Here is a 43,941-nt window from a genome sequence, read left to right as displayed (position 1 = left end):
TGTCGGTAAAACGTGATTTTTTCATAGAGATCTCCCCGGTTCAGATTACGAGAAAATTCTACTTATCAACACCCCGGATTTTCGGGGGGATTACCGATGCGTCAGGTCCATAAAGCCGGTGAAAAACTCTTCGTTGATTACTGTGGACCAACCGTCGACATTACCAACCCCGATACAGGAGAAATAAGAACCGCGCAGATCATCGTGGCTGTTCTCGGGGCGTCAAGTTACACATGGGCAGAAGCCACCTGGTCTCAGCAGCTTGAAGACTGGGTGATGAGCCATGCTCGTTGCTTCCAGTGGCTTGGCGGTGTTCCCGAACTTGTTGTTCCGGACAACCTGAAAAGCGCTACGTCACGGGCATGTAAGTATGATCCTGACGTTAATCCAACCTATCAGCAGATGCTTGAACACTACAATGTTGCCGTCATACCAGCACGTCCGCGTAAACCGAAAGATAAAGCCAAAGCCGAAGTGGGTGTCCAGGTTGTTGAACGATGGATCATGGCCCGTATCAGGCATGAAATCTTCTACAGCCTGGCATCACTTAACCAGCGTATCCGGGAGTTACTGGAAAGGCTGAATAACAAGGTCATGCAGAAACTGGGGTGTTCGCGGGCCGATCTCTTCACTCAGCTCGATAAACCTGAGTTGAAACCACTCCCTGAGACCAGTTACAGCTACACCCTGGTGAAAAAAGTCAGGGTTCATGCTGATTACCATGTGGGGATAGACAAACATTACTACTCGGTACCCTGTTCGCTACTGGGCTTACAGCTGGAAGCATGGATCTCGGGTGAGCTGGTCAGACTGTTCAATCAGGGGCAGGAAGTGGCGACACATCCCCGCAACCGTAACTATGGCTACAGCACCCGTGAAGAGCATATGCCGGAGGCTCATCGCCAGCATGCCACCTGGACACCGGAACGGCTTCTGGAGTGGGCCGGACGAGTTGGCAGTGAAACCCATGACTACGTCTTGCACATCCTGAACTCACACCCCCACCCGGAACAAAGCTACCGGTTCTGTCTGGGACTTCTGAACCTTCACAAAAAATACAGCAAAGCGAGACTGAACGCAGCATGTGCCCGGGCGCTGAAAACTCAGGTATGGCGGCTTGCGGGAATAAAATCGATCCTGGAAAAAGGTCTGGATAAACAGCCTGTTCCTGAAAACAAACCTGACCTGTTATCAACGCTGGAACATGAAAACGTTCGCGGCAGCAAATACTACCACTGATACGGAAGCCAATAATGAACCATCTTTACGAACAACTGACGGAACTGAAACTCACCGGCTTCCGTGATGCGCTAAAAAACCAGATCGCGCAACCTGGAGCATATCAGGAGCTGGGGTTCGAGGAACGCCTGTCGTTACTGGCTTCAGAAGAACTCACCTGCCGCGAAAACCGAAAAGCAGAGCGCCTGTTGAAACAGGCGCGGTTCAGACTCAGCGCCGAGTTATCAAAACTGGATTACCGGAGCAGCAGGGGCCTGGATAAGGCCCTGATCCGTTCACTCGGTCAGGGAAACTGGCTAAACCTTAAACAAAACCTGTTACTGACCGGCGCGACAGGTAGCGGTAAAACGTACCTGGCGTGTGCGCTCGGCCATAATGCCTGTCGGCAGGGATACAAGGTCTACTACTACCGGTTGAAAGCGTTGATGGAGCTGTGCTATCAGGGGCATGCCGACGGAAGATACAGCAAACTGCTGACGAAACTGAATCACAGCGATCTGCTGCTTCTGGATGACTGGGGGCTGGAGCCTCTGTCGTCAGAACAACGCAGCGACCTACTGGAAATAGTGGATCTGATGTACCAGCGAGGCTCAATCATCGTCGTGAGCCAGTTGCCGGTGGAAAGCTGGTACAAGATGATCGGGGACTCAACGCATGCTGATGCCATCCTGGATCGACTGGTTCATGGGAGTATCAAGATAGAACTTAAAGGAGAATCAATGCGAAAAATGCAAACCACGTTGACCGAAGGAGATCAGTGAAGTTAATGTAAAAATGGTTCTGTGAAAGTGACACGAACCGATCTCCATCAATGTTACTCAACGATCTCCTTCACGGTAATACGCACCTGCAGCGGCTGGTATGCATGGCGCCTGCGTCGTCAGCAGATAAGGGGTCCGCTTGGAAAACGGAAATTATCCCACGCTAAGGATGTTTTTTATACACAATGAAGTGCGATGCCTGTAAATCACACCGCTGAGGGTTAGCGGGCATCGCGTTGTTGCTAAATTTTGGTCTGATTAACGCGTATGGACAGTTCCTGATGGCTTTCCTTACGTTCACTGTATCTGTCTGCAAGATAATCAGTATACCCTATCAACAACAACGTTATTTTAAATAGCTCTTCGGCAACATTGACAATACGGTCATGTGTCAGATCAAGTCGCGACTAATACGTTATTCATACTGGCGACGAGTATCCGTCATATATCCAGTTGCCCGAACGAATCAGTGTTGTTTAAAACCAACTCTCGTCATCACCATATGGCACGTCATTTTATTTAAGGAAAGAACATGAACGTCAAAAAGTTTTCACTGTATTGCCTCGCGCTTGGCCTTTTCTCCATCACTCAACCGACTAAGGCGGAAACCGTTTTGCGTTACACAGACCATGAACCATTGGGCAAAATGCGCACAAAAATCATCAACGACGTTTTTTTGCCGCTGTTGAGCAGGAATCCCAGGGTCGTCTGCGCATAGAACCACACTGGAACGGCGAACTCTCAGTCAGCTACCAGGCTCTGAAAACGATTGGCGAGGGAAAGTTAGCCGATATGGGTATCGTGGTGCCCGAATACACAGCGAAGCAGCTGCCGTTGCATCAGATATTTAAAAGCTTCCCGTTGGGGCCTGATAGCGGCGAAAAACAAGTCGCGTTCTTCCGACAGGTATTCAATCAACTTCCCCAGTTTTCCGCCGAACTCGCGGCCAACAACCTGGTCAATGTGCAATTTTTCGTTGGCTACCCTGCCGCCTTTTTCACGACAGATCCCAACTTACAAATCGATAAGCTGAGCAGTACCACCTGGCGCACGGCCAGTTTCTGGCACCAGGCATATCTGGAAAATGCAGGCGCAACGGTGGTCAAACTGCCGTGGAATGCAGGCATAACGGATGCACTTCGTCGTGGGAAACTGAACGGCCTGCTGGTTAATCTGGACAGCGGGGATGACATCAAAGCGTGGCAGGCGGCCAAGGAAATACGCGTTTCACCGCGTCTGTGGCTGGGTCATGTCTACTTGTTGACGATGAATAAGCAGCGCTGGGAGAGTCTGTCTCAGGAAGATAAAGAGGCTATCCACCGCGCGGCCGTGCGCACGGAAAAAGTCCTCGGTATGACACTGGACAACAGTCTGAAACACATGACTGACATGATGCAGCAACAGGGAGCAGACGTCAAACACTGACCAATAGTGAACTTCAGGCATGGGAAAAAACCAGCCACTATCAGCAAGTGCAGGCGGATTGGGTTAAGCAACAGCAGGCAAACGGGGTATCGAACGTTGAAAGCCGTTACCAATCTGCTTGAACAGGCGCAGTAGGTAAGTTGCTCGTATGTTTACAGGTGAAAGAGTCACTGACGAGTCAGGTAGACGACTCAGATAATCGGAGATCCCATTCTCAGGTGCTGAATGCTGCTTTCACCCTGAGAATGGTTTGCCGGGTGGTGTTAAATTCACGGGCAACAGAGCTAACGCTGTTTCCTGCATTGAGGCTTTCCATCGCAGCCTGCTTTTGAGCCTCATTCAACGCTGACGGGCGACCGAAACGCTTTCCGGATGCCTTAGCCCGTGCAATACCAGAATGCGTACGCTCAAGCAGTAAATCCCTTTCAAATTCCGCCACAGCAGAAATGACCTGCATAGTCATTTTTCCAGCCGGACTGGTCAAATCGACGCCACCGAGTGCGAGGCAATGAACGCGAATATCTGAAGCCGCCAGTTGCTCTACTGTTTTTCGGATATCCATCGCGTTACGACCCAGACGGTCGAGTTTGGTGACAATCAGCACATCACCATTTTCCATCCGATCAAGCAGGCGAATAAATCCGGGGCGTTCGCTGGCCGCGACCGAACCACTGATATGTTCCTCAATAAGTCGTTGGGCTCTGATGGCAAAACCCGCCGTCTCAATTTCACGACGCTGGTTTTCTGTGGTCTGTTCCAGGGTGGAGACCCGGCAGTAAGCAAAAACTCGTGACATAGGAAACTTTCCGTACGAAATGGATGTCCGAATTATAGCGCCTGTACGAAATGAATTTCACTTACTTTCGGACAGATGTAATTGACGGTGTACGAAACCGACCAGTTTCGGTCAGTGTAAAGCGTTAACTTAAATAAACTATATGCAGAGGAAGCATTTATGCCACGGAGACAAATACTCAGCAGTGAAGAAAAAGAACGCTTGTTGGTTGTGCCGGACGATGATGTCCTTCTGACGCGCATGTGCTTTTTGAGTGAACATGACCTCGCGCTTATTAATAAACACCGCAGACCCGCAAACCGCCTGGGCTTTGCTGTTTTACTCTGCTATTTGCGAGGGCCAGGGTTTCCTCCCGACAAAAATATCTCCCCTCACGACGGAGTTGTTTCCCGGCTGGCGGCTCATTTGAAATTTCCGCCTGATTTGTGGGCCGAGTATGCATCAAGAGAAGTCACTCGCTGGGAACATCTGGCTGAACTCTACCGCTACCTGGAATTATCCCCCTTCAACCGATCGCTACAAAAAACCTGCATTCTACACCTTTATCCCCACGCCATGCGGACAGACAGAGGCTTTTTGCTTGCGGAGGAAATGCTCTCCTGGCTCCACCTTAATAAGGTGATTTTCCCTTCTGTTGATGTTATCGAGCGAACCCTGGCCGAAGCCACAACGCTTGCAGACAGAGCGGTCTTTTCTGCGCTAACCGCGCAGCTTGAGCCGGAACATAAAGCGGCGCTGGACCGTCTGCTGGTCTCTGAGGGTGAGCAATCTTCACGGCTGGCCTGGCTGCTCCAGCCTCCGGGAAAAATTAATGGTAAAAATGTCCTGCAACATATCGATCGATTAAATTCGATTGAGTCGATGGCACTGCCTGACGGCATTGCGCTTTCCGTTCACCAGAACCGGCTCCTGAAACTCGCACGCGAAGGCAGGAAAATGAGTAGCCGTGACCTGGCAAAATTCACTGATGTTCGCCGTTATGCCTCGTTGGTTTGTGTCATATCAGAAGCCAGGGCCACCCTGACAGACGAGGTTATTGAGCTGCACGAGCGTATTCTGGGCAGTCTGTTCAGCAGGGCAAAACGCACGCAGGCCGAGCGACTCCAGCAAACGGGAAAGCTGATTCAGAGTAAGCTGAAGCAATACGTTACCATCGGGCAGGCATTGCTTAACGCCAGAGAGTCTGGTGAAGATCCCTGGGCCGCAATAGAAGACGTCCTTCCCTGGCACGAATTCATCAACAGCGTGGAAGAGACGCGGTTCCTGTCACGTAAGGACAACTTCGACCCGTTGCATCTGATCACAGAAAAATACAGTACGCTGCGTAAATACGCCCCCCGGATGCTGGCCGCGTTGCAGTTCATGGCGGCACCCGCCGCAATGCAACTCAGTGACGCGCTGGATACCGTCAGAGAGATGTATCGAAAACAACTCCGAAAAGTACCGCCTTCAGCGCCAACCGGGTTCATCCCGGAAAGCTGGAGAAAGGTGGTGATCACGCCCTCCGGCATTGATCGAAAATATTACGAATTTTGCGTGCTGAATGAGCTGAAGGGAGCCTTACGTTCTGGTGACATCTGGATAAGGGGATCTCGCCGCTACAGAAATTTCGATGATTATCTGATCCCGTCTGGTGATTTTGAAAAATCACTCCGGGATAACCAGCTACCCCTTGCTATTCCGACCGATTGTCATGAATACATCGAGAACCGTATGACGCTTCTGGCATCGCGCCTGGAGGAAGTGAATGCGATGGCGCTGGCCGGTGATTTGCCCGATGTTGATATATCGGATAAAGGCGTGAAAATTACCCCGCTGGATAACAGTGTCCCTTCAGCAGCTTCTCCTTTTGCCAATCTGGTTTATGGCATGCTGCCTCACCCTAAAATTACTGAAATGCTGGATGAAGTAGACGGCTGGACCGGTTTTACCCGCCATTTCACCCATCTCAAAAATCATCACGTCAGACCTAAAGACAGAAAGTTGTTACTGACCACCATCCTGGCTGATGGCATCAATCTTGGGCTGACAAAAATGGCCGAATCCTGTCCGGGGACGACCAAATCGTCACTTGAGAGTATTCAGGCCTGGTACATCAGGGGTGAAACCTATTCAGCAGCACTGGCCGAGTTGGTCAATGCCCAGAAAAAACGGCCTCTTGCGGCATTCTGGGGCGATGGAACAACCTCCTCGTCTGATGGACAAAATTTTCGGGTAGGTAGTCACGGGCGTTATGCGGGTCAGGTCAATCTGAAATACGGTCAGGAGCCTGGCGTTCAGATTTACACGCATATTTCGGACCAGTACAGCCCATTTTACACTAAAGTCATCAGCCGCGTGCGTGACTCTACTCATGTACTTGACGGCTTGCTGTACCACGAAAGCGAGCTGGAGATTACAGAGCATTACACCGACACCGCAGGCTTCACTGAGCATGTTTTCGCGCTGATGCATCTGCTTGGATTCGCTTTTGCGCCAAGGATCCGGGATCTTCATGACAAGAGACTGTTTATTCATGGAAAAGCCGAGTTGTATCCGGGGCTTCAGTCAATCATCTCCACAACCAGCCTGAATCTAAAGGATATTGAAACTCACTGGAGTGAAGTGCTACGTCTGGCGAGTTCTATAAAGCAGGGAACGGTAACAGCATCACTGATGATGAAAAAGCTGGCCAGTTATCCCAAACAAAATGGCCTGGCAAAGGCGCTGAGGGAAATTGGTCGCATCGAGAGGTCATTATTTATGCTGGACTGGTTCCGGGATCCTTCCCTGCGTCGACGCGTACAGGCAGGGCTGAATAAAGGTGAGGCCCGCAATGCCCTTGCACGCGCAGTCTTTATGCACCGGCTGGGGGAAATCAGAGATCGGGGACTGGAAAACCAGAGTTACCGGGCCAGTGGGCTGACGTTGCTGACTGCAGCGATCTCACTCTGGAATACAGTATATATAGAAAGAGCCATAGATTCTCTGAAGCGAAAAGGGATCCCATTCAATGACCAGCTGATTTCTCATCTGTCCCCGCTGGGATGGGAACACATCAACCTGAGTGGGGATTACGTCTGGCGAACAAACCTCAAACGTAAGCGGACAGCCAGAACCGTGTTGACGAACGGCGACTATTCAGTTGGCAGGACGATGCGCCAGGGCAGCAGTTCACTGACACGGTTGATCGGCCAGTCTGCTATAACATCAAGCACATGCTGAAGGTAGCGCTCCGGATCTATTCCATTCAGTTTGCACGTTCCGATCAGGCTGTACAGCAGCGCACCCCGCTCACCACCGTGATCTGAGCCGAAGAACAGGAAATTTTTTCGCCCCAGGCTCACCATCCGCAGCGCATTCTCGGCGATGTTGTTATCTGCTTCAGCCCAGCCATCCTCTGCGTAGTACGTCAGGGCTGACCACTGGTTCAGGGCATACGCGAACGCCTTCGCCAGCTCCGAGTGCCGTGACAGGGTTTTCATCTTTTCCCGCAACCAGCTTTCCAGTGATGTCAGTAACGGTTTCGTTTTCAGCTGACGTTCCGCACGGCGCTCCTCTGCCGGTGCTCCCCTGATATCCGCCTCGATGGCATACAGCTCGCCGATACGTTTCAGGGCCTCTTCCGTCAACGCTGACGGTGTGCGGACATGCACGTCATGGATTTTACGCCGGGCATGTGCCCAGCACGCGGCTTCCTGTATATGGCCTTCGCGGTAGAGCTCGTTGAACCCGGCGTACGCATCGGCCTGCAGCACACCGCTGAAGCTGGCAAGATGAGTCTGTGGATGGATGCCTTTTCTGTCCGGTGAGTAGGCGAACCAGACTGCCGGGGCCAGCGCTGACCCGGCGTTACGGTCGTCGCGAACGTACGTCCACAACCGCCCGGTCTTCGTCTTTTTATTGCCCGGCAACAACACCGGGACGGGGGGGTCATCGGCGTGGAGCTTGCCGTCAGTCAGCACGTATTGCTGCAGGGCTTCTTCCAGCGGAGACAGCAGCCGGCAACACGCATCCACCCAGCCCGACAGGAGTGAGCGGCTCAGCTCCACTCCCTGGCGACCGTATATCTCAGACTGGCGGTACAGCGGCGTGTGCTCCGCATATTTTGACGTCAGGACCCGGGCAAGCAGACCAGGCCCGGCGATACCCCGCTCGATGGGACGTGACGGGGCGGGTGCCTGCACGATTGTGTCGCACTTTGTGCAGGTGTGCTTTTCCCGCACCGTCCGGATAACCCGGAAGGCACTGCGCATCAGCTCCAGCTGTTCAGCGGCATCTTCACCCAGGTAACTCAGCGAGCCGCCGCAGTCCGGGCAGCATGACGCTGTCGGCAGCAGGCGTTTTTCGTCACGAGGGAGTGATTCAGGGAACGGTTTGCGGGTGCGGGTCTGACGCAGCGAGCGCTGCACTGCCGGGTCATCCACACGACCTGTCAGCGTATCGCTTTCTTTCTGAAGCGCCTTCAGATCAGCTTCCATTTGTGCGATACGGCGGGATACTTTTTCAGAACGGCTGCCGAAGTTCATCCGGCGGAGTTTATCCAGCTGTGCCTGCAGATGGTCGATTTCGCGTTCACGGTCGGCCAGCTTTTCCAGCAGGATGCGGTTCAGCGCTTCCTGTTCAGCCAGGCGCTGTTTCAGCAGAAGGATGTCGTCAGAAGATGTGTCGTTCATAAGCCCGTATTTTACCAGGCTTATTCAGCAACAACCAGGATAAAGAGATTTACAACATGGTCAGAGATGTCAGCAACCGTTTAGGGTGTCGCCAGTCGATGCCTTCCATCAGCATTGCCAGTTGTGCCGGGGTCAGGAACACTTTGCCATCACGGGCAGAGGGCCAGGCGAAGCGACCGCGCTCCAGCCGTTTCGTCAGCAGGCACAGCCCGTCGCCGGTGGACCACAGCAGTTTCACCTGACTGCCACTGCGGCCCCGGAAGATGAAGACGTGGCCGGACATCGGATCATCTTTCAGCGCCGTCTGTACCTTTGCGGCCAGACCATTGAAGCCGTTTCGCATGTCGGTGATACCGGCAACCAGCCAGATCTTTGTTCCTGATGGTAGAGGGATCACCGTTTGAGCTCCTGTATCAGCAGGGTCAGGAGGTTTTCACTGACGGCACCGTTAAGGCGCAGCGTCCCGTGCCGGAAGGTCACCTCGCAACTGATATGGAGCGGTTCTGGTTCTTCTGCGGAACATTCTGCCGGTAGCGCCATTGGTGCCGTAGGGGCATCAAGCGTCACAGGTAGTAGCTTAGGGATGTCATCTGATGGCGGAGGAAGTTTTCCCTGTCGCCACTGCTGGCGCCATTTGAACAACAGATTGGCGTTGATCCCGTTTTCAAGCGCCAGTTTTGAGATAGAGATACCGGGTTCGCAGGAGGCCGCAACGAGCTGCTGTTTAAACTCAGGAGAATAATTAGGGCAGCCTTTACGCCTGCCGGAAGTCATATTTTTGTGCATATCTGACATTTTGGTTCCCACCACTATTTGGTGGACACCACTTTGTCGATTTCGTCAGATTATGACCAGACGGTGCTGAGACGACGCTTACACAAATATCCACAAATCAGCAAAAGCTGGCGTGTGCACTGGGAAAACCTGAACACATTCTTCGGCTATCCGCCGGATATCCGTAAGGCTATCTACACCACGAATGCTATCGAATCGCTGAACAGTGTGATCCGTGCGGCCATAAAGAAACGCAAGGTGTTCCCGACGGACGACTCGGTACGGAAGGTTGTTTATCTGGCAATCAAATGACCTGCCCCCAGTATTAGATACAACCGTCAGTTAGTAATGTCGGTTTGTTTACCTTCACATTTTCCATTCCGCCACCGTGCTGCAAACTCTGATGGCGTCTGATAATTCAGTGCTGAATGTGGACGACACTCGTTATAATCCTGCCGCCAGTTATTAATGATTTCCCGGGCATGAACGATATCGCTGAACCAGTGCTCATTCAGACATTCATCGCGAAATCGTCCGTTAAAGCTCTCAATAAATCCGTTCTGCGTTGGCTTGCCTGGCTGAATTAAGCGCAACTCAACACCATGCTCATAAACCCATTGATCCAGTGCGCGGCAAGTGAACTCCGGCCCCTGGTCAGTTCTTATCGTCGCCGGATAGCCTCGAAACAGTGCAATGCTGTCCAGAATACGCGTGACCTGAACACCTGAAATCCCAAATGCGATGGTAATTGTCAGACACTCCTTCGTGAAGTCGTCCACACAGGTCAGGCACTTGTTCCTGCGACCGGTGGCCAGCGCGTCCATGACAAAATCCATCGACCAGGTCAGGTTGGGCGCCGCCGGGCGGAGCAGCGGCAGACGTTCTGTTGCCAGCCTTTCACGACGTCGCCTGCGTTTTACGCCCAGACCGCTCACGGTACACGCGCTTGTGATTACCATGAAGGCCTTCACGGCGCAGTAACTGCCAGATGCGGCGGTAGCCAAAACGCCTGCGCTCCAGTGCCAGTTCAGTGATGCGCCCTGATAAATGCGCATCAGCTGCCGGACGCTGAGCCTCATAGCGGCAGGTCGACAGGGACAAACCTGTAAGCCTGCAGGCACGACGTTGCGACAGACCGGTCGCATCAGAAATAAACTCTACGGCTTCCCGCTTCTGGTCTGTCGTCAGTACTTTCGCCCCAGTGCCACCTGAAGTGCCTCCTTATCCAGCATGGCTTCGGCAAGCAGCTTCTTGAGTCTGGTGTTCTCTTCCTCAAGCGACTTCAGGCGCTTAACCTCGGGAACCTCCATACCGCCATACTTCTTACGCCAGGTGTAAAAGGTGGCGTCGGAAATGGCGTGCTTACGGCAGAGCTCACGGGCAGAAAGCCCGGCTTCAGCCTCGCGGAGGATACTGATGATCTGTTCGTCGGAAAAACGCTTCTTCATGGGGATGTCCTCATGTGGCTTATGAAGACATTACTAACATCGGGGTGTGTTAATCAATGGGGAGCAGGTCAGACTGGCAACAGTTCTGTCGGGCCAATAATCTGGCACCCAGAATGAGCCGGCGTGGCAACTGCTGGGATAATGCGGTGGCTGAATCGTTCTTCAGTTCACTGAAAAAAGAACGCATCAGGATGAGAATATACAAAACCCGGGATCTGGCCCGGGCGGATATCGTCGATTAGATTGAAGTGTTCTACAACCGGGCCCGGTGTCAGAGTCACCTCGGCGGCGCCAGCCCGGTGGCCTTCGAACAGGCCTCGTCGTTAGGACAGGATTTGTCTACGGGTGTGGGGCAGTCCACCGTGTCCACTATTCGCGGGTAGGATCATTACCTACAAATACGAGCGCTCATTACCCTGATACCTATGGGCCTAACTAATTGCGGCCTGACATATTAAAAATAAATATTCAAAATATTGAAAAACCATTAACAAACAACGTCGACCTGTTGCTCTTCAAATGATAATTACCCTGCGGACGTAATTTTCACTTTAACATTCACCGTCTTGATTGAACATATTAAAACAAAAATTTCAATTAATGTCAGACCACTGACCTTTGAACAATTTACGATCATTTTCTACGCTTGTGAAAATCATTTCGGTGAAATAAATTGCAGTAATCATGAACATCTTTATGATAATGAAAGATATTCATGTAAAAACAAAAATAATGATCAAAATCAACAAGTTGAACATTGACTATTCTCACGTCATGGCTATGCTTAACGTAAATGCCATCGAAACACTATGTGAGGTTATTCAAATGAAATGGGTTGTTATTGATTCACTGATTTGCGCCAGAACAGGAACTATTTTCACCTGTATGCAAACGTGTAAAAACCTTAAACTCATTATTTGGCACGACACTTCATGTCATTTTAAAACTGGAGACGTCATTCAACCAAAGGCAGATGGAATCTTATACAACAGCAAGATTGAATCTCTTGTCATATATAATGCATGTCCTTACAACACCCGATTATGGCAATCGTTATTAAACAGAATGCCCTGCCCGAAAAATATGGAGGGGAAATTTGATCATTGTGATTTAGTAGACATCTGCTTCATATCTAAATGTCAATATTCGGAGTGTGGCGATCTCAGTGTCAAAAAAAACCATCATTGAGAAAAATAGAAGCAAGGCCACTGAATTAAAAGCATAAAACACAAAAAAAACTAATCCCAACCCGGTATTTTTATTTAAGATGCCGTGACTTTATAGCGGCATTTCATTTCACTGTCTGCTATAGATTTGTTGAATAAATCAGATTCGCGGCGAACTTTCCTGTAACAGACCACTGCTCAGGCAATACTATCCGGGCCAGTGGCCGCCGCCTTTTCGGAGGTGATAAGCGCGGTGATTTTCTTACGCCGCAGTTCATCGAGACATAACCGGGTTATGGAAGCCCCGCCTGCAGCGGCTGCGCCGATGATTTCAAGTGTTTTACCATCAAAATATCACTATCAGATCTTCATATAGCGACCACAGCAAACGGGCTCCGTGAAATTGCTGTCATTGGAACAAATAAATCAGGGGGAGCGAATTGATAATGTATTTTCCAGATTCAAGTTCGTACAAAAAACAAAATTCTGATCACCAGACCGGAGTTTGTAAGAATGCATAAAAATACAGGATTTGAAAATCAGGGGATCTTTGTTAAATAAATCAGATTTCGGACAAGAATATCTGTAGCTGGTCGTGTTTTCAGGCTATACGCCCCCTTTCAGGCATACCTGCTTTCGTCATTTTTTCAGCGCACGCACCATGGCCATAGTCTCTGCCACCTGACCATCGCGGAGTCATACCAGACCTCAATCGCCTCATCGTCGAGCCAGAAAGTGAGGGAGCCACGGCTGATGAGGGCTTTGTTGTAGGTCCTCCAGTTAGTGATTTTGAACTTCTGCTTTGCCACGGTACTGCTTGCGCTATCAGGATGATGTGTGATCTGATCCTGTCATTGGGCAAAAGTTCGATTTATTCAGCAAAGCCCTCCAGCGCCTGTAAATCGGGCTCAAGTCCATTTCGGGTCCGAAAAAACAGTGTGGCACCTGTAGCCTCGCGAGCCTTCTTAACAAGATAACTTACGGCTCCGGGGGTAATTCCCAGTACGACTGCGGCAAGAGTAACACTGCCTGCCTGGCAGATAGTATGTTTAGTCCGTAGCAACTTCAGATCAGTCTTGATTGTCATACTTTTCCTGTGTAGAAACTTTCATCTCCATGAAGCATTGTTATTCGGAATCTATGTGTAAATGATGAGCGGGAAGTGATCAAAATCAGTAAACCACTACAACCCAGTATCTGGCATGGCCGATATCTCCGATAACATTGAAGTCTTCTAAAACCAGTCCCGGCGCCTGAGTCATCTCGGCGGGTTCAGTCCAAGTCATTTTACTGATTTCAACATTGCCGAAATTTTTTCAAGGTTTGGCTTTGCTGTAGAATAAAAATGCTGGAATCCTGGACATAAATAGTTCAGACCCTCTTCACCATCCGGGGTACGCACAATCCGGTTTTTCGGGCATTCACCCCAGCATAGCTTCAGATGCGGGCAGCGTTTACAATATGCCGGCAAGGTATCTTTTTTTCCCAGTCCGAACGCTTTCTGTTTTGCGGAAAATACCATTTGATCTAGCCGTTGCCTGTTAATATTGCCCACTCTGTACTCGGGATAAACATAGTGATCGCAGGAGTAAACATCACCGTTTTTCTCTATCGCCAGTGCTTTGCCACAAAATGGCGCAGTAATGCAAAGCTGTGAAGGCAATCCCATAGTCTGGACCACCGCCGTTTCGAACAGATTGACCTGTACCCGTCCCAGGTCGTATGTCACCCATTCATCAAACGTTTCCGTCAGAAAATGCCCCCAGTCGTCCGGATCGACCGACCACTCAGTGACGATGGCGTCCAGTTCCCCAGGTTTAGCCCGGCGGCTACCGGTGATGGGAATAGTGTCTTCCTGCCAGAATTGCGGAGCCGTGGTTGTAAAGTCTCTGCCTTCCACGCAGGGTGTGAACTGGATATATGTCGCGCCTAAATCACGAGTCAGAAAACGGTAAACCTCTCGCGGAAATTTGGCATTCACTCTGTTGATTACCGCCAGAGCATTGAACGCAACGCCATTGCGTTTCAGGGAATCAATCCCTGCTATCACCCGATCAAAAGTGGGTCTGCCGCTTCGGGTTACTCGAAAACGGTCATGGAGCTCTCGCGGACCGTCAATGGACACGCCAACCAGGAAATTATGTTTTTTCAGAAAGGTGGCCCATTTGTCGTTAATTAGCACGCCGTTAGTTTGCAGATCGTTCTCAATGCGCTGATGCTTTGGCTGATATTTCTTCTGCAACGCCACGATTTTCTCAAAAAATTCGATGCCCATTAACGTCGGTTCGCCCCCTTGCCAGGAGAAAATAATCTCCTCCCCATCCTGAGTCTGAATATACTGACGAATAAATTTCTCCAGTATCTCATCGCTCATCCCTTTATCAGGTGGCTGGTACAAGAGTTGCTCTTTGTGCAGATAAAAGCAGTAGTCACAGTCGAGATTGCAGGCTGAGCCGCTGGGTTTTGCCATCATGTGATAGCGACGTTTGTAGGCAGGCAAATAATGCCCGTGGTTCGGTAGCGGAGTAAGCGGAATTTCGGTGCTTTTTTTCATTGGACATAACCTGGCGCAAGTGAAATGTAGAGTGAAAAAGACCCGACGGATATCGTCAGGTCTTTCTGAGCTTAGTTCCCGGTCGGCATACCCAGTTTAAAGCCTTGACTCTGCAATTGGTCACGAACATTTTTGAAGCGTTCATACTGGCTCAGGGTGATAGGTCCAGAGTACCCCTCACCTTGAGATTTCCGCGGTGGATATTGAACGTAGGTTTTCATTAGCTTAGTGATGACCTCATTGAAGGTCACCAGCGTCCAGGTGTGTTCAGTATAATTGTTCATGAAAATGTCGTATCGTTCTTGCGGATCCTGCCAGAGGTCAAAGATCTGCGGAACGGTTGCTACGTAAGACGAAGGGCCTTTCCAGCCAAGATTGGAATCAACGGCCAAACCACCGGTATTTACTCCGTTATCACCGCGCAGGTTGAATACCGCTTTATAGTGGCCGACACGCGCAGCGCCGGGAGTGAGTTCATTTTCAGTAAAGTAGAACCACTCTGTACGTGGGTCTTTACCGGTACCAAATAGCACAGGAGAAATATCATAGCTGTCAAAAATGATAGGCTGACCAGCGCGATCTTTTTCCGGAAGTTTCACACCGGCAATTGAGGCAAATGTCGCCATCAGATCAAGCCCGCCAACGATGTCATGATTGCGGCTGTGATCCTTAATTTTTCCAGGCCACCAGGCGATAGCCGGAACACGACTTCCCCCTTCACGGTCCGTACCTTTGGTGCCTCGGAATGGAGTATATCCCGCATCCGGATAGACATCCTGCCAGGCGCCATTATCTGTCGTCCAGACCACCAGGGTATTTTTATCCAGGCCGAGTTCGCGCAGTTTATCCATAATGTGGCCGACACGAGCATCCATTTCTACCATCGAATCCGCATATTTGCTTTTCGACATCGACTTACCAATATAGTCGGGATCAGGCATGTTAGGTTGGTGGTTTTTCATGAAGTTAATGCTCATAAAGAACGGCTCTGATGACTTAGCATTGGCTTCGAGGTAATCAATAGCGGCTCCTTCAACATAGCGATCGTAGAAAGGAATTCCCACAACGCCTTCTTTACCATCAATCACAGGGGTGTTGACGTATTGTCCATTGATTTTAAATTCTTCGCGCGGCGCTTCACCAGCCTTGCCTGACAACGCACCACGGGTTACGCGTGCAAACATCTCACGAAGCTTGGGACCCATATCCGGGAACCACTTAGGATCGGCATAGGTATAGGCATTAAGGTGATAGAGTCCCACATACTTCATCTCATCATAGCCCTGGGCATTCGGCAGCGAGTAGTCTGCCTCGCCGAGGTGCCATTTACCGGTGAAGAAGGTTTTGTATCCGCCCGTTTTCAGTACAGAAGCCAGCGTCCACTCTTCTTTCGGCAGACCACCGCCCTCACCCTGGAAAGCGACAGTCGTCATGCCACTTCGGTTAGGAATACGACCGGTTTGCATCGCAGCACGCCCGGGGGTACTGCTCGGCTGGCCGTAAAAATCAAAGAATGTCATTCCCTCATCGGCCATACGGTCCAGATTCGGGGTGGGCATCCCACGGCCTGCGCCACCACCATAAGCACCGAGATCGCCATAGCCGGTATCGTCAGAGACAATAAGAATGATATTTGGCTTTGTTGTTGAAGGGTTATTTTTGTCCGCAGTATCTGGAGCAGTTGCATGGGCTACGGGCATAAACGAGCCAGCGGCAAATGCCAATACGCCAATCCCTTTGTACGATTTCCTCATTTTAATTTTCCTCACCTTGTAATAAACACCAGAAAAAGGCTCCTTATTTGAATCGGGTTCAGAGGATTAAATCTCAGGAACCCGCATTAAATATAAGTCAACATTTCATAATTACACTTTTTTTGAGAAAAATTATCACGAAAAATATATCCATGATCAAAAATCAGATGGCAACACCTCTATTTCCACGCGCATCAGCCACAATGCAAACTATTTAAATAGACCATTCAAAAAATCAGGATGTAAAATCGACAGAATTACCGTCTAAAGAATAAACCAAGTGATGCATAACATCATTCAAGAATATACACAAGACAGACACTCTCTTAAAAAACCCACAAGCCAGCTAAAAAATTGAAAAAATTAATTTGAGTTACTTGAACTCACCAAAAACACAATAAATTACTCCATTCATCATGATAAAAACAACACCCATCAGTAAACTCCACCACAAAAAACAAAATGAGCGATATAAAATAATTCCTGTGCTTTTATACGGAGAGGTGATGCCTTGAAAATTTATTAGCAGATGCTTTACTTAAATTTCCCCTATTAGGGATGCATCAATAAACTCGACTAAGGAGTAAGGCATGGCTAAGCGTTATATCGTCGCAGCACTTTTGCTCTCTGTCAGCACAGGTGTTTTCGCCGCAAAAGAAATTCGTCATTCTGAAATGGCTACGATGGCAACCAAGATTGGAGAAGTGAGTGTTGAAATTATAAACGGTACATTGGACGAAGCGAATCGGGCACTCGCTAAAAAAGCTGATGAACAAGGTGCCAAATATTATCGTGTTACTTCCATTGGGATGAATGGCATGGGCTCGGATGTGAGCGGCACTGCAGAGATATACAAATAAAAATCTGGCTGGTTTCGGCAAGCCTTATATCTTCAATACAATAGAAATTTGTAGATGAATGGTACTCCATCAATCATCTATGATGATCTCTTGCAACTATAAACATTAAAAACTCTCCGGCTATCTATCTTTAAGTTAAAGGGAACCATTATGGAAAATCGTGATATTAAATTTGGTGATATCATCATTAGCATCCTCAGCAACAGTGATAATCTGACCGTTTCTGAATTGCTTATCCCGGCAGGGTCTGTCGCCAATCCCCATCATCATCCACATGAAGAAGTTAATTATGTTCTGAGCGGCGCGCTGGATTTTATGTGTGATGGAAAAACCACAACGCTCAAAGCAGGCGAATATTTTCGCATCCCGCCAAATACCCAGCACAATATTACCAACGCAGGCAATACTGATGGTAAAGTTATCAGTGTCTGGACGCCCTCCCGCGAAGATCTTATCGCTAAACTGAAACAGAGTTGATCGTAGTGATAGTATATTGAGAACGTAATTCAAAAAAAACACCCCCGGTACTTACTGTTCCGGGGGTGTTTTTTGACTTTCTTTGCAGATCATTCACTAACGGTATAATCAAGCCAGCCAGGGAGTAGGTTATAGATTGCCTCTATGGCCCCCTGCCCGCCGTTGAGATCATAATCTTCATCCATCGCATCAATGTCATTGCATCGAATCCAGACCTGCCCTTTTTTATCTTTCCAGATAAAAGCTTTTATCGGCAACGTAAAACCCACCTCAATATTACTCGACAGCAGGTTCCCCACTAGTTTGGTGTTTTGAAACAGCAAGCATACGGCATCATCAATTTTCATGTTAGACAATGCAGCAACGTCTTGCTGATTAACATCGGCGATGATCATGACCTCCGGGAATTCTGACAATTTTGCCAACAAACGATCGGCCGTTTCTCTGACAGAGTAAGGACTTTTTCTTACCCAACGCTGATTAATATTTTTCATCTCATGCTCCATTACTCGATACGTCTGGGGGGTTAAATCGCCGCAGCATCCTTTGGATCCCAGAGTTCAAAAACTAAATAGCTGACGGCAACTGATTTTGAGTCGTTTTTGATGGCCACCCTTTCGGCATTCACCAGATCGGCAGTACCTAACTTAGCGACGGGAGCGGCTGTCTGATTGCCATCTCTAATAATATCCAGAGCGCCATCAAGAACTAACAGATAAGCAGGACGATTGCTAAAATTTTGTTCCGGTAATGCCGTCCCAGGAGATAATGTCACTTTTCTGACACGCATTACACGATCGGTAAACCGATCTGTTTTATCAGAAAAGTGAATATCATAGATATTGTGACTATAAACCGGGTTGCTTTTCTCTTTGCCGCCTGATTTAGGGGCATCGACATAGAATTTGTCTTTCTCAACCTTGAGCCTGTCCAGTAAAGGCGTATGTTGAGGATATTTCACGCCATTGCAGGGGGAACCATCATCCAGTAGATCAAACGTCGTCATGGTCAGCATTTCTGTCGTGGAACCATTCCTGGCATAGTGCACGTTTGCATACTCTTTATAGGAGTCACCAATATGCAAAGTTACTGGTTGATGCTGGTAAGGATGAACAATTGACGTACCACGTGTCACCCCTAACATAGCAGGTCGATTCTCATGACTGTGAAGATCAATATGAGAACCCGGCTCAACATCAACTGTTCTGAAGCGCAACACCCGACATGTTAATGGCTTATTCCCTTCAGGCAAGTGAATATCTGATACTTTCAGGGTATTCAGTACCTCAGATTTAACGCCTTGCGTAAGTTCGATCGCTGAATGTGAACTCTCAGCTGCCGCTTGTTCTAACCCAACAGACAACGAGCATGAGACTGCCAGCGTGAATGCAATAAGATTTTTTTTCATTTAACCACCCAAGTTATTCTTAATAAAAATAGAATGAACAAATACAGCAGCTACCGTGCCTCCTTAATGTTGGTGATACCGTTCAATGGAAAATAACAAAACAAAAATGGTATATTCATCAATTTAAATGCGCATGGACATTTGATTAAATTTAATGCGCTAAAATTTCAGCTCCACCATTAATAATGAACTGTACGCCCATGCAAACCAATAAGAATCCCATCAGGCGGGAGATTGCTTCTATACCGCTATGTCCCAATGCGCGCATAATTGCACCTGAACTTTTCAGACAGAGCCAGACCAGCAGCGAAACGATTGCAAATATGATGGGCGGGGAAACCCAGATTACCCATTCGGGGAATCCCATACCTGTTTCCATCGTGGCAGCCGTACTGATAATGACCGCAATAGTTCCCGGCCCTGCTGTTGTTGGCATAGCCAATGGGACAAAGGCAATACTTGCCTCGGACTCTTTTTCACGCTCTCTGGACTTACATTGGGCTTCCGTTGACTCATGCACATTTTGCTGTGGGAAAAGCATCTTGAATCCGATAAACGCAACAATCATGCCCCCAGCGATACGTAAACCCGGAATGGATATCCCAAAGGTATGCATCACCAGGTGTCCACCGTAGTAAGCCACCAGCATGATCGCGAAAACATAAAATGCGGCCATCCTCGACTCTTTTTGGCGCCTGTCGTGCGCCATATCTTCGGAAAGTCCCAGAAATACCGCCACAGTAAAGAGTGGGTTGGCCAGAGGCAGTAGTACAACGAGGCCAAAACCGATCGCTTTTAATAGGTCTGACATATTTTCTCCGTCATTTGAGTAACAATATTTTTTCAAGGGCTTTGGCAGCCATCAACCCTTTCCTATCGGAAAATAATAAGGATGCAACGATCACTTATTTACCCCGCTTATGCCGCTCCAGCGTGTTAAGCATTGCATGAATAAATTCACGACGGGCATCGCTGGCAGGAAGCTGCGACATAATTCGTCTGAACCACAATGCCGCGTGCCCAAAATCCTGCTCACTTAAGGCTGCATAGGCTAACTGACTCATAATGTCTGTATTGCCGGGATAGCGTGCATCCAGTTTGGAGAGGATCTGCACAGCCTTTTCTATTCTTGATTCTTCCCCCGACTGAATAAGCGCTACTGAATAATTCAGCGCGATGTTGATGTCGGAGGGCATTAACATCCAGGCGCGATGAAAGGCAGCCAAAGCCTCGGACGGGTTATTTAAGGCCTGCTGCATCTGCCCTAATAATTCCCATGCCCGAGCATTATCGGGTTCCTCCTGTAAACGCGTTCGCAAGGCGAGGGCCACGTTGTGTTGCTGCAGATTTGACAATGGGCCGGTCTGAGAAAGTAAAGCCGGAGCCTCTTTTGACGCCTGCCGCCAGTCCCTAATCTGACCTATGGCCGTCGTTTTCCAGTACAACAGCCCCGTCACCACTAGCAGCGCCAGGACGCTGCCGATAGCGGGTCTTATTTTCTTCAACGTCCTGCGCTTTGGTGCTCGTAGCAGGAAAAATAGAGGCACCAATAAGCTGATGATGATACCGAGAGTTAATCCGACCATGGGCGTTCATCCTCTCGATAGTGATGTGCTGAAGCGGAGTCGTTGACGGAGGATGCTTTAAACCGCGTTCGACGGATAATCACCATGCTGCCCATCAACAGAATAAAAACAGGTCCTAACCACAACACCAGAGTGGAGCCTGTAACAGGAGGTTGGTAGGTGACAAACTCGCCGTAGCGAAGGGTCATATAATCAATTATTTGTGCTTTGCTCTCACCTTTCTGCTGCAATTCAAAGACTTTCCGTCGCATGTCTTCCGCAATCATGGCATCAGAATCAGCAATACTGCTGTTCTGGCATTTTGGGCATCGTAACGACTGTGTGATTTCCCGCCACTCCGCCTGTTGGGCATTGCTACGAAACGGCAAAATATCGATCTGCGCGAAAAGCGGAAAACTGTGCAACGCCAACATCAACATCAACATCAACAGCCGGCGAATCATGATTTCACCTCCCGCTGATAATGTTTCCAGAGTGGCGCTATCTCACGCCGCCAAACTTCCGGCGTTAAATTGCCAGTGTATCGGTAGCGAATAATACCTTTACCATCAACCAGGAATGTTTCCGGAGCGCCATAGACCCCAAAATCAAATGCAGTGCTACCGCTCGGGTCATATAAGTTGATGGAATAAGGCGAACCCAATGACCTGAGCCATTCCAGCGCTTGATTTCGTTGATCCTTATAGTTGATGCCTGCAATACGTACGCCCTGCTTTGCCAATACTTTGAGGTAATCATGTTCAGCGCGACAGGTCGGGCACCAGGTCGCCCAATAGTTAATCAACCAGGGCTGACCATCGGCAAAAAGATTCAGATCCATGTGTTGTTGAGGATCTTCAAGCGTTCCAATGTGTAACTCAGGTACGGGCTTACCAATCAGGGCTGACTCCAGACGGGTCGGATCGCTTCCCTCCATATTTTTCATCAACTGCCATCCCAGAAATACGATCAGGCTGAGGAATAAAATAAATGGAATAAATAACAGATTACGCTTCACTCTGTTTTCCCTCTTGTATTCCGTACTTGTTGCGATAACGTGGGTCAAGAAAACAAAGCACTCCGGCGAGGGCAATCATAAAACCGCCCCCCCATATCCAGTGTTGCAATGGTTTATAGTGCAAACGCAAAGTCCAGCTGCCATCACTCAACTTTTCGCCTAATGCTGCATACAAGTCGTAGCTAAAACCACGCGCAATCGCCGCTTCCGTCAGTACCTTGCGGCTGTTGTAATAAAAACGCTTTTGCGCATTCAGCTCAGCCCGATGTTTTCCCCGCTGGCTGACGATGATGTGGACATTTTCCGCCTCGTAGTTCGCTCCTTCTTCAGTGCTTGTGTGCTCCATATAGAAATCAAAACGACCAACGACGACATGATCGCCGGTCATCATCCTGACATCACGCTCAATACTGTAATTCTGGCTCACTGCAATCCCGAGAATGACTATCGCGACGCCAGCATGTCCAAGGTACATCCCGGCAGTACTCAGCGTCAGATGTCCCGCACCACCGATATCCCGCCATAACGCCACGCCGGTTAACAGCAGGATCCACACTGAAATCGCGATACCCATGACGCTGAGTAGGACAATTTTTTTTTGCCAGACCCAGGGCAGCAGAATTCCGACAGTGACTGAAATCAGCAATACCGCAGCAAACAGAGGCCAGGGTTTCGCCTTCTTATCCCGACCCCAACGCACTAAAGGTCCTGCACCCAGCAGTACGCCGAGCGGCACGACGAGCACGGTGAACATCAGATTGAAAAAAGGGGCGCCAACGGAAATCGAACCCAGCCCGAGGACTTTGTGCACCAAAGGGACAAGGGTTCCCAGCATTACCACCGACAGTGCCGTGGTCAGAAGTAAATTATTGCTTGCCAGAAACGTCTCCCGAGACCACAGAGAGAAACGCCCCTGGCGTATCAGTCGCTGTCCACGCAGCGCAAAAAGCAATAACGAGCTGCCGACGACTGTGGACATGAAAATTAAAATTGCCAGCCCCCGTGAAGGATCAGAGGCAAAGGCATGAACAGAAATTAATACCCCTGAACGGACGAGAAAGGTCCCCAATAAACTTAGCGTGAATGCTGCAATGGCCAGGAGTACAGACCATGCCTGAAAGATACCGCGCTTTTCCGTCACACTTAGCGAGTGCAATAACGCGGTGCCCGCCAACCATGGCATCAATGAGGCATTTTCGACCGGGTCCCAGAACCACCATCCCCCCCAGCCAAGCTCGTAGTAAGCCCAGGCAGAACCCAAAACGATTCCAATGGTCAAGAAACTCCATGCCGCAAGCACCCAAGGGCGCACCCATCTTACCCATTGACTGCTCTGCACCTCTCCCAGCAATGAAGCAATCGCGAAGGCGAAGGGCACCGCAAAACCGACATACCCCATGTAAATTAATGGAGGATGAACGATTAATCCGGGATCCTGTAAAAGCGGATTAAGCTCTCTTCCCTCTACGGGAAAATCGGGCAATGTGCGTAAAAAAGGGTTAGACGTCAGGACAATGAACAATAAAAAACCCGCATTGATCATCGCCATTATCGCCAACATTCGTGACGCATCCATCGGCGGCAAATGACGACTTGAAAGGGCTACCGCAGAGGTCCAGCCTGTTAACAATAAATTCCAGAGCAGGAGCGATCCCTCATGTCCTCCCCACGCCGCCGCGATTCGATAATAGACAGGCAGCTGGCTATTGCTGTTTTCTGCAACATAACGAACCGTAAAGTCATTCTCTATGAGTGCATATATGAGCGAAGCGAAAGCCAGCAATATCAATAACGTCATCAGGGCAGTGAGAATTCTCGCGGATGCGACAGCACCCGGCTGTTGAGCGCGACGGTCCCAAAATGGCCAACCGCTCAGGACGACGGCGATGCCTGCTGCGAGACACAGAAAATAATTCCCTGCTTCCGGTATCATGGCACAGTCCTTCTTTTATACATTTCGTTCCGCGCTTTCGCCGTCAGACTATTGGCGATCTCTGGTGGCGTATAATTTTCATCATGCTTTGCTAATACAACCTGAGCCTGAATGACACCGTTCCCCATGAAAATCCCCTGTGCTACCACGCCCTGCCCTTCTCGAAAGAGGTCCGGGAGGATCCCCGTGTAGTCAATCAGGACGTTGTTTTTGCCATCGTATAAACGAAACGCGACATTGACGTTATGAGGATCGCGCTTCACGCTCCCCGGCATCACGAGACCGCCAACACGCAGGTGCTGACCGGGAGAAGGCTTTTGATGGGAATCGTGCTTTCCCTGAAGAACTTCGGTTGGGGTGTAAAAAAGATCAATGCCCGATCGCAACGCATAAAGCACCAGTGCCAGCGTTATTGCAACGCCGAACACTATTCCGCAAACGGTAAGCAAACGAACCTTACGGCGTTGTAACATCTCAGCTCTCCGCCTCAGAACGACGCGCGGACATCCGGCGACGTTCTCGTTGTTGCTGACGATGGATATTTCTTAGCAGGGTATTGCGGTTGAAAATGATCGACAACAGCAACCCCAGAAGTAGCAGCAATGATAATCCCAGTGAAGGCCATACATAATTGCCGTAGCCCCCCATCGCAAAAAATGCATGCCAGCTATCAAAGGCCAGTTTCATAACGTTTTCCTTCATTCAGCGCCAGTGCGACAACCCATGGTCGGCGTTGGTCCCATTGCAAAATCAAATAACGCAGATTCAGCAGCGTGATGCTTATTGCGAGAGTCATAAATCCTATAATGCTCATACGTAATGGGAATCGCATAGCAGGCGCGACCGTTTGCTGTAGTTGCGTCGACCCCTGATGCAGGGTATTCCACCATTCAACGGAATAGTGAATGATGGGAAGATTGATACAACCAATGAGGATTAGCATCCCTGCCGCCCTGGCCGCCAGACGACGATCGTCAAATGCGCGATACAGCGCGATGATGCCCAGATAAATAAGGAATAATATGAGCTCAGACGTCAGGCGCGCATCCCATATCCACCAGGTTCCCCACATCGGTTTTCCCCAAAAAGCACCGGTAACTAACGCGATTAAGGTAAAAATGGCCCCGATCGGAGCAATCGCCATCGCAAGCAAATCAGCCATTTTTATTTGCCATACCACGCCAATGAAGGCTGAAATGGTCATCATGCTGTATAATGCCAGCGATAAAATGGCCGCAGGAACATGGATATAAATAATGCGATAAGCCTCCCCCTGCTGATAATCAGCCGGAGCAACGGCCAGCCCCAAAAATATCGCGATACTCACCATTATCAAGCTTAAGGGAGCGATCAATGCGAGAAGCCGTCCGCATATCAAATATAATTTCTCAGGTTGTGCCAAAGAATGGAGCCATTTCCACATGATCCTTTCACTCCCATATTCATCAAAATGTCAGACAGTCTGAATACGTATCGCTGCAGCAGTAATAAAGGGTGACACTGTCAGGCTCGCAGTCAGTATCGCCGTCATGAATGCCAATTGGCTGCCTACCGGAAAACCCATGTCATATCGTTCGATGGCACCCACAGCGAGAATTAATACCGGAATAGCCATCGGCAATACCAATAAACTGAGCATCACCCCGCCCCTCCGGAGTGACACCGTCAATGCCGCCGAAGGTGCAGCCAATAAATTCAATATCGGCGTTCCGATGAGCAGTGTGAGAAAAAGCAATGCCGTATTTTTTGCTGACATTCCCATCAACAAGCCAACCACAGGAGAAAGCAGCAACAATGGCAGCCCCGTGACCAGCCAATTAACGACAATTTTCGCCAAAATGATGGAAGGCAATGAATGGGGTAAAAGCCGGAGTTGATCCAGGGCACCATCTTGCCAGTCATCTTTGAATAATCCATCCATCGTCAGCAACATAGCCAGTAACGCAGCGACCCAACAAACACCCGGTGCAATTCGTGCCAGCAGGGCCATATCAGGACCGACACAAAGCGGAAAAAGAACAATAACGGTTAAAAAAAACCAGAGCGGCGTGATTCTTTCTGACATGTTTCTCCATGCCAGCGTCATTTCCCTGACAATAAACCGGCGCACTTAGGGAACATCCATATTAAAAATCTGCACGCGGCTATCAAGAATCGGGATCGGTTGGTGTGAAGTGAAAATAACCATCCCACCGCGGTCGATATGATCGCGCATCTGTTGCGCTATTAACGTGCACCCCCAGCTATCCAGCGCAGTAAAAGGTTCATCAAGGATCCATAATCTCGCATCACTGAGCCAGAGCCTGGCCAGTGCAACTCGTCTCTGCTGTCCGGCAGAAAGAGAAGCCAGTTGAATATCTTCATATCCCGCTAGATATACTTTTTCTAACGCACATCTACGGATTTCCTGGGTCGTGTGAGGATGATAAAATTTCAAATTCTCTTCCGCCGATAGTGTCATTTTCATCCCACTTTGATGCCCTACCCAGAGTGGGTTACAACCCACAGGCTGACAATTATCACGATCAGTACACTGATATTTTCGGTAAATTCCCCCAGATGTCGGAGGCAATAACCCAAGGATCAACTTGATAAGAGTGGTCTTACCAGCGCCATTCCTTCCAACTATCTGGAGCATATTTCCACTGAAAACTTCAAAGGATACATTTTCAATTAATGAGCCAGCATTATTTTCATATGAAATATTTTTGACGCGAATCATAATTAACGAAATCCATTTTCGAAGCTTAGTTAAAAAACTAGCACCCCACCTCACAACTGTAAATTTAGATTGCTTTAAATGACATATTGAATTAATCGAACAAGGGTCTTTCCACTTACAAGAAAAGCACAAATAACTAACAATAATTATAAATTCAGCATTTAATTCTACAAATTAAATTTAAATAAGGCGATAAACCCAAATAGACGTAATTGACTTATATTTGCAGATATTATTTTTTGCACTAACCTTACACTCTAAATATTCAGCCAGCACAAAAGCGCTGAATGTGAATATTACTTAAAGCATTAGAGGACGTTATGTCAGAAGATAAAAATAAGCAGCAAGCGTCCCGCCGGGAATTTTTTCGACGAACTTTATCTATAATCCCTGTCGCGATAATACCCTCAGTGATAGTTTCAGCTCCGACATACGCATCTGCGGGAGAAGGTATCAAGAATGAGTATTTGCCATATTTTTTTAATGACATTGAATGGGCATTCATTTTGGCCGCAGTTGACCGACTGATCCCCACTGATGAAAATGGACCTGGGGCCGTCAGCGAAGATGTACCCATATTTATTGATAAGCAAATGGAAATGCCATACGGCTGGGGCCAATTATGGTATATGCATCCACCCTTTGCGAAAAGCATTCCACAGCTTGGCTATCAATCGCATCTTGTTCCACGTGAAGTTTATCGGCAGGGAATAAGAATGATTAACAATTATTGCATGCAGCATTTTGGCAATTTATTTCATCTCCTGAGCATTAAAAATCAGGATGTGATCCTAAGTAAGTTGGAGGAAGACGAGATCAGCGATCCCGCAATCAGCGGTAATCTCTTTTTCACTCAGCTACTGGATAATACAAAAGAAGGATACCTCGCGGACCCTATTCATGGCGGAAACAAGACACTGGCATCCTGGAAATTGATCGGTTTCCCAGGCGCTCGGGCAGATTTTATGGACATGGTGAAGCAACCGGGCAAACCGTATCCCTACGGACCTGTCAGTATTTCACGCAAGCGAGGGTCATAAAGATGACTAAGAAAATAAATCCCCCCGTTGATATTGTTATTGTGGGTCTAGGGTGGACCGGTTCATTAATGGCGATGGAATTAGTGAAAAGTGGCCTCTCGATTCTCGCACTCGAACGTGGTGAAGACAGAGATACCTATCCTGATTTTGCTTACCCGCGCATAGCGGATGAATTGACTTACGCCGTACGCCTTAAACTCTTTCAAAACGCAGCCAAAGAGACCGTTACCGTACGTCATAACGCCACACAAACGGCAATGCCGTATCGCCGTTTCGGTTCTTTTTTGCCGGGAGACGGTGTCGGCGGTGCCGGTTGTCACTGGAATGGCATGCTTTGGCGCCCATTGGAAGCGGACCTGAGCATGCGATCAACCGTCATTGAAAAATACGGGGCTGATTTCATCCCATCAGACATGACATTGCAGGATTACCCTTTCACCTATGCAGAAATGGAACCCTGGTTTGACAAGTTTGAAAAGATTGTCGGTGCCGCAGGACAGGCTGGCAATATCAATGGGGTCCTTCAACCCGGGGGCAATCCCTTCGAAGCGCCAAGAAAAAATGGCTACCCTACGAAGCCGCTACGGCGCTTATACAGCGGTGACCTGTTTGCCAAAGCGGCTGAAAACCTGGGATACAACCCCTTTCCTTGCCCGGCAGCCAATACCACTGAGCCATGGGTCAATCCCTATAATGTCCAGTTAGGGGTATGTAATTATTGCGGCTATTGCGAACGTTTTGGCTGTTTCAATTATTCCAAAGGTTCGCCTCAAAGCTGCATATTGCCCGCATTACGGCGGCATAAAAATTTTACGTTGCAAACGCATGCGCATGTCATTCGCATTAATACGGACAGTAATGGTTCCCGCGCCACGGGTGTGACCTACATTGACGAGCAAGGAAATGAAATCGAACAACCGGCTGATTTGGTTATTCTCAGCGCATTCCAGCTGCACAATGTGCGATTGTTGCTGCTTTCGAAAATTGGCAAACCCTATGATCCTATGACCGGCGAGGGCGTCGTGGGTAAAAACTATGCTTATCAAATGACAGGTGGTATTAATTTATTCTTTGATAAAACACAAATATTCAATCCCTTTGGCGCGACGGGAGCAACCGGTACGTTTATTGATAATTTCAACGCCGAAAACTTTGACCACTCCAGTCATGGTTTCATCGGTGGAGCGACCATTTCACAGACCATCACCGGCGGGCGGCCAATACAGCAAATATCGTTACCAAAAGAGGCCCCGAAATGGGGAAGCGGATGGAAAGCCGCCATTAAAGAACACTATTTACACACCATCAATATCGGCTCCTCAGGCTCAGTGATGCCCTATCGTCAGTGTTATCTTGATCTCGACCCGACTTATAAAGATGTTTATGGGCAACCGCTATTACGTATGACGTTTGACTGGCAAAAAAACGAATTGCTGATGACCAACTTTATTAAAGAGAAAGCCGAGGGTATCGCCCGGGAAATGAACCCTAAACATTATCAAGTCGGATTTAAGACGCTTAATAGCCATTATGATGTGCGCCCATATCAATCTACACATACGACGGGCGGAGCCATCATGGGTGATAACCCGAAAAACAGCGTCGTCAATAAATATTTACAGTGTTGGGATGTTCCCAATTTGTTCGTCACGGGCGCAAGTTGTTTCCCACAAAATTTGGCTTACAACCCTACAGGGATTGTTTGCGCCACGGCACTCTTTGCCGCGAATGAAATTCTTACCCGCTATTTAAATGAACCAGGCAAGTTAGTTCAGGCTTAAAAAGGAAAGAAGAATGAAAAGCGCGTGGTACCCATTAGCCTTTGTCTGCACCGTTACGCTGTTTTCTCATGCAGCCTTAGCAGACGATGAAGCTGCAATTGAGCATGGTCGCTACCTGGCCAATGCTGCAGATTGCGGCGCTTGTCATACTGTTGATGAAAACAAGCCCTTTGCCGGTGGCCTGAAAATCGCCAGCCCGGTAGGTAATATTTATTCCACCAATATCACCCCGGATAAGAAAACGGGGATTGGTGATTACAGTTACGAAGATTTTTCCAGGGCAGTCAGAGACGGTATAGCGAAAGATGGCAGTGTTCTTTATCCCGCAATGCCCTATCCCTCCTACTCGCGCCTGACCGATGACGATGTTCGGGATCTGTATGCCTATTTTCATAATAGCGTTCAGCCACAGCAGCAACCAAACCGTAAAACCGATATCCCATGGCCCTTGAACATGCGGTGGCCACTTCATCTTTGGAAATGGGCATTTGTCAGCGATCCCGCACATAAACCGCCCATGAAAGACCCGCAATGGGCGCGCGGTGCTTATCTGGTGCAGTCTTTGGGTCATTGTGGCGCCTGTCATACACCACGTGGTGTCGCATTTCAGGAAAAGGCACTTGATCAAACCGATTCAGATTATTTGACCGGCGGCAAAATTGATAACTGGTTTGCACCGGACCTGACGGGGAGCAAGGTCACCGGTTTGGGTGATTGGTCGCAGCAGGACATTGTCGATTTCCTTGATACAGGTAAAAACGCACGGACAATTGCTTTTGGCCCGATGAAGGAGGTGATCACCAAAAGTACTCATCAAATGACCGATGACGACCTCAATGCTATTGCGATTTACCTGAAAACGCTTCGCGCAAAAAATAATGACCCCACGCTAAAAGATGACCCAAGTACAGCGCATGCGTTAACGACAGGTGATGTCAGTGCCACGGGAGCGAAAAACTATGTGGATAATTGCTCCGCCTGTCATCGCAGCGATGGTAAAGGTTACCCAAATATCTTCCCACCGCTTGCACATAACACGGCGATTTTAAGCGATGACCCTTCTTCAGTGATTAACATCATCCTGTCAGGCGGGGCTCAACCTGTCACCGAGAGTGATGTCACAGGAATTGTCATGCCAGACTTCGCCGATCAGTTGAATAACAAACAAATCGCGGATGTCGCCACCTTTATTCGTAATAGCTGGGGTAACCATGCACCTCCAGTGACCGAATCTGATGTTAAAAACGCTCGAGAAAATCTGATGAAAACGAAGACTCAATAGCAAGTTATCAAACAACAATGGCCGTAGTTAACCCGGACGAGATTAAAATTATGAAGACAAAAATGAACAAAATATGTTTTTTTATATTTTCTGTAGCCATGACATTCCAGACCACATCTGCGTTTGCCAGTAATGCTTCAGATAAACCCATGGATATTAGACCGATTGCAAGAGCCACTTTTAGAGCCGATGGGGCAGTGAAACTGCCTGGCGATTTTCATCATTGGGTGCATGTTGGAACCTTTGTGAAAGAGAGCGGTACAAACATTTTTGATGGCAGCAAGATTGACGCGCCGTTGATTGGTAATACCTATATCGAACCGAGTGCCTATCGCTATTATATGGAAACGGGGAAGTGGGCAGATGGTTCACAGATCGTCAAAGAATTCACCGCTGCTGAAAAGGATAAAAATTGCGATCCAGTTTCACATGTTTGCAAGACGCCGCTTGGAACAGCCATTTACCAGGAAAATTACACCGGCTTTGGTTATATGGTTAAAGATAAAAAACGTTTTCCAAATGATGCGGGTAACTGGGCATTTTTCACGAGCGGTAATGTTAAACCGCCCTATCCTGAAACGGCCCAAAAATTACCCGCAGCACAATGCTCCGCATGTCACATTGCCCATGCCAGCGATCAGGATTTCGTCTTTGCTGCTCAAAAAATAGGGCTCGACCGCAGCAATCCTAATAATCCCTAGGAACAGTCTACGTATCTGGAAGCAACAGGAGGCAGCATGAAGATAAAACGATTCGACACCAACTCTCGTATGAGTCAGGCATCGCAACTCGGAAACTTGTTGGTGCTATCAGGGCAAGTATCAGAAGGAACCAGCGTCAGGGAACAAGCCAGAAGTTTATTTTCCAGTATCGATATGCTTTTACAAAAAGCCGGTACTGATAAATCAAATATCCTCTACGCCAATATCTTTCTGACTGATATGGCGGATTACGATGGATTTAACGGCGAATGGGATCAATGGATCGATGCCGCAAATCAGCAATCGCCATCGCGTTCAGCGATTCAGGTAGTAAAACTCGCCCGGCCAGAATGGCGGGTTGAAGTCCAGGTTTTCGTAGGCGTTTAACCGATTATTTTTCTCTCAACATAAGAGGTGTCAAATGAAAAATGAAACTTATCCGAAAGAAACAATTGCTTTAAACGATGATGAGATATCGACGGAGCTGGCCGCCATTTATATGGCCGATATCGTCGTCCCGGAAGGCGCTAAACCACTGCTGGAAAGACGGATGCGCTGCCGTGTTCTCGAATGCCACCCAGGAAAAGTGGTTGCACTTCACTCGCATAAGAACCGCCCTGCGCTGCTTTATGTTCTTCAGGGGTCGGGGGAAGAGCACAGCAATCAATTCGGTGAAGTCCGTATCTGGAAAGAAGGCGATTGCTTCGCTGAATATAACGATACGGAGCACTGGATCAAAAATCGTTCAGATGTTATTCCGCTGCGCGTTTTGACATTTGATCTGATCGACGATGGCCCACAACCTTCATCCTGTGAAGGCGGCTGCTAAATCACATTATTATTTAAAAAGGATTTACCAATGAAAAAACCGTTGACTCTGGCACTGCTGATGGCGATCAGCTTCAGTTCTTTTGCCGCGAAAGAAATTCGCAACTCTGAAATGGCAAATATGAAACAGAAATTGGGTGAGGTTTCTGTTGAACTTAATGACGGCACCATTGACGATGCCATCGCAGCGTTATCAAAAAAAGCTGATGAAAAAGGTGCGGGTTATTATCACATCACATCTATTGGAATGACTGGAATGAATTCCGATGTTCGTGCAACGGCAGAAACCTACAAATAACCAGACTTAATAGCAGAATAGTTACGCTGATGGCCAGGTTTGAGAAAATTTGGCTATCCAGAAAAATATTATTTTACCGTCATTTTTTCAGTGAGGATATCTATGAACAAGGTTAATCTAACACTCCTGGCTACATTGATCGCCAGCTCCACAGGTGCAATGGCCAGTCATCATTTTGAAACAGCAGCAGCGTTGAAAGACCCTGCCATCAACCAACTAGATAATTATGTTTTCCAGTCATCACGCTCGAATTCGACAGCCTTTATTATGGATGTTAATCCTTCCCCCAAAGCAACCCCGGGTGGTGTATTCAAACCTGGCGCTCTCTATAACATCCATGTAGCTGATGATTCAAAATTCAAAACTGGCCATACGTTTTCGCTGATTTTTGATGATAAAGGTAACTACACCGTCTATCAAATCGATTCCCCTAATGCGCCAATCGGCACTAAGGGAAAAGAAATTGGTAAAGGCTCTCTGGATAAAAAAGCCGAACTGAGTAACGGCATTCTTCTGTGGGCAGGTACGGCAAAAGATCCCTTCTATGGTAACTCCCCGGGCCTGCATATTTTGCGTCAGCAGCTGGCTGAAGGGAGTTATGATCCGAATATCTGGACATCCGTAAAAGGAAAAAATATTTTTACCGGCCGCAAATGTGGTGCAATAGTGCTAGATGTACCAAACGATATGCTGGGCAAAGAAGTTGAAGTCTTTATGACAACAGCTGTAGAACAAAGTGGCAACTGGAAACAATTGCAATATTCCGCGATCCCGCTGTTCTCACACTCGATGCTGTTTGAAAATGAAGCGCTCAAAAGGGAACATGACCAGAGTCGCCCTGACAATTCGCAGGATATGAAAAACTTTGTCTCCGCACGTACCGCCCGTGCCAGCACCTTTGCGCATTCCCAAAAGGAACCACAGGTTTATGGCGATAAAGTTGCGAATATGCTTGTACCTGACGTAATCACCTATAACGTGGGCACCCCCGCGAAATTCTCAGCGGCGTCCATTAATGGACGCAGCCTGAGTGATGACGCAATGAGTGAAATGTTGACCTTATTATTAGGCCAGCCAACCGATCAGCACATCACGAATCAGAAGCTCTATACACAGGACTTCCCGTACCTGATCCCCGCCCCGCTGAATTAATTCTGCTTAGGCTTTCAGCCATGCTTAACCGCATGGCTGAATTTTGCAATCTGACATAAGGAACGCTGTATGACAGGAAGAAACTCCCCCTCGTATTACAAATTGCTTAAATCCGTCTTGTTTCTTTCCGCCATTTTTGCACTTTGCATACGTAATGCCGCCGCCCATGATTTTTGGGTTCTTCCACACAATTCGCTTTCGCAGCAAAATGATGACGTTTTTTTTGAGCTACGGATTGGCCCTGGTTGGCCTGGCAAGCAGACCCCGCGTCTTGCAGGTCTCATCGCAACCTTTGATGCCTGGGATAACTTAGGGAAAATGAAAGTCGAAGGACACGATGGCGCTTTAGTTATCGGTCATTTGAAGACCCGAACGCCAGGGACGACTATTGCCGCTTTAACGACAAATGGCGCAAAAATTACCCTTCCCGCAGACGAGTTTGAAGAATATTTGCAAGATGAAGGATTACAGAAAATCTCACAGCAACGGCATGACAACGATGAATCATCGCAGCCCGGCTCTGAGTTATTTTTCCGTTGTGCCAAGGCTCTGATTTTCGTTGATAATCAAAGTACCGGCTTTGATAAAGTCCTCGGTCTTGAGCGTGAACTGGTACCCATGACCGAACCGCTGCATTACATCCCTGGTACTCCCTTTACTGTCAAGCTGCTGTCCAGCAGCAAGCCTTTACAGGGCATTCAGATTAAAGCCGAGCTAAATACTACTCCCCCCACTGTCCTTCGTGCCGTAACAGATGCCGAGGGTTTGGTTAAATTTATTCTCCCGTCAAAAGGGGAATGGCTCTTTAGCGCCGTTGATATGGAAACCTCCCCCATTGATGATGCGGACTGGAAAAGCGTTTGGGCCTCATTGACACTTCCAATTACAGAAGATGCACAAAAATGAAAATGACAAAAAAAATGTTACCCCATGCACTCGCGGCAGCCACTTTTTTCATGATCCATAACGCTTATGCCCATACCACTGCCAATTCTTCGGGCTGGCTGCACCCGCTCTCTGGTATGGATCATTTATTGGCAATGATTTCTGTGGGTGCCTGGAGTAGCCAGATAGGAGGCCGGGCAATCTGGATTGTGCCGTCTGCCTTTGTTTGCTTTATGTTTTTAGGCGGATTGGCTGGCTTTGAACATATTGAACTCCCTGCGACTGAAATTGCGGTTGCCTTTTCCGTGGTGCTGTTGGGATTGGCTATCAGTATGAAGCAGATCCTGCCTATATATCTGGCTGCCGCCGCTACAGCTCTATTCGGGATTTTCCATGGCTATGCTCATGGATATGAAATGCCACTGATGCAAAATAAACTGACCTACACGGCAGGATTTTTAGCCACCACGGCCATGCTACATGTGGTGGGTGCCGTCGGCGCGCATTATATGATGAAGTCTCGTAACGGAGATAAAGTGTTGCGTGTGTTGGGTGGCATCAGCGCGATATGTGGCGTATATCTGGTGTCAACAGTTATCTAGTCTAACTGTAGCAACCCGCATTGGACTGACCCCGGGCGGGGTCAGTCCATTGTTCAGAATGGAAAAATGACTGGTTTTAAACTTAGGCTTTGGCAGGGAGAGCTGAACAGGAGACAGGCGGGAAATATTATCCGTTTAGCCAAGTGCAGGGACCGCCCCCCCTGAAAATATAATGAGAACAGGCAATTACGGCATCTTGTCGTAAGAGTGGTAGCCACTTCATACTCGCCGGCCGGGAACAACTACGGATAATACGACGGGGGAGTCATTCAACGGCAAGCTTCGGCAGCGGTGACTGAATGAAAGTTAGTGCCAGACACGCATAATAAAGCGCCTTCCATCATTGCCTGGCTACCCCACCGCATCTGCAGGAAAAATCAGGGATAACCATTTAATTATAAACAAAAAACAATAACAACCTGCAGTAAAAGCAAGTTCTTCCCCCCTTCTGTACATACCTTTTTAATGTGACACGCATCACATTTTTGACTTGCAGGATAAATTTCGCCTTGTCAATCTATCTACTGGTAGGTAGATTTAGTTTCAACAACAGGGCAACACAACAGCAACCGACACAGATAATCAACGAGGGTAATACAATGAAAAAATTAATCATTGCAGCAGCATTCACTTTCCCGGTTTTCGCTTTCGCCGCTCAGCCTCAGCAGGAAACCATCACCCGCACTCAGGCCGACGCACTTCAGTTCAGCCATGATGCTGCAGGCACCACGTTCGTTGCCGGCACGCTGGCTGACAACCTGAACTTCGGCGGCCAGGCCAGCCTGACCGAGCAGGAAGATGTGGCCGTTGTGCTGGTGCCTGCCATGGCACAGGAGCTGAACCGCAAACAGGCGGCGGAGTCCAGCAGAATCGGAGCCATCTCAGCCAGCGGGGCTGCCACGCCGGATGACCTGGATGATTTGCTGATGGCGAAAGCCGAACAGCAAGGGGCTTCCGGCTACCGCATCACCAGCGTCAGTAGTATGTCGCCCTATTCCGGGACCGCCACGCTTTACCGCTGAACATACGCTTTCCTGCCGGTGCGCATTGCACCGGAGGTCAGCCTGAACATCACGCGAACAACATGAGGTCACACCATGAGCAAAAACTATCAGAAAGACCCGCAGGCCATTGATGCGCTGTCTGAACTGCAGTTTAACGTCACCCAGAAAAACGGCACCGAGCGCGCCTTTACCGGTGAGTATGACAAACATTTTGAAGACGGCCTGTATGTCGACATCGTGTCCGGCGAGCCCCTGTTTTCATCCCGCGATAAGTTCGATTCAGGCTGTGGATGGCCTGCATTCAGCCAGCCGTTGGAGGAAAACGTCCGTAATCTGCGCGACACCAGCCATGGCATGATTCGCACCGAAGTTCGTTCCCTTCATGCCGACAGTCATCTGGGTCACGTCTTCCCCGACGGGCCTCAGGAGAGTGGCGGTTTGCGCTACTGCATCAACTCCGCCGCGCTGCGCTTTATTCCAAAAGCAGAACTGGAAAAGGCCGGTTATGGCGATTACTTAACCCTGTTTACTCCCGGAGGTCACCATGAAAACTGAAACAGCTATTCTCGCAGGCGGATGCTTCTGGGGGATGCAGGATTTGCTCCGGCAGCTGAAAGGCGTCATCAGCACCGAAGTCGGATATACCGGCGGCAGGAATGATAATCCCACTTATGAGTATCATCCCGGTCATGCCGAAGCGGTAAAAGTGGTGTTTGACCCTGACCGGCTGAGTTTCCGGGCACTGCTGAAGCACTTCTTCCAGATACATGACCCCAGCACCATCCGTCGCCAGGGCAACGATATCGGCTCCAGCTACCGCTCAGCCATTTTCTGGACGACAGAAGAGCAGCGCCTGGAAGCCCTGCGGGTTATTGAGCAGTCCGACGCCTCCGGTCGCTGGCCTGGCGTTATCGTCACCGAAGTGGAAAAAGCGGGTGAATTCTGGAGTGCTGAACCGGAGCATCAGGATTACCTGCTGCGCAATCCGAAGGGTTACACCTGCCATTTCGCCCGTCCCGAATGGCAACTGCCTGAATAAATAAGCGCTTATACACTTTTAGAAGGACAATCATGATGAAAAATATCACACTGACAATTATTGCTGCGGCGACGCTGGTTTCTTCCACGCTGGCGTTTGCCGGACCGGCAACAGAAATCAGCCGGATGGATGCGGCCTCCCTGAATCAAACGGGCGTCATTTCCGCCAGCGGATTCACCACCCTGGACGGACTGCAGGCTTCGCTCGCCATGAAAGCCAGCGAGGCCGGAGCCAATCATTACCGGATTGTCAGCGCCTCCGGCAACAATAAACTGTCCGGTACCGCCATTCTGTACCGCTGATTATCTGATATGCTGTCCCCCACGTCCGGCGGTCTTCTGACCCCGGACGTGTTTGCGATTGAAAGTCCCACAGGCGCACCGCTGCCCGGAGAAACGTTATGTCCACCTATGACAGCCTCCTTGACCTGGCTGACACATTGATTCAGGAAAATGGCTACCAGGGATTCAGCTATGCTGACCTGGCGACTGCATTAGGAATACGTAAAGCCAGTATCCACTACCATTTCCCGAGCAAAACCGACCTCGGTATTGCCTACTGTGCGCGCAAGGAAACCCGGCTGCTGAAAATGGAAGAGAAATTGCTGGCGGTTCCTGCCGGGAAGGCCCGTCTGGAAGCGTATATGGAAGCTTTCGCGTATTGTGCACAAAAAGGCCAGATGTGTGGCGTGCACGCCATGCTCTCTGACAGCAATGTGTTCGAGCCCGCCCTGCAGGATGCGGTAAGTAAACTGGCACAAACGGATTTGCGGATTATTGCCGATGTGCTGCGCACCGGGCGGGAAAGCGGTGAGCTGACCTTCAGCGGCGAACCTGCTGACCTGGCGATTATCATCAATTGTGCCGTCAAGGGCGCGCTGATGCTGAACCGTGTTCCGCCTCATGACGCCTGCGAACGGATGAAGCCGACGGTCAAACAGATGCTTGGCTGCCAGTAGTCATCTGGCAGGAGCATGAGCAATCTGGAACAGGGGATAATGGCCGTGACTGGCATCAACATGACGTTTAAAAGACTTTCGTGAAGTGGTAGAAAAATTCACGGAGAAATCAGTTCATGCCGATGAGCATTCCGTACATTCTGTATTTATCACGTCACTTAACGTAATGAGTAAGCGTTAAGTGAGTGCCGTATTGACGGCTATTTATTGGTGAGATCCATGTTCCATGGCAGGAGTTCAGCCACTTTGTTCGACGGCCACTCCGGCAACACTCTGAGGACATATCTAAGGTAAGCCTCCGGATCGATGCCATTGAGCCTGCATGTTCCGATAAGACCATATAGCGGGGCTCCGCGCTCACCGCCGTGGTCGCTGCCGAAGAAGATAAAATTCTTTTTCCCAAGACAGACAGCACGAAGGGCTCGTTCGGCTGCGTTGTTATCAGGCTCTGCCAGGCCGTCATCGCAGTAGTAGCGCAGCGCATCCCACTGGTGCAGGACATAAGCGAACGCCTCGCCCAGCCGGGATTTTTTCGACAGCCTGGCGCTTTTTTCCACCAACCACTCATGCAGGGATATCAGCAGCGGTTTGCTCCGCGATTGTCTCGCTGCCAGCCGCTCAGTTGCCGGGAGGCCGCGTATGGCTTCTTCGATAGCGTACAGCTCTCCGATACGTTTCAGGGCTTCCTCTGCTGTGGCCGTCTGAGTACTTATATAGACGTCGTGGATTTTGCGGCGCGCGTGGGCCCAACATGCGGCTTCTGTTAACGGACCACCATCACGCTCTGCGCTGAACAACCGCTCGTAGCCTGCGAAGGCATCCGCCTGCAGCACACCATGATAGTGTCGAAGATGTTGCTGAGGATGTTTCCCCTGTCGGTCTGGCGAGAAGGCGAACCATGCCGCTGGCGGGTCTGACGAGCAAGCATTCCGGTCATCGCGCACATACGTCCAGATGCGCCCGGTTTTCGTCTTCTTTCTCCCCGGGGCCAGTACCGGCACCGGGGTATCGTCCGTATGCAGTTTGCGGCAGTCCATCACGTAGCGATAAAGAGCTTCATCCAGCGGGGCCATCAACCGGCAACACGCATCCACCCAGTTGGAGAGCAGAGCCCGGCTCAGATCCACGCCCTGGCGGGCAAAGATTTCGCACTGGCGATAGAGCGGCAGGTGTTCGCAGTATTTGGCCGTTAACACGCGGGCCAGCAGACCCGGCCCGGCGATACCCCGATCGATGGGGCGTGATGGCGCTGATGCTTCAACGATACTGTCGCATCGGGTACAGGCCTTTTTCACCCTGACCGTGCGGATCAGACCAGTTCCAGTTGCTCCGCGCTGACTTCGCTGAGGTATTTCATATCGCTGCCGCAGTCCGGGCAGCAGGTTTCTGCTGGCTCCAGCCTGTTTATTTCGCGGGGAAGATGTTCAGGGAGAGGTCGACGGTGACGAGACTGGCGAAGCTGACGTGGAACCTGCGGATCGTCTTCCCGTCCGTTGTAGCGATCGCTTTGCTGCTCCTGCTGTTTCAGCAGGGCTTCAGCCTCTTCAACCTGGTGCCGCAGTTTTTCAGAGCGGGTACCGAACAGCATTCGCCGCAGTTTTTCTATCTGTGCCCGCAGATGCTCTATTTCGCGTTCTTCGTTCTCGATTTTCTCTTCGGCGCGGGCCAGCGCCGAACGCAGGAACGACTCAGTCTCTGCAACAAGGTTGAGTTGATTGTCTTTCTGACGGAGCGCATCTTCCAGCGCAGCGATACGGGCGAGATAGTCCTGACTCATGACCCCATTTATAATGCGGTCATGTTCTTTTTACAACATTGTCAGTGAGTTAAGCCGTGCTGTTTTTGGCTGACGCCAGTCCAGCTTATCGAGGAGCATAGCAAGTTGTGAGCGGGTGATAGCGATTTTACCCTCGCGTACAGCAGGCCAGACGAACTGGCCTTCTTCAAGCCGTTTGGTAAACAGACACAGACCGTCGGCATCAGCCCAGAGGATCTTCATAGTATCGCCTTTGCGGCCACGGAAGATAAACAGGTGACCGGAGAACGGGTTTTCCTCAAGTGCATGCTGTACTAACTCGCCCAGACCATTGGACGATTTGCGCATATCGGTGACGCCGGCAACCAGCCAGATACGAGTGCCTGACGGGAGGGATATCATTGGCTTTTCCCGGTCAGCTCACGGAGCAGAACGGCCAGCAACTCTGGTGACGGGTTCTCAAGCGTCATTTTGCCGTGACGGAACTCAACACAACAGGAGGAGGCATTCAGCGCTGGGAACTGACCCGGGTCAGTATTCGTCTCACCGATTGGCACTGGATCAGGTATCACTTCGACAGGCAGCATCACAGGTGATGATGAAGATTCGGCTGTTGCCGGGAGGCGACGTGATATGCGGCCTTCATCCTGCCAGAGCCGTAGCCATTTGAAGATGACGTTATCATTGACGCCATTTTCACGGGCGATCTGAGCAACGCAGGCACCGGGACGGGAAGCCAGTTCAACCATACGGAGCTTGAAGTCATTCGAATAATTTTTACGGGGTTCTTTTCGCCAGGATTGGGTTTCCATATTTAGATGTCCGTCTGTACAGGTGGGCATCTAAGTTACCAGCACTGGCTTAATGGCTACATACGGCGCTGGGTTTACGCTTACAACAGCTGCGCCAGGCAGAGCAGCAGAACCAGACCCTGACAGCCAGAAGCGAGAAGACGCTGGCGGAACTAAACCGGAAACATGACGCTGAGCTTGCCCGTCAGGAGAAAGCGCGCGAGAACGCTGTACAGGCCGCTCAGGATGCGCGTGAGGAAAAGGCCGCAGTAACGGGTGAGCTTCAGGCGCTGCGGGAGCAGAACAGCCAGCTGACCGCCCTGCTGGCAGGCCAGAGCAAATCCTGACATTGCTGATTTTCTGCCATTCCGGCACCGGAGCCTTGCCGGTGGCAGTGGAATACCCATGGTTTCTGAAGAGGATGAGAACGGATGACAATGATGCTGGTGACGAAACGAGCCCCGCGAAGCGGCTTTCTTCGGGAACAGGAGCCCAGGATGATTGGTTGTACCAATGATTGGCTGCTCAGGGCGAAAGCCTACCCCCCGAAAATGGCAAAAAAATGCCCGAATTGATTGCGCCAGTCTTTTGCCGATCACGCAGCTTGATGACATTCAGTTCCTGAGCCTATAACTTGTCGCTCAGCTCTACTGACCCAATATCACTATAAAATAACTGAAAGCCATAATTCGACAATTGTGACAAATTGCCCTCAACACCATATGCGCACAGCCTCGAAAGAAACTGTGACAGATTGCCCTCAGCAGCACAGACGCACAGCACTGGAAGAAACTGTGACAGTCTGCCCTTACCCTTCGCCATCCGGAGTGGATCGCCAGTGTGACAAATTGCCCTCAACACCATATGCGCACAGCCTCGAAAGAAGCTGTGACAGATTGCCCTCAGCGGCACAGACAGACAACCTCGGAGTAAACCGTTACAGTCTGCCCTGACCCTTCGCCATCCGGGGTGGATCGCCAGTGTGACAAATTGCCCTCAACACCATATGCGCACAGCCTCGAAAGAAGCTGTGACAGATTGCCCTCAGCGTCACAGACAGACAGCCTCGGAGTAAACCGTTACAGTCTGCCCTGACCCTTCGCCATCCGGGGTGGATCGCCAGTGTGACAAATTGCCCTCAACACCATATGCGCAGAGCCTCGAAAGAAGCTGTGACAGATTGCCATCAGCGGCACAGACAGACAGCCTCGGAGTAAACCGTTACAGTCAGCCCTGACCCTTCGCCATCCGGGCGGACCGCCAGTGTGACAAATTGCCCTCAGCGGCGCAGACACACGGTCTCGGAAGAAACTGTGACAGTCTGCCTTGGCCCTGCCTCATCCAGAGTGGAGCGCCAGTGTGACAAATTGCCCTTAACGACGCAGAACACGGCCTCGGAAGAAACTGTGACAGTCTGCCCTGACCCTGCCCATCCGGGCCGGATAGCCAGATGTGACAAATTGCCCTCAGCAGCACAGACAGACAGCCTCGGAGTAAACCGTGACAGTCTGCCCTGACCCTGCCCATCCGGGCCGGATAGTCAGATGTGACAAATTGCCCTCATCAGCACAGACAGACAGCCTCGGAGTAAACCGTGACAGTCTGCCCTGACCCTGCCCATCCGGGCCGGATAGCCAGATGTGACAAATTGCCCTCAGCAGCACAGACACACGGTCTCGGAGTAAACCGTGACAGTCTGCCCTGACCCTTCGCCATCCGGGGCGGACCGCCAGTGTGACAAATTGCCTTCAGCGGCGCAGACACACGGTCTCGGAAGAAACTGTGACAATCTGCCCTGACCCTGCCCCATCCGGCGTGGATCACCCTGTGTGACAAATTGCCCTCAGCGGCGCAGACACACGGTCTCGGAAGAAACTGTGACAGTCTGCCCTGGCCCTGCCCCATTCGGGGTGGATCGCCAGTGTGACAAATTGCCCTCAGCGGCGCAGACACACGGTCTCGGAAGAAACTGTGACAGTCTGCCCTGACCCTGCCCCATCCGGGGTGGATCACCCTGTGTGACAAATTGCCCTCAGCGGCGCAGAACACGGCCTTTGAAGAAACTGTGACAGTCTGCCCTGACCCTGCCCCATCCGGGGTGGATCACCCGGTGTGACAATTTACCCTCAGCGGCGCAGAACACGGCCTCGGAAGAAACTGTGACAGTCTACCCTTACCCTGCCCCATCCGGGGTGGATCACCCTGTGTGACAAATTGCCCTCAGCGGCGCAGAACACGGCCTTTGAAGAAACTGTGACAGTCTGCCCTGACCCTGCCCCATCCGGGGTGGATCACCCGGTGTGACAATTTACCCTCAGCGGCGCAGAACACGGCCTCGGAGCAAACTGTGACAGCCTGCCTGACTGACCTGCTCCCCGTTGATTAATACACCGCGATGTTAGTAATGTCTTTATAATGACCCTGCCCCATAATCCTGCTCCATTCAGAAACAGAACTCCGGCATGATCTACACTCCATGAACGGAGGTGGTGCCGATGAAAAAATCACGATTTACTGAAGAGACAGATTGTCTTTGCCCTGAAGCAGGCTGAACTGGGTACACCGGTACCAGAGGTCTACTGGAAGCTGGGTATTTCTGATGCCACGTTTTATACGTGGCGCAAGAAATACGGTTGCAGTTCGCCCTCTGAGCTGAAGCACATGCGGCAGCTTGAGGAAGAGAATCTCTGGCTGAAGAAGCTGGTCGCCGATCTGAGTCTCGACAAGGCCATGCTGCAGGACGTGCTGGCAAAAAAGAGCTGACGCTGGCGCGCCTGCGCGAGTGGATCAGGAATTTGCAGATCATCTTCGGTGCCAGTGAGAGACAGGTCTGTTTTACGCTGCGGGTCAGCCGCAGCTCGTTTTGCCATCGCTCTGTGGCCGCCGACGACAGCGCACTCCGGCTGCGCATCAGTGAGATCACCGAAACCCGGGTGCATTACGGTTACCACCGAGTACACGTGATGCTCTGGCGGGAGGGCTGGCGTGATAACCACAATAGGATTTACCGGCTTTACAGCGTACAGGGGCTGTCGCTGCGCCTCAAACGGCCAGGCCGCAATAAATCCGCACGGCGCCGACAACCGCAGCCTCAGGGGCTGTATCCGAATTACGTCTGGGGCATGGATTTTGTCTCTGATGCCCTGTTTGACGGGCGACGGCTGCGCCTGCTAAGGTAATCCCCCCGAAAATCCGGGGTGTTGATAAGTAGAATTTTCTCGTAATCTGAACCGGGGAGATCTCTATGAAAAAATCACGTTTTACCGACA

General features: G+C 49.8%; 42 protein-coding genes and 8 pseudogenes. 24 read left to right on the top strand and 26 right to left on the bottom strand.

Going from position 1 to position 43,941, the window contains the following annotated elements:
- Positions 1-96: 96 nt before the first annotated feature.
- Positions 97-1,239, top strand: a pseudogene (gene istA, locus ACI2I2_RS22690) (IS21 family transposase); the annotation flags it as partial.
- 14 nt (positions 1,240-1,253) lie between these two features.
- Positions 1,254-2,000: an IS21-like element helper ATPase IstB gene (gene istB, locus ACI2I2_RS22685; RefSeq protein WP_404660018.1), complete on the top strand. Its 747-nt coding sequence runs from the start codon at positions 1,254-1,256 to the stop codon at positions 1,998-2,000.
- A 242-nt stretch (positions 2,001-2,242) separates the two neighbouring features.
- On the opposite strand, the pseudogene ACI2I2_RS22680 reads toward istB, so the two are convergent.
- Positions 2,243-2,389, bottom strand: a pseudogene (locus ACI2I2_RS22680) (arsenical resistance protein ArsH); the annotation flags it as partial.
- A 247-nt stretch (positions 2,390-2,636) separates the two neighbouring features.
- On the opposite strand from ACI2I2_RS22680, the gene ACI2I2_RS22675 reads away from it, so the two are divergent.
- Complete coding sequence (locus ACI2I2_RS22675; protein ID WP_404660020.1) at positions 2,637-3,425, top strand: ABC transporter substrate-binding protein; 789 nt, start codon at positions 2,637-2,639, stop codon at positions 3,423-3,425.
- Positions 3,426-3,639: 214 nt separating this feature from the next.
- Here ACI2I2_RS22675 and ACI2I2_RS22670 read toward each other — a convergent pair whose 3' ends face one another.
- On the bottom strand, positions 3,640-4,221 hold the full coding sequence (locus ACI2I2_RS22670) for a recombinase family protein (protein ID WP_404660017.1): 582 nt from the start codon (positions 4,219-4,221) through the stop codon (positions 3,640-3,642).
- Between the two features lie 159 nt (positions 4,222-4,380).
- Between ACI2I2_RS22670 and ACI2I2_RS22665 the strand changes: the two genes are divergently transcribed.
- Positions 4,381-7,425: a Tn3 family transposase gene (locus tag ACI2I2_RS22665; protein WP_404660016.1), complete on the top strand. Its 3,045-nt coding sequence runs from the start codon at positions 4,381-4,383 to the stop codon at positions 7,423-7,425.
- Here the strand turns inward: ACI2I2_RS22665 and tnpC (ACI2I2_RS22660) are convergent.
- The 3 genes from tnpC (ACI2I2_RS22660) to tnpA (ACI2I2_RS22650) are packed head-to-tail and all read right to left on the bottom strand — an operon-like array spanning position 7,338 to position 9,671.
- The gene (gene tnpC / locus ACI2I2_RS22660) at positions 7,338-8,876 is read right to left on the bottom strand and encodes an IS66 family transposase (protein WP_404660015.1); all 1,539 of its coding nucleotides are present in this window, start codon (positions 8,874-8,876) and stop codon (positions 7,338-7,340) included. The two genes, ACI2I2_RS22665 and tnpC (ACI2I2_RS22660), sit on opposite strands and share 88 nt — an antisense overlap.
- 49 nt (positions 8,877-8,925) lie before the next feature.
- Positions 8,926-9,273, bottom strand: a complete 348-nt coding sequence (tnpB, locus tag ACI2I2_RS22655; RefSeq protein ID WP_404660014.1) for an IS66 family insertion sequence element accessory protein TnpB — start codon at positions 9,271-9,273, stop codon at positions 8,926-8,928.
- Positions 9,270-9,671: an IS66-like element accessory protein TnpA gene (tnpA, locus tag ACI2I2_RS22650; protein WP_404660013.1), complete on the bottom strand. Its 402-nt coding sequence runs from the start codon at positions 9,669-9,671 to the stop codon at positions 9,270-9,272. The genes tnpB (ACI2I2_RS22655) and tnpA (ACI2I2_RS22650) overlap by 4 nt, the downstream gene beginning before the upstream one ends.
- A gap of 18 nt (positions 9,672-9,689) precedes the next feature.
- On the opposite strand from tnpA (ACI2I2_RS22650), the pseudogene ACI2I2_RS22645 reads away from it, so the two are divergent.
- A pseudogene (locus tag ACI2I2_RS22645) lies at positions 9,690-9,959 on the top strand (transposase); the annotation flags it as partial.
- A gap of 29 nt (positions 9,960-9,988) precedes the next feature.
- On the opposite strand, the pseudogene ACI2I2_RS22640 reads toward ACI2I2_RS22645, so the two are convergent.
- A pseudogene (locus ACI2I2_RS22640) lies at positions 9,989-11,098 on the bottom strand (IS3 family transposase).
- Between the two features lie 71 nt (positions 11,099-11,169).
- Here ACI2I2_RS22640 and ACI2I2_RS22635 point away from each other — a divergent pair.
- A pseudogene (locus ACI2I2_RS22635) lies at positions 11,170-11,481 on the top strand (IS3 family transposase); the annotation flags it as partial.
- Positions 11,482-12,953: 1,472 nt separating this feature from the next.
- Here the strand turns inward: ACI2I2_RS22635 and ACI2I2_RS22630 are convergent.
- The 4 genes and pseudogenes from ACI2I2_RS22630 to ACI2I2_RS22615 all read right to left on the bottom strand — a co-directional run.
- A pseudogene (locus ACI2I2_RS22630) lies at positions 12,954-13,073 on the bottom strand (IS5/IS1182 family transposase); the annotation flags it as partial.
- Between the two features lie 62 nt (positions 13,074-13,135).
- Complete coding sequence (locus tag ACI2I2_RS22625; protein ID WP_404660012.1) at positions 13,136-13,351, bottom strand: LysR family transcriptional regulator; 216 nt, start codon at positions 13,349-13,351, stop codon at positions 13,136-13,138.
- A gap of 195 nt (positions 13,352-13,546) precedes the next feature.
- Positions 13,547-14,818, bottom strand: coding sequence for an anaerobic sulfatase maturase (locus tag ACI2I2_RS22620; protein WP_404660011.1), 1,272 nt, complete (start codon positions 14,816-14,818; stop codon positions 13,547-13,549).
- 71 nt (positions 14,819-14,889) lie between these two features.
- The gene (locus ACI2I2_RS22615) at positions 14,890-16,572 is read right to left on the bottom strand and encodes an arylsulfatase (protein ID WP_404660010.1); all 1,683 of its coding nucleotides are present in this window, start codon (positions 16,570-16,572) and stop codon (positions 14,890-14,892) included.
- A gap of 590 nt (positions 16,573-17,162) precedes the next feature.
- On the opposite strand from ACI2I2_RS22615, the gene ACI2I2_RS22610 reads away from it, so the two are divergent.
- Positions 17,163-17,432 carry a DUF1471 domain-containing protein gene (locus tag ACI2I2_RS22610; protein ID WP_404660009.1) on the top strand — a complete coding sequence of 90 codons (270 nt, stop codon included), beginning with the start codon at positions 17,163-17,165 and terminating at the stop codon, positions 17,430-17,432.
- A gap of 150 nt (positions 17,433-17,582) precedes the next feature.
- On the top strand, positions 17,583-17,909 hold the full coding sequence (locus ACI2I2_RS22605) for a cupin domain-containing protein (protein WP_404660008.1): 327 nt from the start codon (positions 17,583-17,585) through the stop codon (positions 17,907-17,909).
- Between the two features lie 89 nt (positions 17,910-17,998).
- On the opposite strand, the gene ACI2I2_RS22600 is transcribed toward ACI2I2_RS22605, so the two are convergent.
- From ACI2I2_RS22600 to ccmA, 12 genes are all read right to left on the bottom strand, one after another.
- Entirely contained in the window at positions 17,999-18,403 is a 405-nt protein-coding gene (locus ACI2I2_RS22600; RefSeq protein ID WP_404660007.1) for a DUF302 domain-containing protein, read from the bottom strand.
- Positions 18,404-18,435: 32 nt separating this feature from the next.
- On the bottom strand, positions 18,436-19,317 hold the full coding sequence (locus tag ACI2I2_RS22595) for a hypothetical protein (RefSeq protein ID WP_404660006.1): 882 nt from the start codon (positions 19,315-19,317) through the stop codon (positions 18,436-18,438).
- Positions 19,318-19,468: 151 nt separating this feature from the next.
- Entirely contained in the window at positions 19,469-20,128 is a 660-nt protein-coding gene (locus ACI2I2_RS22590) for a MarC family NAAT transporter (RefSeq protein WP_404660005.1), read from the bottom strand.
- Between the two features lie 94 nt (positions 20,129-20,222).
- A complete protein-coding gene (locus tag ACI2I2_RS22585) occupies positions 20,223-20,903 on the bottom strand; it encodes a tetratricopeptide repeat protein (RefSeq protein ID WP_404660004.1) in 681 nt (226 codons plus the stop codon).
- Complete coding sequence (locus ACI2I2_RS22580; protein WP_404660003.1) at positions 20,891-21,346, bottom strand: cytochrome c-type biogenesis protein; 456 nt, start codon at positions 21,344-21,346, stop codon at positions 20,891-20,893. Before ACI2I2_RS22580 ends, ACI2I2_RS22585 begins: the two co-directional genes overlap by 13 nt.
- Entirely contained in the window at positions 21,343-21,900 is a 558-nt protein-coding gene (locus tag ACI2I2_RS22575) for a DsbE family thiol:disulfide interchange protein (RefSeq protein ID WP_404660002.1), read from the bottom strand. Before ACI2I2_RS22575 ends, ACI2I2_RS22580 begins: the two co-directional genes overlap by 4 nt.
- On the bottom strand, positions 21,890-23,833 hold the full coding sequence (locus ACI2I2_RS22570) for a heme lyase CcmF/NrfE family subunit (protein WP_404660001.1): 1,944 nt from the start codon (positions 23,831-23,833) through the stop codon (positions 21,890-21,892). The genes ACI2I2_RS22575 and ACI2I2_RS22570 overlap by 11 nt, the downstream gene beginning before the upstream one ends.
- Positions 23,830-24,306 (bottom strand): cytochrome c maturation protein CcmE, encoded by a 477-nt coding sequence (gene ccmE / locus ACI2I2_RS22565; RefSeq protein WP_404660000.1) that lies wholly within the window; start codon positions 24,304-24,306, stop codon positions 23,830-23,832. Before ccmE ends, ACI2I2_RS22570 begins: the two co-directional genes overlap by 4 nt.
- A gap of 1 nt (position 24,307) precedes the next feature.
- Positions 24,308-24,520 carry a heme exporter protein CcmD gene (gene ccmD, locus ACI2I2_RS22560; protein WP_404659999.1) on the bottom strand — a complete coding sequence of 71 codons (213 nt, stop codon included), beginning with the start codon at positions 24,518-24,520 and terminating at the stop codon, positions 24,308-24,310.
- Entirely contained in the window at positions 24,504-25,256 is a 753-nt protein-coding gene (locus tag ACI2I2_RS22555; protein WP_404659998.1) for a heme ABC transporter permease, read from the bottom strand. The genes ccmD and ACI2I2_RS22555 overlap by 17 nt, the downstream gene beginning before the upstream one ends.
- Positions 25,257-25,286: 30 nt before the next feature.
- Positions 25,287-25,943: a heme exporter protein CcmB gene (gene ccmB / locus ACI2I2_RS22550; protein WP_404659997.1), complete on the bottom strand. Its 657-nt coding sequence runs from the start codon at positions 25,941-25,943 to the stop codon at positions 25,287-25,289.
- A complete protein-coding gene (gene ccmA / locus ACI2I2_RS22545; protein ID WP_404659996.1) occupies positions 25,944-26,555 on the bottom strand; it encodes a cytochrome c biogenesis heme-transporting ATPase CcmA in 612 nt (203 codons plus the stop codon).
- 320 nt (positions 26,556-26,875) lie between these two features.
- Between ccmA and ACI2I2_RS22540 the strand changes: the two genes are divergently transcribed.
- The 15 genes from ACI2I2_RS22540 to ACI2I2_RS22470 all read left to right on the top strand — a co-directional run bounded on the left by ACI2I2_RS22540 (position 26,876) and on the right by ACI2I2_RS22470 (position 38,125).
- Positions 26,876-27,595 (top strand): gluconate 2-dehydrogenase subunit 3 family protein, encoded by a 720-nt coding sequence (locus ACI2I2_RS22540; RefSeq protein WP_404659995.1) that lies wholly within the window; start codon positions 26,876-26,878, stop codon positions 27,593-27,595.
- 2 nt (positions 27,596-27,597) lie between these two features.
- Positions 27,598-29,376, top strand: a complete 1,779-nt coding sequence (locus ACI2I2_RS22535; protein ID WP_404659994.1) for a GMC family oxidoreductase — start codon at positions 27,598-27,600, stop codon at positions 29,374-29,376.
- A gap of 13 nt (positions 29,377-29,389) precedes the next feature.
- Positions 29,390-30,658, top strand: a complete 1,269-nt coding sequence (locus ACI2I2_RS22530) for a c-type cytochrome (protein WP_404659993.1) — start codon at positions 29,390-29,392, stop codon at positions 30,656-30,658.
- 50 nt (positions 30,659-30,708) lie between these two features.
- On the top strand, positions 30,709-31,359 hold the full coding sequence (locus tag ACI2I2_RS22525; protein ID WP_404659992.1) for a cytochrome P460 family protein: 651 nt from the start codon (positions 30,709-30,711) through the stop codon (positions 31,357-31,359).
- 36 nt (positions 31,360-31,395) lie between these two features.
- Positions 31,396-31,746, top strand: a complete 351-nt coding sequence (locus ACI2I2_RS22520; protein WP_404659991.1) for a RidA family protein — start codon at positions 31,396-31,398, stop codon at positions 31,744-31,746.
- 34 nt (positions 31,747-31,780) lie between these two features.
- Positions 31,781-32,188, top strand: a complete 408-nt coding sequence (locus tag ACI2I2_RS22515; RefSeq protein ID WP_404659990.1) for a cupin domain-containing protein — start codon at positions 31,781-31,783, stop codon at positions 32,186-32,188.
- A 30-nt stretch (positions 32,189-32,218) separates the two neighbouring features.
- Positions 32,219-32,485: a DUF1471 domain-containing protein gene (locus tag ACI2I2_RS22510; protein ID WP_404659989.1), complete on the top strand. Its 267-nt coding sequence runs from the start codon at positions 32,219-32,221 to the stop codon at positions 32,483-32,485.
- 102 nt (positions 32,486-32,587) lie between these two features.
- On the top strand, positions 32,588-33,637 hold the full coding sequence (locus tag ACI2I2_RS22505; RefSeq protein ID WP_404659988.1) for a DUF4331 family protein: 1,050 nt from the start codon (positions 32,588-32,590) through the stop codon (positions 33,635-33,637).
- 69 nt (positions 33,638-33,706) lie between these two features.
- The gene (locus tag ACI2I2_RS22500; protein WP_404659987.1) at positions 33,707-34,543 is read left to right on the top strand and encodes a DUF4198 domain-containing protein; all 837 of its coding nucleotides are present in this window, start codon (positions 33,707-33,709) and stop codon (positions 34,541-34,543) included.
- Positions 34,540-35,124 carry a HupE/UreJ family protein gene (locus ACI2I2_RS22495; protein WP_404659986.1) on the top strand — a complete coding sequence of 195 codons (585 nt, stop codon included), beginning with the start codon at positions 34,540-34,542 and terminating at the stop codon, positions 35,122-35,124. Before ACI2I2_RS22500 ends, ACI2I2_RS22495 begins: the two co-directional genes overlap by 4 nt.
- A gap of 599 nt (positions 35,125-35,723) precedes the next feature.
- The gene (locus ACI2I2_RS22490; protein WP_404659985.1) at positions 35,724-36,146 is read left to right on the top strand and encodes a DUF1471 domain-containing protein; all 423 of its coding nucleotides are present in this window, start codon (positions 35,724-35,726) and stop codon (positions 36,144-36,146) included.
- Between the two features lie 75 nt (positions 36,147-36,221).
- On the top strand, positions 36,222-36,683 hold the full coding sequence (msrB, locus tag ACI2I2_RS22485) for a peptide-methionine (R)-S-oxide reductase MsrB (protein ID WP_404659984.1): 462 nt from the start codon (positions 36,222-36,224) through the stop codon (positions 36,681-36,683).
- Positions 36,673-37,167 carry a peptide-methionine (S)-S-oxide reductase MsrA gene (gene msrA, locus ACI2I2_RS22480; protein WP_404659983.1) on the top strand — a complete coding sequence of 165 codons (495 nt, stop codon included), beginning with the start codon at positions 36,673-36,675 and terminating at the stop codon, positions 37,165-37,167. Before msrB ends, msrA begins: the two co-directional genes overlap by 11 nt.
- A gap of 35 nt (positions 37,168-37,202) precedes the next feature.
- Positions 37,203-37,469 carry a YdgH/BhsA/McbA-like domain containing protein gene (locus ACI2I2_RS22475; RefSeq protein ID WP_404660019.1) on the top strand — a complete coding sequence of 89 codons (267 nt, stop codon included), beginning with the start codon at positions 37,203-37,205 and terminating at the stop codon, positions 37,467-37,469.
- A gap of 98 nt (positions 37,470-37,567) precedes the next feature.
- Positions 37,568-38,125 (top strand): TetR/AcrR family transcriptional regulator, encoded by a 558-nt coding sequence (locus ACI2I2_RS22470; protein WP_404659982.1) that lies wholly within the window; start codon positions 37,568-37,570, stop codon positions 38,123-38,125.
- A 200-nt stretch (positions 38,126-38,325) separates the two neighbouring features.
- On the opposite strand, the pseudogene tnpC (ACI2I2_RS22465) reads toward ACI2I2_RS22470, so the two are convergent.
- The 4 genes and pseudogenes from tnpC (ACI2I2_RS22465) to ACI2I2_RS22450 form a co-directional block, all read right to left on the bottom strand.
- Positions 38,326-39,902 (bottom strand): annotated as a pseudogene (gene tnpC, locus ACI2I2_RS22465) (IS66 family transposase).
- 30 nt (positions 39,903-39,932) lie between these two features.
- Positions 39,933-40,283, bottom strand: coding sequence for an IS66 family insertion sequence element accessory protein TnpB (tnpB, locus tag ACI2I2_RS22460; protein WP_404659981.1), 351 nt, complete (start codon positions 40,281-40,283; stop codon positions 39,933-39,935).
- A complete protein-coding gene (tnpA, locus tag ACI2I2_RS22455) occupies positions 40,280-40,693 on the bottom strand; it encodes an IS66-like element accessory protein TnpA (RefSeq protein ID WP_404659980.1) in 414 nt (137 codons plus the stop codon). Before tnpA (ACI2I2_RS22455) ends, tnpB (ACI2I2_RS22460) begins: the two co-directional genes overlap by 4 nt.
- A gap of 152 nt (positions 40,694-40,845) precedes the next feature.
- A complete protein-coding gene (locus ACI2I2_RS22450) occupies positions 40,846-41,022 on the bottom strand; it encodes a hypothetical protein (protein ID WP_404659979.1) in 177 nt (58 codons plus the stop codon).
- A 2,145-nt stretch (positions 41,023-43,167) separates the two neighbouring features.
- Here ACI2I2_RS22450 and ACI2I2_RS22445 point away from each other — a divergent pair.
- Positions 43,168-43,845, top strand: a pseudogene (locus ACI2I2_RS22445) (transposase); the annotation flags it as partial.
- Positions 43,846-43,941 lie beyond the last annotated feature (96 nt).

Origin of the sequence: Scandinavium sp. NPDC088450 (assembly GCF_044900545.1) — a bacterium.
Lineage (GTDB): Bacteria > Pseudomonadota > Gammaproteobacteria > Enterobacterales > Enterobacteriaceae > Scandinavium.
The sequence above is the reverse complement of the archived record's forward strand: the minus strand, read 5'-3'. Positions and strand labels throughout refer to the sequence as shown.

Bases quoted from the DNA above. Each gene is read 5' to 3' on its own strand.
- tnpA (WP_404659980.1), bottom strand. From the start codon at position 40,693: ATGGAAACCCAATCCTGGCGAAAAGAACCCCGTAAAAATTATTCGAAT.
- ACI2I2_RS22540 (WP_404659995.1), top strand. From the start codon at position 26,876: ATGTCAGAAGATAAAAATAAGCAGCAAGCGTCCCGCCGGGAATTTTTT.
- ACI2I2_RS22535 (WP_404659994.1), top strand. From the start codon at position 27,598: ATGACTAAGAAAATAAATCCCCCCGTTGATATTGTTATTGTGGGTCTA.
- ACI2I2_RS22515 (WP_404659990.1), top strand. From the start codon at position 31,781: ATGAAAAATGAAACTTATCCGAAAGAAACAATTGCTTTAAACGATGAT.
- ACI2I2_RS22600 (WP_404660007.1), bottom strand. From the start codon at position 18,403: ATGAAAAATATTAATCAGCGTTGGGTAAGAAAAAGTCCTTACTCTGTC.
- ACI2I2_RS22495 (WP_404659986.1), top strand. From the start codon at position 34,540: ATGAAAATGACAAAAAAAATGTTACCCCATGCACTCGCGGCAGCCACT.
- ACI2I2_RS22595 (WP_404660006.1), bottom strand. From the start codon at position 19,317: ATGAAAAAAAATCTTATTGCATTCACGCTGGCAGTCTCATGCTCGTTG.
- ACI2I2_RS22450 (WP_404659979.1), bottom strand. From the start codon at position 41,022: ATGTCAGGATTTGCTCTGGCCTGCCAGCAGGGCGGTCAGCTGGCTGTT.
- ACI2I2_RS22525 (WP_404659992.1), top strand. From the start codon at position 30,709: ATGAAGACAAAAATGAACAAAATATGTTTTTTTATATTTTCTGTAGCC.
- istB (WP_404660018.1), top strand. From the start codon at position 1,254: ATGAACCATCTTTACGAACAACTGACGGAACTGAAACTCACCGGCTTC.
- ccmD (WP_404659999.1), bottom strand. From the start codon at position 24,520: ATGAAACTGGCCTTTGATAGCTGGCATGCATTTTTTGCGATGGGGGGC.
- tnpC (WP_404660015.1), bottom strand. From the start codon at position 8,876: ATGAACGACACATCTTCTGACGACATCCTTCTGCTGAAACAGCGCCTG.
- ACI2I2_RS22510 (WP_404659989.1), top strand. From the start codon at position 32,219: ATGAAAAAACCGTTGACTCTGGCACTGCTGATGGCGATCAGCTTCAGT.
- ACI2I2_RS22585 (WP_404660004.1), bottom strand. From the start codon at position 20,903: ATGGTCGGATTAACTCTCGGTATCATCATCAGCTTATTGGTGCCTCTA.
- msrA (WP_404659983.1), top strand. From the start codon at position 36,673: ATGAAAACTGAAACAGCTATTCTCGCAGGCGGATGCTTCTGGGGGATG.
- ACI2I2_RS22505 (WP_404659988.1), top strand. From the start codon at position 32,588: ATGAACAAGGTTAATCTAACACTCCTGGCTACATTGATCGCCAGCTCC.
- ACI2I2_RS22610 (WP_404660009.1), top strand. From the start codon at position 17,163: ATGGCTAAGCGTTATATCGTCGCAGCACTTTTGCTCTCTGTCAGCACA.
- msrB (WP_404659984.1), top strand. From the start codon at position 36,222: ATGAGCAAAAACTATCAGAAAGACCCGCAGGCCATTGATGCGCTGTCT.
- tnpA (WP_404660013.1), bottom strand. From the start codon at position 9,671: ATGTCAGATATGCACAAAAATATGACTTCCGGCAGGCGTAAAGGCTGC.
- ACI2I2_RS22475 (WP_404660019.1), top strand. From the start codon at position 37,203: ATGAAAAATATCACACTGACAATTATTGCTGCGGCGACGCTGGTTTCT.
- ACI2I2_RS22555 (WP_404659998.1), bottom strand. From the start codon at position 25,256: ATGTGGAAATGGCTCCATTCTTTGGCACAACCTGAGAAATTATATTTG.
- ACI2I2_RS22665 (WP_404660016.1), top strand. From the start codon at position 4,381: ATGCCACGGAGACAAATACTCAGCAGTGAAGAAAAAGAACGCTTGTTG.
- ACI2I2_RS22615 (WP_404660010.1), bottom strand. From the start codon at position 16,572: ATGAGGAAATCGTACAAAGGGATTGGCGTATTGGCATTTGCCGCTGGC.
- ACI2I2_RS22500 (WP_404659987.1), top strand. From the start codon at position 33,707: ATGACAGGAAGAAACTCCCCCTCGTATTACAAATTGCTTAAATCCGTC.
- ACI2I2_RS22620 (WP_404660011.1), bottom strand. From the start codon at position 14,818: ATGAAAAAAAGCACCGAAATTCCGCTTACTCCGCTACCGAACCACGGG.
- tnpB (WP_404659981.1), bottom strand. From the start codon at position 40,283: ATGATATCCCTCCCGTCAGGCACTCGTATCTGGCTGGTTGCCGGCGTC.
- ACI2I2_RS22625 (WP_404660012.1), bottom strand. From the start codon at position 13,351: ATGACAATCAAGACTGATCTGAAGTTGCTACGGACTAAACATACTATC.
- ccmA (WP_404659996.1), bottom strand. From the start codon at position 26,555: ATGATTCGCGTCAAAAATATTTCATATGAAAATAATGCTGGCTCATTA.
- ACI2I2_RS22670 (WP_404660017.1), bottom strand. From the start codon at position 4,221: ATGTCACGAGTTTTTGCTTACTGCCGGGTCTCCACCCTGGAACAGACC.
- ACI2I2_RS22580 (WP_404660003.1), bottom strand. From the start codon at position 21,346: ATGATTCGCCGGCTGTTGATGTTGATGTTGATGTTGGCGTTGCACAGT.
- ACI2I2_RS22590 (WP_404660005.1), bottom strand. From the start codon at position 20,128: ATGTCAGACCTATTAAAAGCGATCGGTTTTGGCCTCGTTGTACTACTG.
- ACI2I2_RS22470 (WP_404659982.1), top strand. From the start codon at position 37,568: ATGTCCACCTATGACAGCCTCCTTGACCTGGCTGACACATTGATTCAG.
- ACI2I2_RS22570 (WP_404660001.1), bottom strand. From the start codon at position 23,833: ATGATACCGGAAGCAGGGAATTATTTTCTGTGTCTCGCAGCAGGCATC.
- ACI2I2_RS22520 (WP_404659991.1), top strand. From the start codon at position 31,396: ATGAAGATAAAACGATTCGACACCAACTCTCGTATGAGTCAGGCATCG.
- ACI2I2_RS22490 (WP_404659985.1), top strand. From the start codon at position 35,724: ATGAAAAAATTAATCATTGCAGCAGCATTCACTTTCCCGGTTTTCGCT.
- ACI2I2_RS22605 (WP_404660008.1), top strand. From the start codon at position 17,583: ATGGAAAATCGTGATATTAAATTTGGTGATATCATCATTAGCATCCTC.
- ccmE (WP_404660000.1), bottom strand. From the start codon at position 24,306: ATGTTACAACGCCGTAAGGTTCGTTTGCTTACCGTTTGCGGAATAGTG.
- ACI2I2_RS22530 (WP_404659993.1), top strand. From the start codon at position 29,390: ATGAAAAGCGCGTGGTACCCATTAGCCTTTGTCTGCACCGTTACGCTG.